General features: G+C 40.3%; 15 protein-coding genes (1 of these 15 running past the window's edge). 11 read left to right on the top strand and 4 right to left on the bottom strand.

Features of this window, described 5'->3' with window-relative positions:
- Positions 1-90: adenine deaminase C-terminal domain-containing protein (locus BSI_RS22755; RefSeq protein WP_219858578.1), on the top strand; the 90-nt coding region annotated here is incomplete at its 5' end.
- Positions 91-327: 237 nt separating this feature from the next.
- Here BSI_RS22755 and rnjA read toward each other — a convergent pair.
- Both rnjA and rnpZA read right to left on the bottom strand, forming a co-directional pair.
- Complete coding sequence (rnjA, locus tag BSI_RS10715) at positions 328-1995, bottom strand: ribonuclease J1 (RefSeq protein WP_003238841.1); 1668 nt, start codon at positions 1993-1995, stop codon at positions 328-330.
- A gap of 5 nt (positions 1996-2000) precedes the next feature.
- Complete coding sequence (gene rnpZA, locus BSI_RS10720) at positions 2001-2210, bottom strand: RNA polymerase subunit omega 1 (protein WP_003238840.1); 210 nt, start codon at positions 2208-2210, stop codon at positions 2001-2003.
- A gap of 382 nt (positions 2211-2592) precedes the next feature.
- On the opposite strand from rnpZA, the gene BSI_RS10725 reads away from it, so the two are divergent.
- Positions 2593-3366 carry a Cof-type HAD-IIB family hydrolase gene (locus BSI_RS10725; RefSeq protein ID WP_003238839.1) on the top strand — a complete coding sequence of 258 codons (774 nt, stop codon included), beginning with the start codon at positions 2593-2595 and terminating at the stop codon, positions 3364-3366.
- A 41-nt stretch (positions 3367-3407) separates the two neighbouring features.
- Here the strand turns inward: BSI_RS10725 and def are convergent, their stop codons facing one another.
- Entirely contained in the window at positions 3408-3962 is a 555-nt protein-coding gene (gene def, locus BSI_RS10730; RefSeq protein ID WP_003238838.1) for a peptide deformylase, read from the bottom strand.
- Between the two features lie 108 nt (positions 3963-4070).
- Complete coding sequence (locus BSI_RS10735; protein WP_003238837.1) at positions 4071-4220, bottom strand: YjcZ family sporulation protein; 150 nt, start codon at positions 4218-4220, stop codon at positions 4071-4073.
- 418 nt (positions 4221-4638) lie between these two features.
- On the opposite strand from BSI_RS10735, the gene BSI_RS23085 reads away from it, so the two are divergent.
- The 9 genes from BSI_RS23085 to BSI_RS10760 all read left to right on the top strand — a co-directional run.
- Positions 4639-4827: a YkyA family protein gene (locus BSI_RS23085; protein ID WP_003238834.1), complete on the top strand. Its 189-nt coding sequence runs from the start codon at positions 4639-4641 to the stop codon at positions 4825-4827.
- Between the two features lie 137 nt (positions 4828-4964).
- Positions 4965-5144, top strand: coding sequence for a YkyA family protein (locus BSI_RS23080; RefSeq protein WP_003238831.1), 180 nt, complete (start codon positions 4965-4967; stop codon positions 5142-5144).
- A gap of 391 nt (positions 5145-5535) precedes the next feature.
- Positions 5536-8826 (top strand): ACP S-malonyltransferase, encoded by a 3291-nt coding sequence (gene fabD, locus BSI_RS0121185; RefSeq protein WP_003238828.1) that lies wholly within the window; start codon positions 5536-5538, stop codon positions 8824-8826.
- A gap of 23 nt (positions 8827-8849) precedes the next feature.
- Positions 8850-21377, top strand: coding sequence for an SDR family NAD(P)-dependent oxidoreductase (locus tag BSI_RS23075; protein ID WP_003238824.1), 12528 nt, complete (start codon positions 8850-8852; stop codon positions 21375-21377).
- The gene (locus tag BSI_RS10745) at positions 21377-26164 is read left to right on the top strand and encodes a type I polyketide synthase (protein ID WP_003238822.1); all 4788 of its coding nucleotides are present in this window, start codon (positions 21377-21379) and stop codon (positions 26162-26164) included. Before BSI_RS23075 ends, BSI_RS10745 begins: the two co-directional genes overlap by 1 nt.
- A 46-nt stretch (positions 26165-26210) precedes the next feature.
- Entirely contained in the window at positions 26211-34958 is an 8748-nt protein-coding gene (locus BSI_RS10750) for an SDR family NAD(P)-dependent oxidoreductase (protein WP_003238820.1), read from the top strand.
- Complete coding sequence (locus tag BSI_RS23070; protein WP_003238818.1) at positions 34951-42852, top strand: SDR family NAD(P)-dependent oxidoreductase; 7902 nt, start codon at positions 34951-34953, stop codon at positions 42850-42852. The genes BSI_RS10750 and BSI_RS23070 overlap by 8 nt, the downstream gene beginning before the upstream one ends.
- Before the next feature lie 28 nt (positions 42853-42880).
- On the top strand, positions 42881-48607 hold the full coding sequence (locus BSI_RS10755) for an SDR family NAD(P)-dependent oxidoreductase (RefSeq protein WP_003238816.1): 5727 nt from the start codon (positions 42881-42883) through the stop codon (positions 48605-48607).
- Positions 48604-49151, top strand: partial view of an SDR family NAD(P)-dependent oxidoreductase gene (locus BSI_RS10760; protein ID WP_003238814.1) — the beginning only. It continues 6847 nt past the right edge of the window; only the first 548 of its 7395 coding nucleotides appear in the window; its start codon is at positions 48604-48606; the stop codon falls past the right edge of the window. The genes BSI_RS10755 and BSI_RS10760 overlap by 4 nt, the downstream gene beginning before the upstream one ends.

Raw genomic sequence — 49151 nt, 5'->3', positions numbered from 1 at the left:
TTTTTAGCTTTGCCTGTCATTCCCGACATTAAAATGACGACAACGGGATTATTTGATGTGAAGTCATTTCAGCATATTGGATTACAATAAAAAAAGATGCACTCTCAAGTGAGTGCATCTCAGCGTGGCGACAAACCCTCGCATTCGTTGTCAGGCCTGCGCTTCGGTGCTCACGAATTTCAACATTCGCTGTGCTCCGATGCTCGTCCTTCCTAGAATTCAAGGGTTTTCAATCACGCTGAAAAGATGAAAAAATCCTAAAACTAAAAATCGTTTTAGGATTTTTTCAACAATCTAAGATGCACTCTCAAGTGAGTGCATCTTTTTTTAAACCTCCATAATGATCGGAAGGATCATCGGACGGCGTTTCGTTTTTTCGTATAAGAACGGCGCAAGCGTATCTGTAATCTCGTTTTTGATTTCAGACCATTGAGTCGTTTTTCGTTCCATCACTTTTTGTAAGTGGTTTGAAATGAGCTCTTGAGCGTCATTGATCAAGTCGCCAGATTCTCTCATGTACACAAATCCTCTGGAAATCAAATCAGGCCCAGCTGAAATCTTAAAGCCATCCATGTCAATGCTGACAACCACGATGACAAGGCCTTCTTCAGAAAGAATTCTGCGGTCACGAAGCACGATATTGCCAATATCACCGATGCCGCTTCCGTCAATGTATACTGAACCGGACGGGATTTTGCCGGCAACTGAAGCTTCATCACCTTTAAGCGCCAATACTTCACCATTATCCATGATAAAGCAGTTTTCTTCAGGGATGCCGCAATCTGTTGCAAGTTTGACATGCATCTTTTGCATTCTGTACTCACCGTGAATCGGCATGAAGAATTTAGGCTTAATTAAACGTAGCATAAGCTTCTGTTCTTCCTGTCCGCCGTGACCGGATGTATGGATATCATTAAGAGGTCCGTGAATAACCTCGGCCCCTGCACGATACAGCTGGTTGATTGTACGGCTCACGCTGATTGTGTTGCCTGGGATAGGGGATGAAGAAAATACGACTGTATCTCCAGGATTGATTGAAATCTGGCGGTGTGTGCCGTTTGCAATCCTTGATAATGCCGCCATCGGTTCCCCTTGGCTTCCTGTACATAAAATCGTTACTTTATTAGCAGGCATACGATTGATTTCGTTATGCTCAATAAACGTATTTTTAGGACAGTTAATATATCCGAGAGTTTGTCCGATTTCGATAGCCGATTCCATACTGCGTCCAAATACGGCAACTTTTCTTCCATTTAATACAGCAGCCTCAATTACCTGCTGCAAGCGGTGAATATTCGACGCAAATGTAGCAAAGATAACTCGGCCGTCTACCTTGCGGAAAATGTCGTGAATGCTTTCTCCGACACGGCGTTCAGACATGGTGAACTCTGGGTTCTCACTGTTTGTGCTGTCTGAAAGGAGGCACAGAACGCCTTCTTTTCCGATTTCGGCCATTTTCGTCAAGTTTGCCGGCTCGCCGACTGGAGTAAAGTCGAATTTGAAATCTCCAGTATGTACGATGTTTCCTGGCGGTGTCTTTACAACAATACCGTAGGAATCCGGAATACTATGTGTTGTTCTGAAGAATGACACAGCCGTTTTGCGGAACTTTACGATATCATCCTCACCGATAATGTTCAGTTTCGTCTGTCTCAATAATCCATGCTCTTCAAGTTTATTCCGAAGTAAGCCGATCGCGAGTTTACCGCCGTAAACAGGAATATTTACTTGTCTGAGCAGGTACGGAATACCGCCGATGTGGTCTTCGTGCCCGTGAGTGATAAAAAGCCCTTTAATTTTATCTTCGTTTTTGACTAAATACGTGTAATCAGGGATAACGTAGTCAATTCCGAGCAGTTCGTCCTCGGGAAACTTGATCCCCGCATCAATCAGCACAATTTCATCCTGAAATTGTACCGCATACGTATTTTTACCGATTTCGCCCAACCCTCCGAGGGCGAAAACAGCAGTCTGATCATTTTTTACAAATTTCATACCGCTCATAACTCCAATACTTTAAAATTTTCGCTCTGTTGTTCATATTCTAAAAATGCACCATTAACAGGTGTGATAAACTCAATATTAAATTTCTTCTCTTTCAGCTTTGTTCTGACGTCACGCTCAGATACGCCTTCAATATAAAGTGAATCTGTCTTTTCCCGAACAGGTACTTCGTCAGCCTTTTCTTGATAAAATACCTTATAAATCATCCAAATCTCTCCTTAAATGCCGTATGTTAGACTCGCTTACTCTATTATATTCGAAAACGGAATATAAGGAAAGCCTTGAGCAAAATAAGGACCTCTCGAAAAGTGAAAGATCCCTTGTCAGGCAATCGCTTTCTTGCGGAGCATTCCGTTCCATTGTCTTCTGAGTTTCTTTCTTAATTTGCGCAGCATTTGTTAGTTCCTCCTTTAATATAAACTTGTCCAGCGTTCTTTTATACAAATAGTATACGGAGATTGAGGAAGACTTTTCGTGGTTATTAATGGAATTTAATGTGATTTTTGAACGAAATAGTTTGCTGAATGGCAATCTTTTTGTATGATGAGGGTGGGAATTGCAGATCATGACGATAAAGGGGAAGTTATAATGGACTCAAAATTAATCTTTTTTGATATTGACGGTACGATATATGATCATGACAAGAATATACCGGAAAGTACGAGAAAAACGGTGGCTGAGCTGCAGCGCCAAGGGCATCATGTGTTTATCGCCAGCGGGCGGTCTCCGTTTATGGTTAAGCCGATTTTGGAGGAGCTGGGCATACACTCATTTATCTCCTATAATGGGCAGTATGTTGTCTTTGAAAATCAAGTGATCTATAAAAATCCGCTGCCTGAAGAGGCAATCAGACGATTATTAAAGCAGGCGGGAGAGGGCAAACATCCTGTTGTTTTCATGGCTGAGGACACGATGAAAGCGACTGTTGCGGATCATCCTCATGTTCTGGAGGGAATCGGCAGCCTTAAAACCGATTATCCAGAAACCGATGACCTTTTCTATGAAGGAAAAGAAATTTTTCAGCTTCTTTTATTTTGCCAGGATGAAGATGAAAAGGCTTATGCCGCTTTTCCTGAATTTGATCTCGTACGCTGGCATGAGTTTTCGACTGATGTTCTGCCGCACGGAGGTTCAAAGGCGGAAGGGATTAAAAAAGTGATTGAGCGTCTCCCGTTTGATATCAGCGATACATATGCTTTCGGCGACGGATTAAACGATCTTCAAATGATTGAATATGTCGGAACAGGCGTAGCTATGGGAAATGCTGTTCCTGAATTAAAACAAATCGCGGACTTTGTAACAAAGCCTGTAGACGAGGATGGAATCGCATACGCTGTTAAAGAATTGGGCCTTTTAAAATAAAGAAACGTCTGGCACTGCACTGTGCCAGACGCTTTTTCTTTTTAGCGCTCAATCGCGATTGCATTTTCAGGTTCTTTGAAAGGATTCTCCTTATCAATATGATCATAGAACATAACGCCATTTAAATGATCGATCTCATGCTGAAACACAATAGCCGGAAATCCTTTTAAACGGATATCAATGTTTTCGCCTTCAAGGGTTGTTCCTTTTACTCTGATGCGAGCATAGCGGGGAACATAACCGGGAATCGCTTCATCAACAGACAGACAGCCCTCGCCGCTTGTTAAGTAGCTTTTTTCGACAGAATGGCTGACGATCTTAGGATTAAACAAAGCATAGCTGTATAACTTTCCGGAAGCATCTTCCGCATGAACGGCGATCATTCGTTTTTTGATATTAATTTGAGGAGCTGCGAGTCCTACGCCTGGACGCAGCTTGTATTTTTCGGCTAATTCCGGATTTTGGCTGTTCTTAACAAATTCGATCATGTCGGCCAGCTGCTGTTTGTCTGCATCAGTCGGAGGCAGCTCAACAGGTTCGGCTGTCTCTCTTAGGGCTGGATGGCCGTCACGTACGATGTTTTCCATAGTAATCAAGAAACTTCACTCCTAAAGCTTAATATGTAAATTATATCGGATTTCTTCACAAAGGTGCAACGAGCGAATGACCAGCCGTAGATGGCTGGTCAAGTTCATGCTGTTTGATTAGCAACAGCCTCCGCCTAAATAAGCAGCTCCGACAATGATTAACAGAATGAATAAAACAACGATTAGCGCAAATGTGCGGCCGTAGCCATATCCATATCCGTAACCACCATAACCGCAGCAGCCTCCGCCGTAACCATATCCATACATATTACAAAACCTCCTCTTTTAATTACGCCAGAGCCTTTATCAGTAGGCATAGCGTCTACTATAAGCTATGTAAAAACAAAAAAGTTGTATGGTCATATGCCTTGTTTTCTCAAGTTTTTGGTCGGTTATCTTCGACAATTTACTGACAGACACATCAGGTGACCTTAAGAAAGTAATTTCCGCTTGGCTATTGTCAAATGGCAATTAGGCATCTATAGTCGAAAATGTCAAAATTGGGGGATTTCTATATGGGAAATTTTCTGAAACCATGTTTTTGGGCATGGGAGCAATTGGGGCAGTAAGTATACTGCTTGCAGGCTGTGGAGGAAAGCAGCCGGTTGAATTGCTTCATGATTCAATGGAAAAACTGTACAAATGGAAAAGTTATTTCAAAAAGAATAAAAACTGGTAATGAAAAATGGAAAATATAGAGCGGAAGTTTTGCAACAGTTTGCTTAATTTAAATATAGATTATTACTCAAAAATTGCCTCAATAGCCAATCAGGCATTAAATAATGCAAACCAGCGCAAGAAACATTTGGAAGCAGAAAAAGACAGTATTACTGATTGTAAAAAAGAATTTGAATCAGCAAAAAAAATCAGCTGAAGATGTTAAGGATAAGAAAGTGAGAGAAAAAGCTAATCGTGTAATCGATTTCGTGGAAAAAGATATGCCGCATCGACACAATGTGCCATAAATAGAATAAGGCTATTTCGTATGACAAAGATTTATACAAGCAGATAATGGATAAAAAGGCGACATTCGTTCAGCTTGCAGAGCAAATTGAAAAAATAAATTCAGTTTATGAAAAAGTGCATAAACAAGAGGAGGAAATTATTACTTATGCTGAGGATTACAACAAAGAAAAAGAAAAACTGTTTACTAGGAAATATGGAGCAAAGTATATTAAGCATATGAGTTGATATTAAATGAGCTAAGCCGCCCGTAAAAAGACAGTTTAACTAGGATATAAATGTATTTGATATTGACAATGTGAAATTAATACTCTAAAATTTATTTAGAGATAAATTCACATAAAACCAATCGTTGTTTCGGCACGTTGGGAGGATTCATTATGTCTTATTATGATGCAATAGAAACATAGTTGTATCATAAATTAACTGAATATTATAAATATTATGAATATTGCACGAGTGAGGACCCTATAGAATGCGATGACTTGCACCATTTGAAGTTAGCCCGCTAATTCAAATCAAACATGTACTTAAACCTTTTATTAAATAAAAGGTTTTTTGCTGTTTTCAAAGATGTTGTGTTTAAATCAAGAGAAGAAATTTGAGGAGATAAAATAACATGCAAAAGTCCAACATTTTGATGTTTTCAGGGCAAGGTTCTCAATACTGGGGAATGGGCAAAAAGCTTTTTAGTACGGACACAGTTTTTCGAGAAACAATGCACCGACTTGATGCCATTGCTATCGAGCTGAAAGGATATTCAATCATCGAGTATATATATGATGAAAAACGAAAAAATGCTAATTTCAGCAATATACTATATTCTCACCCGGCAATTTATATGACGGGGTACGCTGCTGCACAAACACTGATACAAAAAGGTATCGAGCCTGACGGAGTTATCGGAATGAGTTTAGGTGAATTTACAGCAGGAGCAGTAGCAGAAATACTGTCGCCTGAAGAAACGATGGAGTGTGTTTTAAAGCAGGCCGAAATTTTAGAAAACTACAGTCAGCAAGGCGGAATGATGGCTGTGCTGGGTAAGCCTTTGTTATATGATACTGAGCCTTTTTTACGACAGAATACCAATTTAGTTTCGGTGAATGGCCGTAATCATTTCGTTATTTCCGGTGAAATAAAAGCATTAGATCAGGCATCCTCTCTAATGCAGAAAAAAGGAATTGCAAGTCAAAAATTGCCTGTTTGTTTTGGTTTTCATTCCGAATTAATCGATGGTGCTGCACAAAAGTTTAAAGAATATATGAAACATAAAGTTTTTAAGAAACCAAAAATCACTTTCATCTCTTCGGTGTACGGTAAAGAACTGAAATATATTCCTGAAAACTACCATTGGGATGCAATAAGAGAGCCCATTCGATTTCTGGATGCAGTTGATTTTAATGAAAAAAGAAACCCAGCATTCTATATCGATACAAGTCCCTCCGGCAGTCTTGCGGGGATTGCCGAAGAGAGTGCTGCAGATTATTCAAGATCGTCGTTTCATGCAGTGTTGAGTCCGTTTGGAAATGAGATCAACCGCATGGAACAGATAATCAAACGTATTGAAGAACAAAGGCAGAAATATGGGACAGGGGGAGAAAAACAAATGCTGGCTTACGTTTTTCCTGGGCAGGGTGCACAATTTAAAGGAATGGGTGGAGACATATTTAATGAGTTCAGTGATCTGGTTCATAAAGCAGATGCTATTTTAGGGTATTCCATAAAGGATTTATGCCTATCAGACATAGACAACAAGTTAACTGATACAAAATATACACAACCTGCGATTTATACAGTGAGCGCACTTCAATATTTAAAGCTCAAAAAAGAGGGGAAAGCATCCCCGGATTTTACAGCAGGACACAGTCTCGGCGAATATACAGCTTTATTTGCAGCGGGTGTCTTTGACTTTGAAACAGGGCTCAAATTAGTTGCAAAAAGAGGAGAGTTAATGAGTGCGTCTTCACAAGGCGGGATGGCGGCTGTCATTGGACTCAATGAAAATAAAATAAGAGAGGTGCTTAAACAGTTTGATTTTGATCAAATAGATATTGCTAATTACAATACGTCGTCTCAAATTGTGATAGCAGGGGCAGTCGAGGACATAAAGCGGGCAGCTGTATATTTTGAACAAGCGGGGGCAACGGCATATGTTGTTCTGAAAGTCGGGGGAGCTTTTCATTCTCGTTTTATGGAGGATGCGAAAAAGCATTTTGCCAAATTTATCGAACCCTTTCAATTTTCGAAATTAAACATTCCGGTCATATCAAACTATTTAGCTAGACCTTATAAGCAAGAAGACATTAAACATAACTTGATTGAACAAATAACACATTCAGTAAAATGGACTGAAAGTATCAGATACCTAATGGGACAGGGTGTAACTGCTTTTGAAGAGGTCGGACCGGGCAACATCCTGACGAAGTTGACACAAACCATTCAAAAAAATGAGCTGCCGCTTATCATCAACGCACCCGAGGTCGTTGACTTTATTCCTGAAGATGATGATATAAATTCTAGAATAGAGCTGACGGCAGAAACCATCCCAGGGAAAGAATCTACTGGGGGAAATTCTCCAGAATCTCAACTGGGAGATCAATCTTTCAAAAATGATTATAATTTGAAATATGCATATTTGGCAGGGGGCATGCATAGAGGAATTTCTTCAGCTGAAATGATCATCCGTCTTGGTGAAAAAGGAATGATGGGTTTTTTCGGAACTGCAGGCTTAGAAATTGAGGATATTGAGCAAGCGATTATTTCGATTAAGAATGGACTCGAAAAAAGTCAGTTTTATGGAATGAATATTCAATCGGAACCAGATAATCAAGATAAAGAAAAACAGCTGATTGATTTATATGTAAAACATGATGTAAGGGTGATAGAAGCGTCTTCGTACCTTTCCGTTAATGAGGCATTAATTTATTACAAAGCGCAACAGTTGAAGGAAGACAAAGACGGTCATGTCATGCCTTATAATCGAATCATTGCAAAAGTATCCCGACCGGAAGTTGCAGCGGCGTTTCTGAGTCCAGCTCCTGCAAGCATAGTCGAGAAAATGGCCGAACAGGGCATTTTAACTTCACAACAAGTAAAATGGCTAAGCGGAATTCCTGTAGCTGACGATATGATCATTGAAGCGGATTCCGGCAGTCATACTGATCAAGGAGCGTTATCAGTTATGCTCCCGTTTTTTATGAGGATGCGTGACGATATGATGAAAACGAATAACTATAAAAAGAGAATTAGAATTGGAGCTGCCGGAGGTATCGGAACTCCCGAAGCAGCAGCCTCTGCTTTTTTAATGGGAGCTGATTTTGTTATGACAGGGTCTATCAATCAATGTACAGCTGAGTCCGGCACAAGTGAATCTGTCAAAGAATTATTGAGTGAAATGGAAATACAGGATACTGCTTATGCACCTTCCGAAGCTATGTTTGAGTTCGGCGCAAAGGTCCAGGTAATGAAAAGGGGAATGTTGTTCCCTGTCAGAGCAAATAAATTGCAGCAATTGTATCAGCAATTTCAGTCTCTCGATGAGATAGATGATAAAACAAAGATCCAGTTAGAAAGTAAGTATTTTAAAAAAACTTTTGATGAAATCTATGAAGACATTAAAAGAACATATCCAAATCTAGTTGAAAAAGCGGACCGTAATCCAAAATTTAAGATGTTATTAATTTTTAAGTGGTATTTGCGAAAAGCCAGTTTGTTTGCATTGGAAGGGGAAGAAAAAAGAAGGGTGGATTATCAGGTGCATTGCGGTCCGTCTCTGGGTGCTTTTAATCAGTGGGTGAAGGGAACAGAATTAGAAGCATGGAGAAACAGGCATGTTGGGGAAATCGGTGAAAAGATAATGATTGAAGCAGAAAACTTACTAAGGCATCGATTGAACACGATATTTCAATAAAAGAGAGGGGCTGCTGGAAACGAATGGTTCATCATTTGAATAAAAAGACTGGGAGCGATAATTCGTATAAATCATCTGATATAGCAATTATAGGAATTTCATGCAGATTTCCTGATGCTAATGATTATCATGAATTCTGGGAGAATATACATAGCGGCAAAGATTCCATTCGAGAAGTGCCGCTTGAACGGTGGAACCCTGAACAATATTATTCTGCTGACATCAACATTCCAAATAAAAGTATCAGTAAATGGGGAGGGTTTATTGAACAGGCCAGATACTTCGACCATAAATTCTTTCATATTTCTCCTCGTGAAGCAAAAAACATGGATCCTGAACAAAGAATTCTTTTAGAGGAGACATGGCGCTGCATTGAAGATTCAGGTGTATCATTGAGTGAGCTTCAGGATAAAACTACTTCTGTCTTTACAGGTATTATGAACTCTGACTATCGTCAGATGGGCTGTGCTGATTCGGAAATAGACAGCTATGCTTGTCTGGGGAGCTTTGAGTCTATTCTTTCCAACCGCATTTCATTCGCATTTGATTTTACGGGGAAAAGCATGTCTGTAAATGCTGCGTGCGCGTCATCGCTTGTTGCTCTGGATGAAGCGGTTAGATCACTGAGGGAAAAGGAAAGCGATTTTGCCATTGCTTCGGGTGTGAATTTAAATTTTCAGCCTTGGAAATACATATCATTCTCAAAGGCCAGAATGCTGAGCCCCGATGGTAAATGTAAGAGTTTTGACGCGGCTGCAAACGGCTATGTTCCTGGCGAAGGCGCAGGAGTTTTATTGATTCAACGACTGGATGAAGCAGTAAAAGCCGGTCATCATATCTACGGCATTATTAAAGGAACAGCTGTAAATCATGGCGGGAAAACCCGTTCAATTACTGCGCCTAGTGTGGATGCTCAATGTCAAGTCATTTTATCTGCTTTAAAAAGTGCCAATGTAGATGCTTCAACGATTTCTTATGTTGAAGCACACGGCACGGGAACATCTTTGGGCGATCCAATCGAAATTGAAGCTTTGACGAAAGCGTATCTGCAATATACTGATCATACACAATATTGCCGGATCGGAAGTGTCAAAACGAATATCGGTCATTTGGAAGCAGCAGCCGGTATGGCAGGATTAATTAAAGTGTTAATGATGATGAAACATCGAAGGATACCGAAAACGTTAAATGTAAATATGGTGAATCCAATTATCCAATTTGAAAAAACACCATTTGTTCTGGCAAGAAATTCATGTGATTGGCAGGCTCCGGACGGAGAACCGCTTAGAGCGGGAATAAGTTCTTTCGGCTTTGGGGGCGTTAACTCTCATGTCATTATCGAAGAATTTATACACAAAGAAGTATCAAAAGCAAGCTGTAACGGTAAAATACAACCGTTTCTTTTCTCTGCAAAAAGTGAAAAAAGCATGGAGCAAATGTTACAGCAGTGGAAATCATTTTCCGGCGAGTCCGAGGAATTTCAAAAATGTTCACATGAAGAAATTAGCAGCACGCTTCTGACCGGCAGAGCAACGTTTGAGTATAGAGCAGGCATATTAGCAGACAGCAAGGCCGAATTAAGGAATCATATTGAAAATGGAGTGACGATTCATAAGAAAAATGATTGTAAGTGGATACTTGTTATTGGTGACTTAAAGTGGGAAAGCTACGAACAATTTACAGCGATTAAAAGGGTATTCCCTAATATAGAAAAAGAAGTAGAGAAAATGCTGCAAGGCATTTCGACTGTAGATTATACATTTAAAGAGAAATGGACAACTGAAAAATCCAGACTGTATTCTGTAGTTATCAATACTGCAATAGTAAAAAGCATGCTGACTGCGGGTTTTAGACCAAGCTGTATTACCGGTGTTGGAGACGGGTATTTTATTGCTCTTGCTGTAGCCGGTATACTAAAAATTGAAAATGTATACGCTTTTATCGCGAATGTTGAGAAGGCAGCGGCATTATTTTGTGATCCGCCGTCCATTCCGTTTCTGAGTCCGTATACCGCGAAAACCTATTTTCCAGTTCAGTTGGATGAGAATTATATCAGGGTGTTACTGAATGGTATTCATTTCTCAGTTGAATCTGCGATTCATTTACGGAAAAAAGCACAATTACTTCTTAAACATCAATATACATTTAAAGGCTACATAGAGGAATGGGAAAAGTCGGCACACTCTCAGCAAATCAGTGTCTTGAAGAATATTATTGATGAATCAGGATTTAGCGGAGAAAAACTGACGGATGAGGAAGTAGTAACGTTAGTAGCAATCCTTGCTTCTTTGCAAAGACTCTATAAGAAATGGGATTTAACAGAGCAAGAAGGCTTATCAGAAAACCGATATTCTCAAGAACTCTTGTACCTAATTGATGCCGGTGTGCTGTCTAAAGAGCTTGTTATGAGCATGTTATTGAAACAGCCGGAAGGAATAAAACAGGCAGTTAAGTATTTACAACAGGCACCGTCCGATTTTTATGAAAAAGACCGATTTCCATTAATGGCTGATCACAACCAAATACAGGATTTAAATCAAGAGATAACTGACCTTGTTCTAAAAATATCGGAAAAAACAATTGAGCCGAATAGAGATATTGAAATTCCTAACTTTTTCACCTTTCAATTCGGAACCTTGCCTCTTACGATGAATATTAAGCATGAAGCATATTTTAAGCCGAGCAAATCGGCTGATGAGTCTCTTTATCAGGTGTTTATGCAAATGTGGCTAAAAGGAGAAGAAATTGTTTGGGCAAGACTGGGTGATCACAATAAGAAAAAAGCGGTTTTACCTGTTTATCCATTTGAACGCTATCATTTTGATTTGAAATCTGAAATATCAAAAACAGACGCATTTTCTGTGGAGAATATAAAGCGGTCATTATATGCACCGGTATGGAAGGAATCACCGTTGCCGGAAGTTCTTACTGATGGACAAAGGTGTACGATTTTGCTTTTTTCGGATCATAAGAGGTATTCGGAAGTATTGCAAGAGAGAGAGAACACATTTGTATATCTTGTCACGAAAGGTGATCGTTTTGAGCAAATAAGCGATGATGTGTTCACAATAAATAGAGAAAACCCTGAAGATTATATAAGCCTGATTCGATTGTTAAAGCAAAAAAATGCAATACCAGATTCGATTTTGCATGCATGGGCTGACAAACAATCAGAATTTGATGAAGCATTGCAAACAGGAATATACTCCGTTTTTTACCTGACAAAGGCATTAATAAGTGAAAACCTTATAAACAAGGTGCGGCTTATATATGTATTCAGTAATGATAAGGAAAAGAGACTGCCCTGTTTTGAAGGGATCGGCGGTTTTTTTAAGTCAGTAAAGCAAGAATATCCTGAGCTGTGCTGTAAGGCGATTCGCTTTACAAATGGCTCAATGTCAATTTTGTATTCTGAAGAGTCAGACATCTTATATAAAGAAATAGATGCAGCCCCGGACCATAACATAAACATTATGTACAAAGACGGTGTAAGGTATGCCCAGGTATTAGAGAAGAAGACTAAAACGAACTTCTCCCCAGTCCAATATCCCGGAAAAGATAAAGTGTACTTAATTACAGGGGGATTAGGGGGGATTGGCAGTAAAATTGCTGAGTATTGTGCAAAATCCGAAACATGCACAATCATTCTGTCAGGACGTTCTCCATTACGCGGGAAAAAACAGAAGCTGTTGGAATATTTAAATCAATTTAATGCGGAAGTCTTTTATATGCAGGCAGATATATCAGATAAAGAAACCGTAATAAAAATGGTCGATGATATTATGGAACGATATTCAGGCCTTAGCGGGATTATTCATTGTGCGGGAGTTATCAGAGATTCATTCCTTTTTCAAAAAACAAACCAAGAGCTTTCAGAAGTCATAGCTCCGAAAGTGCAAGGAACGTTGTATCTGGATAATGCGACGAAGGAGATTGACTTGGACTTTTTCGCTGTTTTTTCATCAGTGGTCTCTATTGCAGGAAACGAAGGTCAGACTGATTATGCATATGCAAACAGCTTCTTAGACCACTTTGCTGAGTATAGAGAACAGAAGCGTCAAAAATCTCAGCGCAACGGGCGTACTTTAACAATCAATTGGCCGTTATGGAAAGAAACCGGAATGGGAGTGAGTATATCAGATCAGGCGAGAACATCACTTTTTCGTGATTCGGGTCTTGAAGAATTGTCTTCTGAAGCTGGGGCGGATTGGTTCGCCCAGATTGTGATGTCCGGACAGCTACATAATATTGCAGTCTGCGGAGATTCAGACCGTTTTGAACAATTTATGGAGCAGCGATTTCAAACGAATTACACACAAATAAGCGACACAATTCAGTTGGCTTCAGGTGATGTGAAAATACAGACGAGATCATTTTTAGCAAGCATTATTTCAGCCGAAGTTGGTGTTAAACCTGAGGAAATAGACCATTCTGTGCACTTAGCTGAATATGGTATGGACTCGGTCATGATACATCAATGCAATTCAAAGCTGGAGCAGGCGCTAGGAGCTATTTCAAAAACGCTTTTATTTGAGTTCCAGACCATCACAGACTTGGCAGACTATCTCATAAAGGAATATCCGGATCGGCTGGATAGTTTATTTCCTGCGAAAGAGAATGAAAAACTAATTCAGAGTTCTACAGCTGTTAATCCGGCTCAATTACATATTGCGCCTGTAATGAAGGAGAAAGAAAAACACGATGGTATAGCTGTCATCGGCATAAGCGGGCGATATCCCGGTGCGGAGAACATCGAGGAATTATGGGATGTATTATCTCAAAAGAAAGATACTATCACAGAAGTTCCGATAGAACGCTGGGATGCCCGCGCTTATTATGATTCTGATCCTGCTAAAGCCCAACAGGGAAAGATTTATTGTAAGTGGGGAGGTTTTTTACCGAGTGCTGATTCATTTGATTCTTTGTTTTTTCATATATCGCCAAGAGAAGCAGAAGCCATGGATCCTCAGGAACGTATCTTTCTGGAAACTGTGTGGAAGGCGTTTGAAGATTCAGGGTATACCCTGAATCGTTTGCAAAAAACAGCGGGAAAACATGTTGGGGTTTTTGCTGGAGTTACGACTAATTCTTATAAACTGCTCGGTGAACGAATACCGACAGATAGAAATACTGTGATCCCAAACTCGTTTCCATGGTCTCTTGCGAACAGAGTTTCTTACACATTTGATTTTACAGGGCCAAGCGTACCTGTTGACACAGCTTGTTCTTCATCATTAACTGCAATCCATATGGCGTGTGAAAGTTTAAAAAAAGGTGAGTGCTCTATTGCTGTTGCCGGGGGAGTTAACTTGTATTTACATCCGTCGGACTACTTGTACCGCTGTCAAATGGGGATGCTTTCAAAGACAGGGCAATGCAGGAGCTTTGGTGCAGGGGGTGACGGTTTTGTACCCGGAGAAGGTGTAGGAGCAGTTATTCTGAAACCACTGAAAGATGCAATTCGGGATAATGATACGGTGTACGCAGTGATTAAAGGGACAGCGATCAACCATGGAGGGAAAACGAACGGTTATACCGTTCCTAATCCAGCAGCTCAGGCAAGCCTTATTCAAGAGGCTCTTGCTGCAGCTGATTGGAGCGCCAGAAGCATCGGCTATATTGAAGCCCACGGCACAGGTACCCCGCTGGGTGACCCAATTGAAGTCAGAGGCTTGACAAAAGCCTTTAGAGAATATACGGACGATTCATCATATTGCTCGCTTGGGTCCATTAAATCAAACATAGGTCATCTTGAAGCAGCAGCAGGTATTGCCGGCCTGACAAAAATCATATTACAGATGAAATATAAAAAAATAGCTGCCACACTTCATGCTGAGCGAATACATCCAGATCTTCATCTTGACGAGACACCGTTCCATCTTCAGCAGGAAACATCTGAGTGGGTGAAGCTTACTGATGAGAAAAATCCCGAAAAAACATACCCAAGACGAGCGGGATTAAGCTCTTTTGGAGCTGGTGGGTCAAATGCACATATCCTTGTTGAAGAGTACGAGCCTCCTGCAATTTCTGATACCAGCTGGCAGGAAGGTGAAGAACTTATTGTACTTTCAGCAAAACATCCGCTAAGTTTACAAGAGTATGCAAAACAGCTTGTAGGGTATCTCCAAAGGGCCAGTCAAAAACATGACCATTCTCTTCTGCAGGCAGTTAAGGGAGAGTTTAAAAAAGCAGCTGAAAAATGCGGCGTTGACATAAAGACTGCGAGAAGCCCCGATTGGCAGTCAGACCTGTTCATGTCATGGATTGACGAAATTTATAACTTTTACAATTTAAGAAGCAGGCAGCCGCAAGATACAGAAGGTTTTACGGAAGAACGCTTTTTGGAACAAAATAAGAAACAAGTCAGTGAGTTTTACGAGCAAGAGGGACTTTACAAACCTGTACGTCTTTCAAATATTGCTTTTACGCTCCTGAATGGACGTGAGCCTATGTCTGAAAGGCTCGCCATTATATCAAAAGATGTCTATGATTTAATCTCTAAACTGAATAAGTACATTAATGGGGATACAGATCAAAGTATATTCAGAGGAAAAAAGATCAATCAGAAGCGAAGACAAAAACAAACCGGTATACAAATGCAGGCAGATAAACGAACAATGGCAGAGATGGCTGAATATTGGGTCTCAGGGGGAGATTTGACATGGGAAGATATCCATATTGAGCGAGCTGCAAGCAAAATTGCGCTTCCCACATATCCTTTTTTAAAGAATAAACTTTGGGTTTCGAAGTCTGTTCATATGCAGAAAAAAGAATTGGTCGATCCAGACCCTTTGTTTAATTTTTCAGCGGGAGAAAGCCGGTTTAACAAAAAGCTGTCAAGTTCTGATTATTATCTGAAAGACCATATCATAAATGGCGAGTTTGTTTTACCGGGAGCTGCGGTCATTGAAGCCGCAAGAGAAGCAGCAGAGAGATTAAATAGAAAACAAGTTGTGAAGTTGAGTCAAATCGTATGGTCACTTCCAATTACCGTTCAGGAAGAAAAGACAATTGCTATTGATCTGTTTCCCAATCAAGAAGGCAGCAGCAGGTTTATAGTGAAAAGTAATTTGTATTCTGAAACCGCTGTTCATTCACAAGGTAAACTTAAGTTCTACGAGGCAGAAGCAGCACGTGAAATAGAACGATTTGAATTGAATAATTTGTTAAAGGAGCAAAAAAGCACAATCAATGGTGATGAGTGCTATAAGAGCTTTAAGCAGGCAGGCTTGGACTATGGCAGCAGTTACCAAGTGATTAAGCAGCTGTTTATCCTTCCAAACGCGGTTCTTTCACGCATATCTCTTGCTGACAATCTTCAGTTAAATGGAGCCAGAGGAATGCTGAATCCATGTTTGTTAGACGGTATTTTCCAGTCAACTATCGGATTTACGCTTGAGCATGATGGCGGTCAAGTGCCATATTTGCCTTTTGAATTAGGAGAGCTGGAGATTTTGAGTGCTCCCTCGGATAGCGGTTATGCTTATGTCATACCAGCTGATGAAAAGAATGCTTCATCTGTAAAAAGATTCAATATTACGTATATGGATGATAAAGGCCAAGTAAGTTTGAAACTGAGAAACTTAGCTCTCAAAGCACTAAAGAGCCCACAGCACAATCAAATTGTAAAAACGGAGAATTCAATCAGTTATTATAAGGACAAATGGGTTCAGGAATTTAATCACCATTCAGATGACATCTGCCGTTCAAACACCTGTTTGGCTATTGTGCTCCATGACGATATAACAGAGCAGCACATTCGCAATGCGTATGAAAGCATTGGCCTGAAGCTAATCTTTGTCCGAGCCGGGAACCAATTTAAAGAAAAGGGAATCTATTCATATGAGCTGAATAGTCATAAACTTGACGATTACAAGACACTGCTGGGGATTCTTACGCGAAGGCAAGTAACAATCGGACATGTGGTTTTGTTTGGAAAGAGTCCCGAAACGAAAATTTCGCATGATATTAAAAGTAAACTTGATGAGGCTGTTTTTCCGGTTTTCTATATAACGAAAGCACTTATGTCAGTGAAGCCCAAAAATAAAATAAAAATATCTCATGTGTTTTTTACAGAAAAAAATCAAGTTTTACCTTATCAAATGGCGTTAAGCGGTCTTTTTCAGGCGCTTCATCTAGAACAGCCTATGTTTACAGGTAGAAATATTGAAATATGCAGCGGGCAGAAGTTGCTGCCGAATGGCCTTCTCCCGGAGTTGGACTGCATCGTAAAAGAAAGTGTTGCTAGCGACAGCGGTTCCACAGAAATCAGATATGTGGATGGAATCAGATACGTGAAGAAGTCCGTCGGTATTAAATATACGAACGGCATTTCAAAAGTTGAAGTGGAAGAAAATGGAGTTTATCTCATTACAGGAGGAGCAGGCGGACTAGGACTGATATTTGCCAAGCACCTTATACAAAAAGGCAGAATAAAGATAGTGTTGATAGGGAGGTCAGAACTTTCTGAGGAATCTGTCAGGCGTATAAAAGAACTGGAAGCCTCCGGATCGGAAATTTTTTATGTTAAGACTGATATTTCTGAGGAAAAAAATACCGCCGATCTGATAAATCTTATAAAAAGCAAACTAGGCTCTTTAAAGGGCATTATACACAGCGCGGGCGTTATAAGAGATTCATTACTCATTAACAAAAGTGAAGAGGATGTGAGAGCTGTCTTAGCAAGCAAAGTACATGGTACGATTTGGCTTGATCAGTACACAGCAAAAGAGCCACTGGACTTTTTTGTCCTGTTTTCATCAATTAGTGCAAAAATAGGGAATGCGGGACAGACGGATTATGCTTATGCTAATCGTTTCATGGATTATTTTGCGGAGCTGAGAGCAGCTGAAGACAAACCTGGAAAGACACTCTCTATTAATTGGCCGTTATGGAAAGAAGGCGGCATGCAAGTTGACAGACACTCAGAGAGATTTCTATATGAACATTTTGGGATGCTGTCCTTAGGTGAACAAGAGGGTCTATCAGCATTTGATAAAGTAATGACAGGGTGTGAACATCAAATCATGGTATTTAGCGGCAATGAATTAAAATTGGAGCGAATCATAGGTATCGCCGAAGAAAAAGGTAATAGAGAAGCAATTGAAGAAAATAATGAGCCAGACAGAACTCTATCTTCACTGAAAAACACTTTGGCACGCATTATCTGCACCGTATTGAAGATTAATGAAAGTGAATTTGATTTTGAGCTGCCTATAAGTGAATATGGATTTGATTCAATTATGTTTACAATGCTGGGTAATGAATTAAACGAATCATTAGGAATTTCAATAATGCCATCCCAGTTTTTTGATTTTTATGATTTTTATGAATTGCTTGATTATATACATGATGAATGTTCACAAGAACAGGTGCAGAATAATCTTTTAGATCATGAGAATAAGAACACCAGAGAATATCTGAAAGAGAAAATTGCACATATCATTTCAGCTCTTTTGAAGATAGAAAGGCAAGAAATAGAAGGAGAAACTTCATTTGGTGAATACGGGTTTGATTCTATTACTTTTACAAGGCTTGGAAATGAAATTAATCAAAGGTATGGAACAGACCTGCTGCCTTCCATTTTCTTTGAATACAATTCGTTAGATGAAGTTGCAGGTTATTTAATAGATCAGTATGGGGACAGTTACAGTTTTTCAACCGATTCTTCTTCCAAAACAGACGCTGAAAAAATAGACGAAGTGGAACCGTCTTTGGATTATGATGACGCATATGCTGATCTTGCTCTTACCTCTTCGGAAGAAAACAGTGAAGCAGAAGGCACGTTAAATGAGCCTGTTGCAATAGTGGGGATAAGCGGACGATTCCCTCAATCAGACACAATAGAGGAACTTTGGGAACAAATCGAAAAGGGCCGTGATTTGATTACAGATATTCCTGAAGACCGCTGGGACTGGAGGGAATTTGATGGTGATCCGATTAAAGAGAGAAATAAAACGAATATAAAAAGAGGGGGATTTATAAACGACGCAGATAAATTTGATCCCTTGTTTTTCGGAATTTCTCCTGCGGAAGCAGAATTAATGGATCCACAGCAAAGGATTTTTATAGAGACAGTTTGGAAGGCAATAGAAGATGCAGGTTATAAACCTTCTGATTTGGCAGGGACTAAAACCGCTGTATTTGCTGGTGTTGCTACAACAGACTATGCTGAACGACTCAGTGAAAATCTTACCCCGATTCAGGCACAGACAGCTACTGGCCTAAATCATTGTATACTGGCGAATCGAATCTCTTATCTGCTGAATATTACGGGTCCAAGCGAACCGGTTGACACGGCTTGCTCCAGTTCATTGGTTGCGTTGCATCGTGCGGCAGAGGGTATTCAGAGGGGAGAATTTGACATGGCCATTGCAGGGGGAGTTCATATTATGACAAGCCCGACCCTGTTTATAGCTTTCGACAAAGCAGGTATGCTGGCAAAAGACGGAAAGTGTAAAACGTTTGATAGAAGAGCGGACGGCTATGTGAGAAGTGAAGGAGCAGCGGCGGTATTGCTTAAACCGCTCAGTAAAGCACAAGCGGATGGGGATCACATATATGGCCTGATTAAAGGAACAGCGATAAACCATGGGGGACACGCCAATTCTTTGACTGCACCAAATCCGAAGGCGCAGGTAGATTTATTAACTGAAGCTTGGAGGAAAGCCGGTGTCAGTCCTGCAACGGTCGGATATATTGAAGCTCACGGGACAGGGACAAGCCTTGGCGATCCAATTGAGGTAAACAGCATTGTAAAAGCATTCAAAACATTATATGAAGAATGGGGCATTCCTTTTACTGAACAAAAGTCTTGCGGGATAGGCTCAGTTAAAACAAATATAGGTCATCTAGAAACGGCTGCTGGAATAGCTGGGGTGATCAAAGTATTATTGGCGTTTAAATATCAAAAACTTCCTGGACTTGTTAATTTTTCTGAACTTAATCCATATATCAAATTAGATGGCACACCGTTTTATATAACAGATACAAATGAAAAATGGAAAAGAATGAGAGATGAACTGTACGTTGACATACCAATGCGAGCAGGTGTCAGCTCTTTTGGATTTGGAGGTGTAAATGCACATATTGTTTTAGAAGAATACAGAGAAAAGAACAGGGGAATATCGGAAAGTAGAAGAAACCACATTTTCGTGTTGTCAGCGAAAACCAATGATCAATTGCTCGACTATATTAAGCTGATGATTCAGTATTTGGATCATGCAATCAGAAAAGAAGTTTCGGTTAATCTGACTGATATGGCAAGTACGCTGCAAAACGGGCGCGAAGAAATGGAAGAAAGAATCGCTATATGTGCTTCTGATATAAGAGAGTTAAGAGACAAATACATCAGCTTCCTTGAGTTTAACAAGAAACAAGAAGGCGTATTTATTAGTGAAAATAAAAAGAAATACACAGTTATAACTGAAGAGCTTCTTCTAGAAGCTATTCAAAGCGGTAAAGAGGAATTGGTGGCTCAATGGTGGGCCGAGGGAGCAAAAGTGGATTGGCGGCAAATATTCAATAAGACATATAACAAAATACCGTTGCCATCCTACCCCTTTGCAAGGGAGAGTTATTGGTTCAGACAGAAAATCAAAAACGTTGAACTGGAAAAGCGGATTCATCCTTTGTTAAGCGAAAATTTGTCAACTTTAAAGAGCTTGAAGTTTAAAACAAATATTACCGGCTCTGAATTTTTTATCACCGATCACCTTGTTTCTGGGCGTCCTGTTTTACCTGGAGCAGCATATCTTGAAATGGCTCTTGTCTCCTCGGAAATAGCTGCTGAGAACACTATATGTAAGATTAAAGATGTCGTATGGAACAAACCAATTACCTACGAAGGAACACCGTTTCACATCTATTCAAGTCTTCAAATGCAAAAAGATAAACTGAATATAACAATCTGCACAGAAGAGCCGGAGGGTGAATTGCAAATCTGCTCACAAAGTATTGCAGAATTCGAGGAATCAAATATTGACAGACCGCTTGAATACTTTGATATTGAATTGTTTAAACACAGCAGTGATACAAAAATTAGCCGTAAAGAATGTTATCAGTATTTCAGCAGAATGGGGCTGGATTATCGCTCTGGGTTTCAAAGCCTGACCGCCGTTTACTGCAGCGGTCAGGAGGTACTGGCAGAACTTGTGCTGCCAGAGCAGCTGAAAAACGATTTTAAGCATTTTAAACTTCATCCGTCATTGATTGACGGAGGATTTCAATCGGTCGCATTTTTGTTAAATGATAATGATAAAGGAAGCTTATATGTTCCTTATTCACTTGAGGAGCTTGTTATTTGTGGCCCGCTTGAGGAAAAATGTTTTGCACGTGTAAAAGAGACTGGATTTTGCACGTATAGCATCCAATTTATTAATGAGGACGGAGAAATTGCTGCAAGCATGAATAACTTTTCTGTCAGAAAAGTGAACGCGGGAGGATTACTGCCGGAAGACAGTGAAGATCAGACAATTCTTTTACTATTAAAACAATTGAAAAACGGTGAGCTTTCCGCTGACCAAGTCTATCAACTGCTGGAGGTAAAATAGTGCATATTAAACAAATACTTTCCTTGATTGAAGAACAGCAGATGTCTCCTGATACAGGATTAGAACTAATTCGCACTTACAGAAAAGAACAAATAAAAAATGGGACGGAGCAGCAATCGCAAGCTGCGTCCCAAACTGTCTTTTTTAAAAGAGATTGGATATCGTCAAAAAATGATGATGTACAGAAACAACAGGCGCCAAGAAGCATATTAATTTTTGATCGAGATAAACGACTTACAGAATATATTAGTATGCTTTACAAAGATCAAGTGCATGTTATTCTCGTAACTCCTAATGTTTATTTCAGCTGTCTGGAGCAAAATGTATACACAATAGACCCGTCAAATGAGGCTCATTATGAAAACCTGTTTGCAGACTTGGAAAAAAGCAAATTTACACCTGGATGTGTTCTATACCTATGGAACAGCGCTGTTCCGGAATTAAGTGAAGAGTTGATTCATAAGGCACTTCTCAACGGGATTTTGCCATTATTTGTTTTAACAAAGGCTTTAATAAAAGCAAAATATGATAATACGAAATTATTGCATATGTATTGGACAAACGGTCAGAATCAGCCGTTTAATGAAGCGGTCGGGGGTTTTATAAAAACGGTAAATATGGAAAGCTCCAAATTGAAGGCGAAAACGCTTCAAATTCATAGAGAAGAGCCTGATTCAGATCCTACCGCTTCGCAATTGTGGGAGATGGCATGTAATGAATTACAAAGCTTTCAATCAAATGAATGCGAAATTTTAATTGACTCTCACAGCAGGTATATTAAAGGAATGCAGCATATTGATTTAGAAAATGCAAAGTCATTAGCTCCGAAGCATGTATCATATCATAAAGGCGGCGTGTATATCATTACCGGCGGTGCAGGAAAACTCGGTCTTATGTTTGCGGAACATATCGCGAACGAAGTTGAGGCGGTTATCATATTGACAGGCCGTTCAGCTTTAAGCGAAGTTCAGAAGGAACAGCTCAGAAAACTAAACGCAAAAGGGTCTTTTGTTGAGTATATACAGACGGACATATCGGAACGAATAAAGGCTGAGCAATTCATCCGTGACGTGAAACAGCAGCATGGCCAAATAAGCGGCATTATCCATGCTGCAGGTCTCATTCAAGATTCTTTTATTGCTAAAAAAAATCTGAGTGAGTTTGTTGAAGTATTAAAGCCGAAAGTATTCGGAACGATTTGGATGGATGAGCTGACAAAAGATGAAAATCTTGATTTCTTTATTCTGTTTTCTTCTGTTGCTGCGAACGGAAATGCCGGTCAGAGTGATTATGCGTACGCCAACAGTTTTATGGACAGTTATGCGATGTTCCGAAATCAGCTGAACAGAAATGGAAAGACACTTTCAATAAATTGGCCGCTATGGAAAGAGGGCGGAATGAATCTTGATGACAGTGCTGTAGTCCATTTGAAAGAGAAATTCGGAATGATTCCGATACATTCAACAGCGGCTTTTAAAGCTTTTGATAAAATGATGCAATCTTCATTTAGTAACATAATGCCTGTGGAAGGAGACCGGGACAAGCTCTTAAAAACAATCCCTTTCCGCAAACTGACTCCTTCAGACAATCAAACGGAAATAGAGAAAAACACTGAAGATAATGAAATTGTAATTAAGGATAAAGTTAATGATTATTTTATCAAAACCATTTGCAGTGAATTGAAAATCCCTAATCATAAAATAAATGCTTATGATTCTTTTGAAAAGTTCGGGATTAATTCACTTATAATCATGTCGCTTATATCAAAGCTTGAAGATACGTTCGGGGATTTGCCTAAAACGATCTTTTTCGAATACCGGAACGTCGATGAGCTTGCTGATTTCTTTCTGAAATCGTTTAAAGAGACAGTATTGAAGGAAGCTGGGATAGCTCTAATAGAAGCCGCACCAAAGCTGAAAAAACATACAAAAATGCAGCAGGAAAGACAGCCTGCACATGCAGTGAGTGTAAATACACCAATTAATGAAGATATTGCAATTATTGGAGTAAGCGGCAGATATCCAATGGCAGATAATGTTATGGAATTCTGGGATTGCATCATTGGTGGAAAGAATTGTATTACCGAGATCCCTAAAGAACGGTGGGATTTCAGATCGGACTACAGTCCTGACAGAATGGACAGAGGGAAAATCAACAGTAAATGGGGAGGGTTTATTAATCGTGTTGATCAATTCGACCCGCTGTTTTTTCACATTTCCCATAAAGAAGCTGAGATGATGGACCCTCAGGAACGTATTTTTCTTGAAACCGCTTGGCATACGTTTGAAGACTCCGGGTATACGAGGGATCGGCTTGACGGTATGAAAGCAGGGGTGTTTGTAGGAGCAATGTACGGGCAATATCAATTATTTGGTGCAGAGGAGACAGCAAAAGGCAATGCTGTTGCGCTCAGTTCTTTTTTTTCTTCTATAGCTAATAGAGTTTCATACTTTTTTAATTTCTCTGGACCAAGTATTGCTTTAGATACGATGTGCTCGTCATCTTTGACAGCCATTCATTTGGCATGTGAAAGTATAAAAAGGGGAGAAAGTGAGATTGCGTTAGCTGGGGGCGTAAATGTGTCCATACACCCTAACAAATATCTTTGGCTGAGCCAAGGGAATTTTGTTTCTACAGAAGGTCTATGCAGAAGCTTCGGGGAAGGTGGAAACGGCTACGTTCCAGGAGAAGGGGCGGGAGCCGTACTATTAAAACCGTTACATAAAGCAATCAATGATCAAGACTGTATTTATGGTGTGATTAAAGGAACAGCTGTAAATCATGGTGGGAAAACAAATGGTTTTACTGTTCCAAATCCAAATGCGCAAGCTGAGCTGATCGCCGAAAACTTTAAAAAGTCAGGCATTAGTCCAAGATCCATCAGTTACTTGGAAGCACATGGAACGGGTACTTCACTTGGAGATCCGATTGAAATTGCGGGGCTGACAAAAGCTTTTGAACAATTTACCGATGATAAACAATTTTGTGCAATTGGTTCAGTTAAATCAAATATCGGACATTTAGAATCTGCTGCAGGCATAGCGGCGCTTACAAAGGTACTGCTTCAGTTTAAGCACCGAAAATTGGCGCCTTCCATTCATTCTGAGCGATTAAATACTAATATAAATTTCGAAAATACGCCTTTTTATGTTCAGCAAAAAGAAGAGGAGTGGCGTAAAGAAGCCGGTATAACTCGTAGAAGGGCAGCGGTTAGTTCATTTGGAGCAGGGGGGGCGAATGCCCATATTATTCTTGAAGAATATGAAAATCATATTGCTTCTGTTAAATATACATGTAGCGGTCCTTATGCCGCAGTTCTCTCAGCAAGAAACGAAGACAGGCTAAGGGAATACGCCCGTCGTCTTCTTCAATATACAGACCAGGAGACAGCCGTATCGGTCGCTGATATTGCTTATACACTGCAAACGTGTAGGGAGCCGATGGAAGAGAGAGTTGCTTTTGTCGCATCGGATCTGCATGAACTTAGGGGAAATTTGAAGCTTTTCTGTGATGAAGGAATAATTGGAGACAATGTATACAAGGGCAATGTGACTAAAGATTATGATAAAGTCTTTGTTTTCCATGATCGGAAAATGAAAGAACAATTCCTTAAAGCTGTTATGGAAAAAAGGGACGTCAATGACCTTGCTAAGTTATGGTCTTACGGTGTTGATATTCAGTGGAGAAATTTATATGAAGATAGACCTAAAGCACGGCGGGTGGATCTTCCTTTGTATCCGTTTGCTGAGGAATTTTATTGGGTGCCCCGTGTTTCTGATGAAAAGCTTTCAGCATTGCAAAATAAAACCGTCTTGCATCCGTTGCTTGATTCTAACGAATCTACCCTTGAGCAGCAATATTTTAAAAAAACAGTAATGGAAAAAGAGATCTGGTTAAAGGATCATGTGGTGAAAGATAAGCGTATTTTGCCTGCGGCGGTTTTTCTTGAAATGGCATGTGCCGCAGGAAATTTATCGTATCGCAGGAAAAAGGTCTCTGGTTTGAAAAACATTACATTTATTAGACCGGCAATGTTATATCAAGAGAGCATAATTGTTTACTCCTTCATTTCTGTCGAAGACGGACGCATCCTTTTTAAAATGGCGGCTGACGAAGATGCAGGTACAAAAGCCGTATTTGCATCAGGAGAATTAAGCTATGATGCTCATCAAAATGCCAAGCACATAGAGAGTATTGACAGACACGAGATCATCAAGAGAAGCGCTTTTATCCATGAACATGATGAATGTTACCGACACTTCCGGGAAAACGGTTTTGACTATGGCCGCAGCTTTCAGTCAATTCAACGATTATGGGGCGGAGACACAGAAGCTCTGGCGCATTTAATACTACCTCAAGAAGCAGCACATACCTTTAATAACAGTATATTGCCGCCGTCTCTGCTTGATGGGGCTTTGCAATCATTGTTTGGCATCACCGAAGGACGAGAACGTGCTTTTGTATATGTACCTTATTCAATAGGTGAGATTTATATCCACCAGAAAGTACCGGAAGAATGCTGGGTGTATGCACGCAAAACAAGCCAAAAAGATCAATTCGAGTTTACTTACGATATTATGCTGGTGAATCATCAAGGAGACCTGCTTGTGCAACTGCAAAACGTAACACTCCGAAAAGGCGAGGTATTTTCAGATCGAGATCCGTATCAAAAGAAACCGGTTTCATCCGTGACACAAGAAAAATTGACCGAGCTGCTCGGTCAATTGCAGGCTGGCGAGTTGACGACAGAGGAAGCTGATCATTTGCTTGCTCAAATGCTGGATTAACACTGGATGTTCAACAATGTAATTTGTAAAGGGGATGATATGTTTTATGAGCGTAACTCGTGATGTAAGAAAAAAAATACTTTCTGACATTAAAAGCGGCCTGATTTCCTTGGAAGAAGGAGTAAGACGGATTAAGCAACTTGATTCTGGTATGGCTCAGCGAAGGGAACAGACTGTTTATTATAAGACGGATTGGCAGCCAGCTGGTCTCGATTTAGATCCAAAAGACAGCCGAAGAGAGGGCAGTCTTTTATTATTTGATACAAATGAGGATTTGCTTAAGGAACTGACTGTACGGCATGATAAAGGTATTATTTTAGTCATGCCTGGGAAAGAATTTCGACGTGTTCGGAATGGTGTGTTTGAAATCAACCCTCGGTCTGAAAAAGATTATACAAGCTTGTTTGCGTTACTGAAAGAAGAGAAAGCAGACATAAGAGAAGCCGTCCATCTATGGTCTGACCAACCGTTTAGCAGTAATGAGAAAGCGATCGAAAGACAATGTGACAGCGGGGTTTACTCTTTATTTTTATTAAACCGGGCTCTCTTCAAGAGTAAACAGCGCAAAAAAGTAAACGTATTGTATGCGTATTTTTCCGAGCGTTTAGGAGAACAGCCCCTTTATGCATCGGCAAGCGGCTTTTTGCGGACTTGGCAGCAGGAGAACCCGCTAATTTCGCCAAAAATCATTGAATTAGAGCGGTCGGCTTTCGCAAACGGCAGCTTAGGCGATATTTTGATCAATGAACTGAGAGACTTCAGCTCTCCTGAGATCGAAATCCGTTACCAAGGAATGGAGAGATTTGTTAAACGCCTGATAACATATAAACCTGCAAACAAACATGCAAGTGAGGAATATATACTGCGGGACAATGGTGTTTATATTATCACAGGAGGGGCGGGCGGATTAGGATTCACCTTTGCTGAATATTTGGCTCAACAAACCAAATGCCAGATTGTCTTAACGGGGAGATCACCTTTTTCAGACAAAATACAAAACAAGATAGCACAATTAGAAGCCTTAGGATCGTCTTCCATTTATTTACAGGCTGACATTTCAATAAAAGAAGAGGCAGAATATATAATCAATGAAACAAAAAGAGCATATGGAAAGATAAACGGAATCATTCAAAGCGCGGGTATCATCCGTGACTCATTTCTTCATAAAAAAACAATAGAAGAATTCAATCAGGTGATTAAGCCGAAAGTATTGGGCACACTTTGGCTGGATGAAGCCACAAAGCAGGAGCGTCTCGACTTTTTTATTTGTTTTTCCTCTACTTCAGCCGTTTTAGGAAATATTGGACAGGCTGATTATGCATTCGGAAATAGTTATATGGATCATTTGATGAACATGCGTGCCGCTCAGAATCCGGGCAAAATGTTCCTATCTCTGAATTGGCCACTTTGGAAAGAAGTCGGCATGCAAGTAGATGAGCGCACGTTGGAGACGATGAAAAAATCGGGCTTTTATCCCTTGGAGAAAGAGGAGGGAATCAGAGCGTTTTCAGCAGGTTTGTCATCCGGGCTTTCCCAATTCACGGTATTTTGCGGAGATGATCATATAGACAGACATGTACATAAATTGTACGAACGTGATAGCAGTCTGCTTCAAGAAGAAACAACCGTCAGTGAGACGGTAAAGCCTGATAAAAAGCTGAAAGCTGACACTTTGACATTTATAAAAGAAATTATTTCAGTAGAATTCAGAATGCCGGCAGACAAAATAGACGCAGAGGCAGCGCTGGATAAATACGGACTTGACTCAGTCATGATTATCAATATAACCAATGAGCTGGAGAAGCATTTTGGTGCGCTTTCAAAAACCCTGTTATTTGAGTTTCAAACTGCAGCCGAATTATCAGCTTATTTCATTGAAAAGCACCATGATGCTCTGGTTCATATGCTGAAATTAGGAGTAAACGACAGCGGTAATGTTCAACAGGCGGCGGAAGCTGCTGATCCAGTAGTACCGAGCTTTCAACATAAATCAAAAGGGCTGGCTCATCAGTCAAACCTGAAAATAGCAGAAAAATATCAGGACACTGATATTGCCGTCATTGGAATCAGTGGCCGCTATCCGATGGCAAACGATCTTGACACTCTCTGGAGAAATTTAATGGAAGGGAAAGATTGTATAACTGAAATTCCTAAAGACCGCTGGGATTTTAGCCTGCATTATCAGCCGGAAGCTGATCATGACATAAAAAATCAAAGCAAATGGGGAGGATTTATTGATGACGTGTATCATTTCGATCCGTTGTTCTTCAATATTTCTCCGGCTGAAGCGGAGTTAACAGATCCTCAAGAAAGAATTTTTCTGGAAACAGTGTGGCATACCATAGAAGATGCGGGGTATGCGAAGAAAATGCTTGAAAGGAAAAATGTCGGCGTGTTTGCAGGTGTCATGTACGGGCAATATCAGCTGTACAGTGCTGGAAATCATGAGCAGGCCGTTTCTTCTTCATATGCATCCATCGCGAACAGAGTATCTTACTTTTTTAATTTCAGCGGACCTAGTATTGCTTTGGATACAATGTGTTCCTCGTCTTTGACTGCTGTTCATTTGGCATGTGAGAGTTTAATAACGAATGAATGTGAGCTTGCAATTGCCGGAGGAGTTAATCTTTCCATTCATCCTGATAAATATAAACTCCTCACTCAAGGCGGTTTTTTGTCCAGCGATGGTCGCTGCAGAAGCTTTGGATCTGGGGGAGACGGCTATGTTCCCGGGGAGGGAGCCGGTGCTGTTTTACTGAAGCCTGTAAAAAAAGCAATTGCTGACGGTGATCAAATTTATTCCATCATTAAGGCAACAGCTGTCAACCATGGGGCAAAGACGAATGGATATACTGTGCCTAACCCGACCGCTCAAAGTAAGGTGATTAGCAGAGCCCTGAAAAAAGGAAAGGTTGACCCGGAAAGTATCAGTTATATAGAAGCTCACGGCACAGGCACTGCATTAGGAGATCCGATTGAAATTGCTGGATTGCGCAAAGTATTTGCCGATCGAATGACAGTCAGAAAGACATGCGCAGTCGGGTCTATTAAATCTAATATCGGACATTTGGAGGCAGCTGCAGGCATAGCTGGAATTACAAAAGTAATATTACAAATGAAACATAAAACAATCGTTCCATCGCTGACTCATTCTTCTAAATTGAATGAGCATATTCAGTTTCAAGAAACGCCTTTCTATGTACCGGAAAGTCCTGAAAAATGGGTGACTTCCGTTGCAGAGAGTGACGGAAAAAAAATATCAATTCCAAGGCGTGCAGGTATAAGTTCATTTGGAGCCGGAGGGGCAAATGCCCATATCATCTTGGAAGAGTACGTAAATAGTGAGAAGGCCGTATTTGAAACAACCGAGCTAGAGCCGCTTTTATTTGTTTTTTCCGCCAAAAATGCTGAAAGACTGGTTGACTATGCAAAGGGTGCAGCGGAGTACATACAGACAAAAGATTATACTTCAGATGCACTTAGGAATACAGCATATACTTTACAGACAGGCAGAGAAGAAATGGCATACCGATTGGCCGTCGTTGCATCTTCAAAAGAGGAATTGATTAAGAAGCTTTTAGATTATTCAAAGGGAAAAACATTATCAGAGCAGCTATTTACATCTGAACTTACATCCGTATCAAACACCATTGAATTTGAAAGTCATGAGACAAAAAAAGAAATTGAAAAAGCAATTGCAGAGAGGGATCTTTCCAGGATTGCTGAGTTTTGGATCAGCGGATACGCGATTAACTGGTCGTTCCTCTATGGAAATGACAAACCTAGACGGATTTCTGCACCGACATATCCATTTGCCAAAGAATTATGCAGAATAAGCGCCTCTAAACCTGGAAGCCGCCAAAAGGCAGATGCAATTGATGTTCTGCATCCGCATATTAACTGCAATGTTTCAGATTTTAATGAACAAAAGTTCAATATAAATGTCAAAGGTGATAATTTATACGTAAAAGCAAAACACAATGAAAGGATGTTTCCGTATCTTTTACAAATAGAAATCGCGAGGGCGGCAGGAGAAATAGCTTCAGGGCATCCGATTACTCGATTGACAAATCTTTCTTTTTCAAAACCGATCTTACAAAGCGGTCTAAAAGACCAAATTCAAATTGCGCTGGCACCGGAAGACGATACTGCTTCATTTTTTATAAAAGATCAGAATGAATCATCATTTTATTTCTCCGGCAATCTTGTATTAGAGGGGCTTAAGGAAAAGGGACAATTTATCAATATTAAACCGTTTATGTCAGAGTATACTGACTGGATATCAGGAGAAGCGTTTTATCATCGACTTGCTGAAAACGGCTATGATTGCAGCAGTAAACTTAGAGGCATAGACCGTTGCGTGATACGGGACGGAAAGGCGCTTACAATCTTAAAGGCAAGCGACAAGGCAGAGGGTTATACGCTCGATCCCGCTGTCCTTGAAAGTGCTTATCAGACGATATTATGTCTCTTAGAGAAAAATACGGGGACAGTGCCTAAAACAGTAGAAGCGTGTACCATTTTTGATGAAGAGGCCAAAGCTGTATATGCATACGCAGTACCAAGTGAATATGGCAAATCGTCTTATCACGTATTTCTGTTAGACGGTAACGGACGGGTGCTTGTAGAGGTTAAGGGACTGACTGTAAATCCACAGCCGCATACTGAGGTGAATTATTGTTTGCAGAAGTGGGTGCAAAAGAACCTTTCCCCTGTGAAAGTTGGAAATAAAAATGCAGGTACGATCTTGTTGTTTGCAGATGATAAAGAAATTGCTGAGGCGTTAATAGACCAATCTGCCTACCGGATACTTCTTGTAACACCGTATCAACGACAGCTTATAAAGAATGCTCTGACATTCAGCATAGACCCTAAAATACCGTCAGATTATAATCATTTGTTTGAAAAATTAGAAAAAAACAAGATGCTCCCAGACATTGTTCTGCATACAGGGGGAGATTTTGATGCGGGCGAACATCCGGTTAGAGGACTGTATTCGGTCTTTCATTTATTAAAGGCGCTGAGTGACCGAAAAAATTTATCTCTTAAACATTTACTGATTACTCAGTCTTATAGAGAAGATATTAGTGATCCTTTTGGTGAGACTTTACCAGGTTATTTGAAAACGATAAACATGGTGCTGCCTTCTGTAGAGCATGCCGCATCAATCAGCTTTTCTGAACATATTTCAGCCGACAAGCAGGCTGAACACTGCCTTCAAGAAATTGTATCTGCAAAAGGCCTTATTACAGCTGAAGAAGTCAAGTATGTAAAGGATATAAGGTATGTCAAAACCCTGGAAGATAGAGAGCTAACGAATGCAGGCGGCATAATGCTTAAAAATAAAGGGGTTTATATGTTAACAGGCGGTTTAGGCGGTCTTGGAATGACATTTGCTAAATATTTGGCGTCTGAATATAAGGCGAGATTAGTGTTAACGGGAAGGTCAGCGTTAACAGCTGAAAAACAGCATGAAATTGAAAAATTAAAGGCACATGGTGCTGCCGTGCTGTATTTTCAAGCTGATGTAACAGATAAAGATGCGATGAAACAGGTATTAGATGAAACGAAACGGAACTGGGGACCCCTTCAAGGTGTTATTCACGCAGCTGGTCATGCTGATGATCGTCTATTTACGGAAATGAGTCTCGCTGATTTTTCGAAGGGGCTGGCTGCTAAAATTGAAGGAACGATATGTTTAGATCAAATAACGAAAGAAGAACCGCTCGACTTCTTTGTGGTGTTTTCTTCCATCTCTTCGATATTTGGTGACTTTGGACAGGTTAATTATTCGTTAGGTAATTATTTTCAAGATCGATATATCCACTTTCGAAATGAAAAGAGCCTAAAGCATGAAAGACAAGGTAGAAGCATTTCAATTAATTGGCCATTATGGCGAGAAGGCGGCATGCATTTAAGTAAAGAAGCTGAATCTGCATACCTTTTAACTTCGGGGTTCCGCTATTTAGAAACAGAAGACGGAATAACAGCATTTGAGGCAATCTTATCAAATGAAGATCTGCAAATTGCTGTACTTACTGGTAACAACGGCAGGTTTACAGCAGCTGAAGATAAGTCAGTTCAAGAATTAACAGCTGAGTTGGATCAAGAAAAAGGTGATTATACACAATTATTTAGACAGGCTCATGTATTAGATGAGTTGAAACGGATTGTGTCTGAATTACTGAAAATTAATATCGATCGCTTGGACATATCAGAGAATTTCGGCAATCTTGGCTTCGATTCCATCAGTTTGAAAACTCTCTCCGTCCAAATAAACAAAAGATATAAGCTGGAATTAACACCGGCGATTTTCTTTACTTATAGTAATATCGAATCGCTTTATGACTTTATAATTGGTGAACTGCCTGTGGAAGCTAAAGAAAATGTGAAATCTGATATAGATATTCAAGAAAAAAGAGAATCACGGCACACTGAGAAGTTGAAAAAGTCTGAAATCCGCTTTCCGCCTGCAAAAAAGCAAACAGGTCAGTTAAAAAAGCCTCTGCAGAAAGAACCGATTGCAATTATCGGAATGAGCTGCGTTTTTCCCGGAGCAAAAAATTCGGGTGAATTCTGGTCAAACTTGATCAATGAAAAAGATATGATTCAGGAAATTCCGCTCGAGCGGTGGGATTGGAAAAACTATGAAGATAACGGAGCAAACAGCCGTATAAATTCTAAATGGGGCGGTTTTATCACGGATGTTGATAAATTTGATGAATCTTTTTTCAACGTGAATCCTCGAGAAGCTGAACTTATGGACCCACAGCACAGAATATATTTAGAAGAAACTTGGAAAGCGATAGAAGATGCGGGTTACAAGGCATCAGAACTGTCAGGCAAAAACATCGGAGTGTTCACCGGCATTCAGTTTAATGATTATCGCCAACTGTTAATGAAGCATTTAGACAAGGCACATGCATTAGTTGGAACTGGAAACAGCCAGGCGCTCATCAGTAATCGGGTATCTCATTATTTTAATTTCAGAGGTCCAAGTGAATCTATTGATACAGCCTGCTCAAGCAGTCTTGTTGCCATCCATAGAGCAGTGAGTTCGATTCAAGCTGGTGAAAGCGAGCTGGCAGTAGCAGGAGGCGTGTCATTGCTATTAGATCCCGTTACCCACTTATATACAGATAAACTTGGAATTTTGTCCGCAGATGGCAGATGCAAAACGTTTGATAAGCTTGCCAATGGTTATGTTCGAGGTGAAGGTGCAGCTGTGCTGCTGCTAAAGCCTCTGCAAAAAGCTATTGATGATAAGGACAATATTTACGGAGTATTGAAAGGAACCGGTGAAAATCACGGGGGAAGAGCTGCTTCGCTGACCGCCCCAAATCCGGAAGCTCAAGCAGCGCTGTTAACATCAGTTTACCAAAATGCCGGTATTCCTGCTGAAACAGTATCCTATATAGAAGCACATGGAACCGGCACGGAACTTGGAGATCCAATTGAAATCGAGGGCTTAAAAAAAGCTTTTGTCTCCCTTAAGTCGGACAGCACAAGAAATACGCACCAATATTGCGGAATCGGTTCTGTGAAAACCAATATCGGACATTTAGAGCCTGCTTCAGGGATGCCGGGTCTGATAAAAGTATTGCTCGCCATAAAGCATAAAATCCTGCCGGCTACCCTGCATGTTAAGGAGTTGAACCCTTACATTCAGTTAACTGGAACGCCATTTTATATTGTGAATAAAACAATAAAGTGGAATAGATTGATAGATTGGGAAGGAAACGAAACTCCCCGTCGCGCGGGAGTCAGCTCATTTGGATTTGGAGGAACTAATGCCCATGTCATTGTAGAGGAATTTGAGTATAGCCAGGAAAATCAAGTAAATAGGGAACAAGAACATGTAATTGTACTCTCAGCTAGATCAAAAGAAAGATTAATTGCTTACGCCAAAGATTTTGCAAGCTTTTTAAAAGAGAAGCAGACAACTGGCCGGTACGGAGAGCCTAAGGTGAGAGAGCATAATCTAAGAGAAGAAATCAGAATAGAGGCAGCAAAAATCCTAAGTTTAGATGCAGATGAAATAGACATGGAGACACATTTAACAGACTTGGGATTTGATCCGATGACCTTAACTGCATTAAGCTCTTTCATCAGCACAATATCTGGGAAAAAGGTCCCGATTGGCATATTTACAGAGCAACCAACACTCAACGATTTGTTCCATTATATCTGTCATGAATCGAATATACCTGTTGACAATCAGGTTACATCTCAGCATGGAGAGCAAGCTGGGTACAGCCTTGAACAAATAGCTTACACGCTTCAAACCGGCCGTGAATCGTTCGAATCGCGTCTTGCTATTATTTGCTCAAGCTTAGAGGAGCTTTCTGAAAAGATAAACGGCTACCTTCAGGGGGAAGATCTACAAGAGGTTTTTGAAGGAAATGCTAGACAATTTCATAAAGTGTATTTCCCGCTTTTTGATGGACCCGAGGGTCACTCATATATTCAATCGCTAATTCAAAAAAGAAAATTGACAAAACTGGCTCAAATGTGGACGATCGGTTATGAAATCAGTTGGGGAGATCTGTATGAGGGAGAAAATAAACCTATGAGACTTTCCCTTCCAGTCTATCCTTTCAGAAAAAACAGACATTGGATTAAACAAGATTTTACGCCTCAGGCTGAAAGACCTTCAATAATGCCGGCGGTTCACAAATCAAATGAAGAAAGCTCGGATGTTAAAATTATATCGCTTCTTGAAAAAGCACAATCAGGTGAGGTTAATACGAAGGATACAACAGAGCTGATAGAGGAGTTGCTTTTACATGAATGAACAAACTATACAAATTGAACAAATAGTTAGGAAGGTGAAAGAACGAGAGCTGACTCCTGAAGAGGGATTGGGATTAATTAAAGGTTTGGGTAAAACGCATATTTATGAAAAGGAATGGGTAAAATATATATTTCAACGTACTGAGCAGCCTCGTCAGATGACAGAGCCAATTTTATTTTTGGCCAGTGACGAAAGTTTGTACAGCGTAATGAAGAGACAATTAGAAGGCGCCGCGGCGCCTTTTATTTATGTTTCTCCCGGAGACCGATTCGAAGCTGGCCGAAATGGCTGTTTTAAAATGAATTTTACACAAAAAGAAGATTATGAAGCTTTGTGCCGTGCGCTTGTCTCTCAGAATATAAAGCCCCGGCATATTGTTCATTTTCTCTCGGTCGGGGCATTTCGTGACACTGACAAGACAATGAGAGAGCAGCTTGATAAAAGCCTGTATTCTGTATTTTATTTGCTGCAAGCCATAATGGAGAATAAACTCTGTCCGAAAGCAGAGTTCTTATATTTATATGAAAATGTCCAAGAAGAGGCTCAGCCTATTTACAGAGCGGTTGAGAGTTTTCTCAAGACCGTTCAAGCCGAAAACCCAAATTTTGGGTGTAAGGCAGCAGAATTGAAGTCGATGAGTAATGAGCCGTTTACAAAGGAGCTTATCGCTGATGTCATTTTTTATGAATGGAATAATCAATGTGTATCGAGTAGTTTTACATGTTACGACCCGAGACATTATTATATACAGCAAGTTAAAAAAGTGAATAAAGCTGGATCCCGAGAAAATAACTTTAACGTCAAAGAGAACGGTGTGTATTTGATTACGGGAGGTGCCGGCGGTCTTGGATTTCTATTCGCGGAATATTTGGCGAAACGGGCAAAAGTTAATCTTATATTGACTGGCCGTTCACCGAGCTCTATGGAAATAGAGCAAAAAGTTAACACGCTGAAAAAGCTCGGGGCTGAAGCTGTTTATATCCCAGCAGATATATCGAAGGAAAAAGAGACCGACATATTAATTGATCAGATTCGGCGGACATTTGGAAGATTAAACGGCATTTTACACAGTGCCGGACTTGTAGATGATGCATTTGTTATTAAAAAGAGGAGAGACAGAATAGAAAAGGTCATCGCACCCAAAGTATTTGGAACCGTTTGGCTTGACAAAGCTGCGAAAGGGGAAACTCTTGATTTCTTCGTCATGTTTTCGTCCCTGTCCTCCATCCTGCCTAATGCGGGCCAAAGCGATTATGCATTTGCAAATGGCTGTATGGACAGTTATACCGATTACAGGATCATAAAGAATCGTCCGGGAAAAACACTCTCTATTAACTGGCCGTTATGGAGCGCAGGGAATATGTCAGTCGGTCCGAGAGAGCTGCAAGTTTTAAGGGAAACCGGTTTGGATCTTTTATCAGCGGAATCCGGTCTTGCCTCCTTTCAGAATTGCATGAGCAGCAATGCTTCTCAGCTGGCAGTTATTAACGGAAGTGAAGAAAAGATCTGCCAATTGCTTTCGGTTGATAATACAGAGACAGATGTAACATCCGAATCTGATCACGAACTTCCTCAAATTAGTGAAAATCAATTAAAAAAGCAAACGGTCTGTCTATTGAAAGAAATCATCGGAGCTGAGACTGGGAGACCAACTGACAGTATTTTGTCCGGGGATACGTTCGACCGCTATGGTATTGATTCCTTAACGATCTTAGGACTAACTTCCAGGCTAGAAAAACACTTTGGCAGTGTATCTAAGACTTTATTTTTTGAATACAGCAGCATCGATCAGTTAGCGGAGTATTTTTTAGAACATCATTATGACAAGTTAGTCAAAGCATTTTCGCCGCAGTCAGAACAGAAAAGAAAAATAACGGCCGAAAGAAAACAACTGCAGCAACGAGGACGCTGCAGATCCACAGCGGTTACCGAAGAAGATATTGCAATTATCGGCATAGCCGGACGTTATCCGATGGCTGAGAATGTAGAAAAGTTTTGGGATAATATTGCCTCGGGGAAAGATTGTATAACGGAAATCCCAAGCGAACGCTGGGATCATCGAAGATACTTTAATACAGGTGAAAAAGCTCGGCATAAAAGTAAATGGGGAGGTTTTATTAAAGACGCTGATAAGTTCGATCCGCTGTTTTTCTCAATTTCTCCTCGTGATGCCGAGTTAATAGATCCGCAAGAACGGTTGTTTTTAGAAACTGCATGGCACACATTTGAGAATGCCGGTTATACAAGGGAAAAATTAAAACGGTATAAGACAGGTGTATTTGTAGGAGTGACATACAGTCACTATCAGCTTTTTGCAGCAGGAGCATCTGATGATGACCGTAAGGCACTTTTGTCTTCTTATTCGTCAATCGCTAACCGGGTATCATATTTCTTCGACCTTCACGGTCCAAGTCTTGCTATTGATACAATGTGCTCATCTTCACTATCTGCTGTTCATTTCGCATGTGAAAGCATCAAAAGGGGAGAATCCAGCCTTGCAATTGCCGGAGGAGTAAATTTATCTTTACATCCCGATAAATATACATTGCTTTCTCAAAATCATTTTGTTTCGAGCGATGGACGCTGCAGAAGCTTCGGGGCTGGAGGTGACGGTTATGTACCAGGTGAAGGAGTAGGAGCTATTTTATTAAAATCGCTTTCGAAGGCAGTTGCTGAAGGAGACACTATTTACGGCGTTATTAAGAGTACTTCAGTTAATCACGGAGGAAAAACAAACGGCTACACTGTCCCGAATCCAAATGAACAAGCAAATGTTATCAGCGAAACGCTTGATAAAGCTGGAATTGGTGTAGACAGCATCAGTTATATAGAAGCGCACGGAACAGGTACATCGCTGGGAGACCCCATTGAAATTTCCGGACTGTCTAAGGCTTTCAGCAATCCCAAAAGCAGCTTTCGCTGTGCAATCGGTTCCGTAAAGTCAAATATCGGACATTTAGAGGCTGCTGCTGGGATAGCTTCAATCACTAAAGTGTTGATGCAAATGAAATACAAACAGCTGGCACCTTCCATTCATTCTGATGAGTTAAATCCTAATATTGATTTCGATGAAACACCGTTTTATGTCCAGACTGAACTAAAAGACTGGGAGGTTCCTGAAAGTCATGTTAGGAGGTCAGGCATCAGTTCATTTGGTGCTGGGGGATCTAATGCTCATATCATTATTGAAGAGTATATAGACGAAATAAATACCAATCCCGCAAAGAGCGAAGAAATACAAATCATTCTTCTGTCTGCTAAAAACAAAGAGCGGCTCCGTATCTTAATTGATTCACTCATAAATGAACTTGATTCGAATACATCGCTTACTGATGTGGCATATACATTACAAACAGGACGAGAAGCCATGGAAGAACGGCTGGCTGTAGAGGCACGGGACGTTGGTGAGCTTGTCGATAAGCTCACCAAGTATTTACAATCAGACCAGGAAGTACACGGATTATATAGAGGAAATGCCCGTATTAGTTCCAATAATCATAAGACCTTATTAGCATCATCACAATTCCAGAACTTATATGATATAGCGCTTCATTGGGTAAATGGCGGTGAAATTGATTGGGAAGACAAGTACAGAACAGAAACACCGAAAATAATTTCTCTCCCAGCATATCCGTTTGAAAGGAATAGATATTGGGTGCCAAGCTCAAAAATCACACAAACAAATAGATTGACAAGAGTACAATCGGGATTGCATCCTTTACTAGATCAAAATGTCTCGACCTTGAAGATGCAAAAATTTATTACTGATTTTTCAGAAGCATCTTTTGCATGGCCTGCCTTATGTATCAATCAGCAAAAAAATCTGCCTTTCAGCGCACTAATTGAAATGGCAGCTGCCGGCGGAGCAATGTCTGCCGAACAGAATGTGTGGAGAATGAAAAATATATGTTTACATGCCTTATTTGAATTAACAGAACAACCCGTGCGAACTGAGCTTAAACTATTTGATCAACAAGATGCGGTATCTTTCGAATTGGCTGAATGTTCAGGTAATGACGCTGAACAGATCATTTTAAACGGAGAACTGGAATACAAGGAAGCGAATCGTGAAACAGGTGCTCGTTTTAAATGTGCAACTGACTATAAAGCGAATTGTAAAGAGTCTATGACCGGGCCCGAATGCTATGATCTTCTGGAAACCAATTTGATAAATTATGATCCGGATTTGCGCGTTCTCACAGATTTATTTTTGCATAATGAGTTCTTGCTTGCCGATGTCGCTATACCGGAAAAAGACTTGTATACAGAATGTGTTGTAAATCCTGCTGCAGTTGAAGGAGCCATTCAAGCAGCAGCTGTTTTAGCAGCAAGGCACACTGGTGATCAAGGGTTTTACTTACAGGAGATTGAAGAGATTTGTTTTTATCAATCTGTTCCAAATGAATGTTGCGTGTTTGTGGATCTGAACGAATCAAACGTTGAAGAGAGGCAGTTTACAGTTTATTTGCTTTCACACGAAGGAGAATGTATGGCGGTCTTCCGGAATATGTTTTTCTCTGGATGGGAGACAGTAGTGGATAAGCCTGATGATATACCGTTTGATTTACTATGTAAATCTTGGGAAGAAAGCCAAGTCTCATCGTCTTTTCTTTCAAAAGGCCAGGTCATTATTTTGGCTAACATTGAAAATGAACAGTTTGCTTCTGAGCTGTTTGCTTCAGATCCTCTCATGGGATGCACTGTCATTAGCGGGAAAGCTGATAGTCAATTACATCTGAGCGGCGAATGCTTTAGTTTTGACAATCCTCTGCGTGCAAAGGAGACGGCTTTGGCGATCCTTAAAGAGAACCCGGACATCACCGGTATTGTTGACTTGTCTGATTTATGGAGAGAGCCGGTAAAGGCTGCAGCCGACTCTGTTGGGAAACTGACGCTGTTGCAGGAAATATTAAAAGCTCAAAAGCATCTATTTGTGTTACACATTACAGAAGGACTGCAAACGTTTAAGAATAAACAGCCGACCTTAGCTGGGGCGGAAACAGCAGGATTAATTAAGATGTTAAGCGCCGAGTATAAAAAAATTAATGCGAAAACAATAGATGTAGATCAGCATTCAAAAAGTCTGGACGAACTACAACAATTGATCAAAAACGAAGCAGCAGCTGACGATCTTTACAGTGAAATTTGTTATCGTAACGGAGTTCGGTATACGCAGTATGTGAAGAAATTACATCCATCCGAGTTTAGCAGGGAAATCCGCCTGCCTGTATGCCAACTGGATCAAACACTTGTTATTACTGGCGGAACGAGGGGAATCGGTGCAGAGCTTGCCAGACACTATTCTGACAAGGGAGTAAAAAAATTTGTACTAATGGGGCTAACTGAATTGCCTCAGTCTGATGAAAGAGAGTACCTGTTAAAACAGACAGATGAAAAATCCACCCTATTTTCAAAATTGAAGCTGCTCAAAGAGTTAGAGCAAAAAGGGGTTCAGATAGAAATATATGGAGGTTCGCTTACTGAGAAAGAAAAATTACAGCAGTTCTTTTCAAAAGTGAGAAAGAAGCTCGGGCCAATTGGAGGAGTCATCCATTGTGCGGGGGGAGCCAATCATGTGAATCCGGCTTTCATTCATAAAACCAGTCAAGAAATAAAGGAGGTATTTGAGCCTAAGATACAGGGACTCCAAGTGTTGCATGACATTTTTCTGGAGGACAACCTCAAGTTCTTCATTTTATTTTCTTCAGTCGCAAGCGCATTTCCGTTGTTAGGAGCGGGAACGAGTGAATATGCTGCGGCAAACGCTTTTATGGATTATTTTGCGGCTTATCAGCATGCGTGTGGCCGAACTTATTATAAATCAATAAACTGGCCTAGTTGGAAGGGAATTGGAATGGGCGAGGTGAAAAGCCCTGCATATCAGGCGTTAGGGCTATTGTCACATCGGACTGAAACAGGCATAGGCATGCTCGACCAAATAATGAAAGTGACTGGATATCCATGCCTTATACCGGTTAAGACAAACCATGAGAAATTCTCATTACAGCAGCTGCCTCTCACAAAAATTCAAACCAGTGTTCATGAGCCATCGGCTGTAAACGAACAGTTCTCTGATGATACTGATAACGAAGCGATTATTAGTATTTTAAAAGATATTTTCTCAACAGAGCTTAAAATTCCTTGCGAGAAATTAGATCAAGATACTTCTTTTTCGGAATACGGGGTAGATTCTATTTTGCTGGTTCAGCTTGTAAAAAAAGCAGAAGCTGCTTTCCAAATAAAAATTGAACCGTCAGCCTTTCTGGAATACCCCAACTTCAAACAGCTTGCGTACTATTTAAATCAATTATTTGAAGATGAGGATGTATCCATTCAGCATATTTCTGACGCTCTGGGAAATGAAAGAGAAGTAAAGCTGGAGGACCGCTCATTAAAAAGCAATGGCTTACTAGGCTTTAAAACACGCATGAATAAAAAAACGATTCCGAAACAAAACGAATTTCAAGAGAAGCAAAAAAAATCGAATCAAATCGCAATTATCGGGATAGGCTGTGATTTCCCGGATGCCGAAAATAAAGAGATGTTTTGGCAAAATCTCGAAAAAGGGAAAGATAGTGTCCGCGAAGTTCCAACATCACGCTGGGATATTTCTCAATATTACTCAGATACTTATAAGAAAGGAAAAAGTATCAGTAAGTGGGGCGGATTTCTCGAGGATATTGAACATTTTGATCCAGTGTTTTTCAATATGAGTGAAAGTGAAGCATCTCAGCTTGATCCATTAATTAAAAAATGTCTGGAGGTCAGCGTACAGACACTGAGAGATGGCGGCTACCGAAAAGAAGAGGTGTCAAACAAAGAGGTTGGAGTCTTTATCGGTTCACGGGCAGGGACGTTCATGTCTAGAATAAGTTCACCTTCAAAAAATACGATAGTGGGAATTGGACAAAATTTCATCGGAGCTCATATCTCGCATTTTCTAAATTTAAAAGGACCGAATTTGGTTGTGGACACGGCTTGTTCTTCCTCATTAGTCAGTGTTCACCTTGCTTGTCAAAGCCTGATATCAAAAGAATCGGACATGGCTATAGCAGGAGGGGTTGATATTTTACTTGACCAAAAGCCTTACTTAATGTTAAGTGAAGCCAGAGCGCTTTCACCTGAGGGAAAATGCAGTACATTTGATGAAAAGGCGGATGGATTTGTACCGGGAGAAGGATGCGGCACCGTTCTGCTGAAGAGGCTTGATGAAGCTCTCACTGATGGGGACCGAATTTATGCGGTAATTGATGGATCTGCAGTAAATAACGATGGACAGACGATGGGAATGACAACACCGAATCCGAAAGCGCAAAGTGCAGTGATCAAAAAAGCGTTGAAAAACGGAGGAATCGACGCTTCTTCACTCAGTTATGTCGAGACACATGGTACTGGTACGATGATAGGCGATCCGATTGAATTAAAAGCACTGACTGAAGTGTTCCGGGAAGTAACGGAAGAGAAGCAATTTTGCGGTGTAGGTAGCGTAAAAACGAATTTTGGGCATTTAATGAGTGCGGCTGGAATAGCAAGCGTTATTAAAGTGGCATTATCCATCTGGAGTCAGAAGCTGCCTCCAACATTGCATTGCCAAACGCCGAATCCTAGATTTAAATTTGATCAATCTCCTTTTTTCCCGAACACTGCTTTAAAAGATTGGAATCCTAGAAAAGGAGTGTTAAGGGCTGGAATCAGTTCTTTTGGATTTGGCGGAACAAATGCACACATGTTATTGAGCAACATGCATTTTACAATGGGATATACAGAGCCGAAAAGACAGTCGCTCCCGCCGGCTGTCTTCAATAAAAAACGGTGTTGGATTGATAAGAGACATTCTCATAAAGAGGAAGAAGCAGACATGCTGATACCTTTACTAGAGTTTAAAGAACTATGATGAAAAAGACTAAAGAGGGATGAGACAGGTGGCTAGTAATCAAAACTATCAGTTCACATTAACAATAAAACACACAGACTATATTGTTAGAGATCACCGGGTGCATGGCACCCGGATCATACCTGGTGTTACGTTTTTAGATATTATTTATCGAATGGCACTCAGCAAAGATTTGCCTATTGAAGAACTGGAATGTCAAAATATTCTCTATTTAGAGCCCGTAGCAACATCTAATACCTTTGACAGAGAAATTCTTATTTCCTTTCAAGGTTCACACCAGGGATGGGAGATTCAAGCGAAAAGCAGAAAAGTGAAAGACGGACATGTTTTAAACGAAAATTGGGATAAAAATATGCAATGCCGCCTAATGCCGAAAACAGGCGGCGACTTGATTTCAATAGATATTGACAGGATAAAAAATACAGCTGAGCGTGTTTCTGATATGGATACATGCTATGCCTATTTAAGAAAAGTCGACATTGAGCATTTTGAATTTATGAAAAGTCTCGGAACAGTCTATGCAACGGAAGATTATGTACTTGCCGAGTTAAAACTCAGCAAGATAGCGAAACAATATGTCGGTTACTTTCAGATGCATCCTACTTTTCTTGATGCATCCACCATTATCACAGTTCTATATCAGGCATGTCCGGAATATTTCACTAAAGGAGTGGCTGCCAGCCGTTTCAAAACGTATATTCCTATTCATATTGAATCATTTCAAATGGTAAAACGTCTGTCGGATACATGCTATGTGTACATCGAGAAACAAGACCAAAATCATGATACCGGAGATGTTATCAGAGTAAGCTATGGCTTATACGATGTATCGGGAAATAAGATCGCACAATTTACCCGGTTATCTGTTAAGCATATCCGATCTAAAGAATTAATTGAAAATCTTAAAAAGACATCAGGCAACTTCCAGAATAATTCAATCCTTAAACTGAAAGACAATCAAACAATAAAAGAAACGAACAAAAAGCGGATTAATGATATTGAATCAGAGCTGAAGGAACTAATAGCTGGGACAGTGAATATCAGCAGCCATGACATTAAGGCTGACATCGGTTTTTATGAACAGGGGTTGGACTCTGCATCTTTGTTGAGTATCGTCAAAGAACTGGAGCGTAAAACCGGGGAACAGCTGTATCCGACACTCCTGTTTGAGTATAAAACAATCCGGGAACTGGCCGCTTATATTGAAGAAAATAAAAAAATGAATAACCATTTCTCAACTCCTGAGATATTGGCTGAAATTCCTGATGCACAAGAAAATTTAGCATCATCCGGAGAAGCTTTATGTTCACCGCATATGACAGAGAGAGAGATTCAGCTGCTGATTGCAGATGTTCAAGGAATAACCCCTGATAACCTTTCTATTGAAAAGGGATTTTATGAGCAGGGTTTAGATTCTGTAACGCTTCTGGAGGTTGTTAAGGCGTTAGAGAAAAAGTCGGGCAGGGAGTTATACCCTACTCTGCTGTTTGAATATACAACAATTCGAGAGCTGGCAAATTACTTTGCTGCAAATAATGAGAAGCTTTCGGCGATCAAAAACCCTGAGAAAGACCACCATATTACAGCTACAACTTATTTAACGCCGCAATGGAGACGAAAAGATATTCCTATAAAAGGTTATAACGTTAAAACAGCTAAAAAAACGTATTTGCTGTTTCAGCATGACAGGGCGCTGTTCGATAACATGCAAAGTGATTTTAATAACGATACCGAACAAATTATATTAGTTTTGTCAGGAGACACTTTTCACTATTATGGCGGTGGTGTATATGAAATAGATCACAATGAGGAAGCTCATTTTGAAAGATTAGCATCTGAACTAAAGCAAAAACAGCAAATACCTGACGTCGTGATCTACGGATGGCCGGATGGATCGTTTGCGCCCGGTGCCGGCATAATAAATGAACAGCTTTCTAAAGGTGTCTACCCGCTTTTATTTTTCAGTAAGGCTTTAATGCGAAGCAAGGCATCAAAGGAGATTGTGTCCCTTTATCTTTATCCGGCGGATAATAAAAGCGCTCAGCCGTTATACGCTTCAGTACATGGCGCCGGACAGTCAATATCATTGGAGAACCCGAAAATGGTTTTTAAAACAATAGGCATTTCCTTATCAGGTAAACCGATTTCAGTTCAAGAAAAAGCTGGAATAATCGTTAATGAATCCGTTGAAGTGCTTTCAGAGGAAACTGACATTTATTATGAAGCGGGAGAACGCTTTGTCCGTGTCCTCCGAGAGGCTGAACCCATAGATAAATCCTACTCCGCATTTAAAGAAAATGGAGTGTATCTCATCACTGGAGGCGTTGGAGGCCTCGGACTTTTATTTGCAGAGCATATTGCCTCACAAACAACGGCCTGTATTATTTTAGCGGGCCGTTCGGAGCTATCGGAAAGCAAAAAAAACAGAATCAGACAAATAGAAGCCTGCGGGTCGTCAGTTCAATATATTAGAGGCGATATTTCAGATAGCCGCGACGCTGAACGAATGATAAAGAAAATTAAACGGCAGTTCGGGAAAATTGACGGTGTTATACACAGTGCAGGGATAATTAATGATGCATTTTTAATACAGAAAACAAAAAGTGAAATTCAAAAAGTGCTTAAACCGAAAATATATGGAACCGTTTTACTGGATAGCCTGTTGCAAGATGAACCACTTGATTTCTTTATAATGTTTTCATCAAGCAGCTCAATCTTCGGTAACATTGGTCAGACAGATTATGCGTTAGCCAATCGTTTCGTTGATCTTTTTGCTGACTGGCGGGAAGGACTGAGACAAAATAAAGAACGGTCTGGAATCTCAGTAGCCATTAGCTGGCCGCTATGGGAAGACGGGGGCATGAAAGTGGATAAACAAACCGAAGACTGGATGAAGGAAAAAATCGGTATGATTCCCCTTAGGAAAAACAGCGGGATTAAAGCCTTTTATGACTCTATTTATCTGCGTCTGCCTCAGCTAATTGTATTTGAAGGTGACAAAGAAAAATTGAAGGCGGCCCTTCATGAGAAATTTGTGAAGGATAAAGCAGGTGATACACAAAAAGTTGAACCTGCGGTTGTGAGAGACCAAGATATAGCCATTATCGGCTTAAGCGGAAAGTATCCAATGGCTGATAATCTTAATCAATTTTGGGAGAATTTAAAAGAGGGGAAAGATTGTATCACTGAAGTTCCATCTGATCGTTGGGAGCTGAATGGATTCTTCAGCGAAGAAAGAGACGTGATAGGCAAGTCATACAGCAAGTGGGGCGGCTTCGTCAACGGAACTGATCAATTTGATCCGCTCTTCTTTAATATATCACCTCGTGAAGCAGAACTAATGGACCCGCAAGAAAGGCTCTTTTTAGAATCAGCTAAAGAATGTTTTGAAGATTCAGGATACCAAAAAAACAAGCTGGAAAAAATGAAAGTCGGTGTATTTGTAGGTGCAATGTGGGGGCAGTATCAATTATTTGAAGGAGAAGAAAACGGACTGTCTTTCACACCTGCTTCTGTCTACTCTTCAATTGCTAATCGGGTTTCTTATTACTTTAATTTAAAAGGTCCTAGTTTAGCTCTTGATACGATGTGCTCTTCCTCTTTGACTTCTATTCATTATGCATGCCAAAGCATACATTGCGGAGAGAGCGATATGGCGTTAGCCGGAGGAGTGAATCTGTCATTACACCCTAATAAATATAAATTTCTCAGTATGGGACAGTTTTTATCAAGTGATGGCAGATGCAGAAGCTTCGGGAAGGATGGGAATGGTTATGTGCCGGGCGAAGGAATAGGAGCTGTTTTGTTAAAACCGTTGAAAAAAGCCATTGAAGATCAAGATCAAATATATGGTGTGATTAAGGGCAGCTCTGTTAACCATGGCGGAAAAACAAGCGGATATTCTATTCCGAATCCAGATGCGCAGACAACAGTCATTTCAGAAGCGCTTCGTAAAGCTGATATTGATCCAAATTCCATCAGTTATATTGAAGCGCATGGCACAGGTACATCATTAGGCGATCCTATTGAAATTCAAGGCCTTCGAGACTCTTATCAATTGGACCATCCTTGCGCCATTGGATCTGTTAAATCAAACATCGGTCATTTAGAATCGGCAGCCGGTATAGCTGCAGTAACGAAAGTGCTTCTTCAGATGAAGCATAAGCTGCTTGTTCCTTCGTTACATTCCGATACTGTCAATCCATATATAGATTTTGATCAAGTTCCTTTTCAGGTGCAGCAGAACGCAGCTGAATGGAAAAGTCCTGAAATCAGTGAAACCGTTTATCCACTGAGAGCAGGTGTAAGTGCCTTTGGGGCAGGGGGGTCCAATGCACACCTCATTCTGGAAGCATATGAATCCTTGAATACTAATCAACCTCAAAGCAGCAGAGTTATTTTTATTTTGTCTGCACAAGATAAAAACCGTTTGAAAAAGTATGCGGAGGTTATGGCCCGCTTTTTATCTGAAAATGAAATGCAAAACGAGAATGATCGTGTGAAACTTCAAGATATTTCCTATACCCTGCAAACGGGACGTGAGCATATGGAGGAAAGGCTTGCAATAGTAGCAGATTCAAGCTTGTCGATCGCCGAAGAACTTTTAGGCTATACCAGAGGGGAAACCAGTGAATCAAGCTATACAGGTAATATTTTAAAATGTGAGGTTAAAGCTGAAGCTCCCCGCATTCATAAAGATTATGAAGAAGTTGCACGGAGATGGGTAAAAGGTGAGCCAATAGATTGGGAGGCTTTTGAGGAAAACCGGCATTCTTTTCGAGTCTCTATCCCGGGGCAGCCGTTGATTAAGAAGCGGTACTGGATCAAAGAACAGACGAGAGAATATGTTTTAAATAGGGAGCTTAAACCAAGGCACCCTTTCTTAGGAGTTAATACGTCTACTTTTAATCAGTACAGTTTTACGAAAACAATCGACAGGGACAATCCATTTGTAATGAGTCTTACAGAATACGGAAAGTCCTTTTTCTCTGTTGTGTCTTTAATCGAAATGGCTGCAGCAAATGCGTCCGAGGCATTTGGGCATAGCGTCAATAAAATAACTGAAATATCTTGGAATCAAGGCAGGTGCGACCCCGCTGACATACAAGAGCTAATCATAGAGTTAACGCCTCAAGAAGATTTTGCGCAATTCGAAATATACGCAAAAATCTCAAGTGAGAACAAAATAAGGCTTGTTCACGGAAAGGCGCACATTGTCGAGCCAAAAGAAAACGATTTACTCCCTTTTTTATTAGATATCTCGAAAGTAAAATCGGATATGCTTGAACATGGTTTCGCAATACCTTATGCGTCTGAAACAGTAAAAAACAACAGTGAAATGCTGTCTTTATTTTTCATTCCGGATCACTTTTATGAAAACAGTGGAGATTTCACTTTTCTTCCATTTGCATTTGAGTCTGCGATTCAGACATCCGGGCTATTTGTAAACGGCGGGACCCCTGCTGAACTGATTGGAATGAATGAAGTGATCATCTATCAAGCTTTTACTCAAGATTTTTATATTTATACTCAAATTGAAAAACAATCTAACAATATTGATTTGACGTGCCATATTACATTTGCAGACACAAATGGCAGCATCCTGGCTGAATGCAGAGGGCTAGTGTTTAGCAATAGCTATTCTGAAAAAGCTGATCAATCCGATGATGAATTAATTTGTTTGCTTCGCAAATTGGAGGCAAATGACATTGATCAAACGGCTGTATTGAAGCAACTAATGGGGGAAGAATCATGAGGGGAAAACGTGAACAAATCAGTGAAATTCTTGAGCTGATCGAAACAGGAAATATAACGGCTGACGAAGGATATGCCCGTGTAAAATCTATTCAAGACAATGGCGAACTAGCAACTGATAATCCGCCTTTATATTATAAGACTGAATGGATAGAATCAAATATTCCGAATACGAAAAATGCAGACTTGCCTGGCTTAGTTCTTATTTTTGCTGAAAATGACTGGCAAATAAAAGAACTAAGCGATTCATTAGTGGATTGCAACCTTTTGTTTGTTTGTCGAGGAGAAAAATTTTCTATCAACAATCGCAATGTGCTTACTATTAATCCAGCGAAAAAAGCAGACTATATAAAACTTTTTAAGTATATCCAAGATCAATTCATGCTGCCTGAGAACATCCTTCATTTATGGTCTGACAGTCAGGATAATATAAGCCAAGAAGGAATAGAAAAACAACTGGAAAGCGGTATATTTTCTCTTCTATACATTACACAGGCATTGATTGAGATGAAATGCAAGAATACTGTAAAGCTGAAACATATATT

The organism is Bacillus inaquosorum KCTC 13429 (assembly GCF_000332645.1).
GTDB classification, from domain to species: Bacteria; Bacillota; Bacilli; order Bacillales; family Bacillaceae; genus Bacillus; species Bacillus inaquosorum.
The sequence above is the reverse complement of the archived record's forward strand: the minus strand, read 5'-3'. Positions and strand labels throughout refer to the sequence as shown.

Coding starts and splice junctions, on each gene's coding strand:
- rnjA (WP_003238841.1), bottom strand. CDS start 1,995: ATGAAATTTGTAAAAAATGATCAGACTGCTGTTTTCGCCCTCGGAGGG.
- rnpZA (WP_003238840.1), bottom strand. CDS start 2,210: ATGATTTATAAGGTATTTTATCAAGAAAAGGCTGACGAAGTACCTGTT.
- BSI_RS10725 (WP_003238839.1), top strand. CDS start 2,593: ATGGACTCAAAATTAATCTTTTTTGATATTGACGGTACGATATATGAT.
- BSI_RS10735 (WP_003238837.1), bottom strand. CDS start 4,220: ATGTATGGATATGGTTACGGCGGAGGCTGCTGCGGTTATGGTGGTTAC.
- BSI_RS23085 (WP_003238834.1), top strand. CDS start 4,639: ATGGAAAATATAGAGCGGAAGTTTTGCAACAGTTTGCTTAATTTAAAT.
- BSI_RS23080 (WP_003238831.1), top strand. CDS start 4,965: ATGGATAAAAAGGCGACATTCGTTCAGCTTGCAGAGCAAATTGAAAAA.
- fabD (WP_003238828.1), top strand. CDS start 5,536: ATGCAAAAGTCCAACATTTTGATGTTTTCAGGGCAAGGTTCTCAATAC.
- BSI_RS23075 (WP_003238824.1), top strand. CDS start 8,850: ATGGTTCATCATTTGAATAAAAAGACTGGGAGCGATAATTCGTATAAA.
- BSI_RS10750 (WP_003238820.1), top strand. CDS start 26,211: ATGAGCGTAACTCGTGATGTAAGAAAAAAAATACTTTCTGACATTAAA.
- BSI_RS23070 (WP_003238818.1), top strand. CDS start 34,951: ATGAATGAACAAACTATACAAATTGAACAAATAGTTAGGAAGGTGAAA.